This window comes from Blautia sp. TM10-2, from assembly GCF_003480845.1.
In the GTDB taxonomy this organism is placed as follows: domain Bacteria; phylum Bacillota; class Clostridia; order Lachnospirales; family Lachnospiraceae; genus Fusicatenibacter; species Fusicatenibacter saccharivorans.
This window is the reverse complement of sequence record NZ_QUJZ01000007.1, coordinates 682-58352: the sequence shown is the minus strand read 5'-3', so window position 1 is coordinate 58352 and position 57671 is coordinate 682. Positions and strand designations below refer to the sequence as shown.

The 57671-nt window shown below is 49.3% G+C and carries 51 protein-coding genes (1 of these 51 running past the window's edge); 7 read left to right on the top strand and 44 right to left on the bottom strand.

Annotation, left to right across the window (positions count from 1 at the left end):
- From DXD92_RS08430 to ruvA, 6 genes are all read right to left on the bottom strand, one after another.
- Positions 1–374, bottom strand: the beginning of a protein-coding gene (locus tag DXD92_RS08430; RefSeq protein ID WP_179964624.1) for a peptidoglycan D,D-transpeptidase FtsI family protein. The gene continues 985 nt to the left of window position 1, outside the view; the window shows 374 of its 1359 coding nt (coding positions 1–374); its start codon is at positions 372–374; the stop codon falls past the left edge of the window.
- Positions 375–429: 55 nt separating this feature from the next.
- Positions 430–1944: an FtsW/RodA/SpoVE family cell cycle protein gene (locus tag DXD92_RS08425; RefSeq protein ID WP_117760323.1), complete on the bottom strand. Its 1515-nt coding sequence runs from the start codon at positions 1942–1944 to the stop codon at positions 430–432.
- Positions 1945–1970: 26 nt separating this feature from the next.
- Entirely contained in the window at positions 1971–4184 is a 2214-nt protein-coding gene (locus DXD92_RS08420) for a U32 family peptidase (protein ID WP_118640388.1), read from the bottom strand.
- 57 nt (positions 4185–4241) lie between these two features.
- Positions 4242–4673: a cell division protein ZapA gene (gene zapA / locus DXD92_RS08415; RefSeq protein WP_055226374.1), complete on the bottom strand. Its 432-nt coding sequence runs from the start codon at positions 4671–4673 to the stop codon at positions 4242–4244.
- Between the two features lie 130 nt (positions 4674–4803).
- On the bottom strand, positions 4804–5814 hold the full coding sequence (ruvB, locus tag DXD92_RS08410) for a Holliday junction branch migration DNA helicase RuvB (protein ID WP_022461905.1): 1011 nt from the start codon (positions 5812–5814) through the stop codon (positions 4804–4806).
- 40 nt (positions 5815–5854) lie between these two features.
- The gene (gene ruvA, locus DXD92_RS08405; RefSeq protein ID WP_022461906.1) at positions 5855–6469 is read right to left on the bottom strand and encodes a Holliday junction branch migration protein RuvA; all 615 of its coding nucleotides are present in this window, start codon (positions 6467–6469) and stop codon (positions 5855–5857) included.
- 172 nt (positions 6470–6641) lie between these two features.
- Here ruvA and DXD92_RS08400 point away from each other — a divergent pair, with 172 nt between their 5' ends.
- Complete coding sequence (locus tag DXD92_RS08400) at positions 6642–7730, top strand: ribonuclease H-like domain-containing protein (protein WP_118640387.1); 1089 nt, start codon at positions 6642–6644, stop codon at positions 7728–7730.
- A 64-nt stretch (positions 7731–7794) separates the two neighbouring features.
- Here DXD92_RS08400 and DXD92_RS08395 read toward each other — a convergent pair whose 3' ends face one another.
- The 11 genes from DXD92_RS08395 to DXD92_RS08345 form a co-directional block, all read right to left on the bottom strand.
- Complete coding sequence (locus tag DXD92_RS08395; protein WP_055226378.1) at positions 7795–8871, bottom strand: putative ABC transporter permease; 1077 nt, start codon at positions 8869–8871, stop codon at positions 7795–7797.
- Between the two features lie 147 nt (positions 8872–9018).
- The gene (locus DXD92_RS08390; RefSeq protein ID WP_118640386.1) at positions 9019–10920 is read right to left on the bottom strand and encodes a bifunctional 4-hydroxy-3-methylbut-2-enyl diphosphate reductase/30S ribosomal protein S1; all 1902 of its coding nucleotides are present in this window, start codon (positions 10918–10920) and stop codon (positions 9019–9021) included.
- Positions 10921–10952: 32 nt separating this feature from the next.
- Complete coding sequence (cmk, locus tag DXD92_RS08385; RefSeq protein WP_022462337.1) at positions 10953–11618, bottom strand: (d)CMP kinase; 666 nt, start codon at positions 11616–11618, stop codon at positions 10953–10955.
- 44 nt (positions 11619–11662) lie between these two features.
- Positions 11663–12910 (bottom strand): NAD(P)/FAD-dependent oxidoreductase, encoded by a 1248-nt coding sequence (locus tag DXD92_RS08380; protein WP_117509003.1) that lies wholly within the window; start codon positions 12908–12910, stop codon positions 11663–11665.
- Entirely contained in the window at positions 12907–13881 is a 975-nt protein-coding gene (locus tag DXD92_RS08375) for a MurR/RpiR family transcriptional regulator (protein ID WP_117509159.1), read from the bottom strand. The genes DXD92_RS08380 and DXD92_RS08375 overlap by 4 nt, the downstream gene beginning before the upstream one ends.
- 230 nt (positions 13882–14111) lie before the next feature.
- Entirely contained in the window at positions 14112–15521 is a 1410-nt protein-coding gene (locus tag DXD92_RS08370) for an oxaloacetate decarboxylase subunit alpha (protein WP_117804070.1), read from the bottom strand.
- Between the two features lie 49 nt (positions 15522–15570).
- Positions 15571–16722, bottom strand: coding sequence for a sodium ion-translocating decarboxylase subunit beta (locus DXD92_RS08365; protein ID WP_055226382.1), 1152 nt, complete (start codon positions 16720–16722; stop codon positions 15571–15573).
- Between the two features lie 33 nt (positions 16723–16755).
- Positions 16756–17133 (bottom strand): biotin/lipoyl-containing protein, encoded by a 378-nt coding sequence (locus tag DXD92_RS08360; RefSeq protein ID WP_117509004.1) that lies wholly within the window; start codon positions 17131–17133, stop codon positions 16756–16758.
- A 14-nt stretch (positions 17134–17147) separates the two neighbouring features.
- Positions 17148–17921: an OadG family protein gene (locus tag DXD92_RS08355; RefSeq protein WP_118600632.1), complete on the bottom strand. Its 774-nt coding sequence runs from the start codon at positions 17919–17921 to the stop codon at positions 17148–17150.
- A 15-nt stretch (positions 17922–17936) separates the two neighbouring features.
- On the bottom strand, positions 17937–19370 hold the full coding sequence (locus tag DXD92_RS08350) for an acyl-CoA carboxylase subunit beta (protein ID WP_022462330.1): 1434 nt from the start codon (positions 19368–19370) through the stop codon (positions 17937–17939).
- 270 nt (positions 19371–19640) lie between these two features.
- A complete protein-coding gene (locus DXD92_RS08345) occupies positions 19641–20864 on the bottom strand; it encodes a 6-phosphofructokinase (protein ID WP_118594752.1) in 1224 nt (407 codons plus the stop codon).
- 268 nt (positions 20865–21132) lie between these two features.
- Between DXD92_RS08345 and DXD92_RS08340 the strand changes: the two genes are divergently transcribed.
- Entirely contained in the window at positions 21133–22515 is a 1383-nt protein-coding gene (locus tag DXD92_RS08340) for an MATE family efflux transporter (protein ID WP_055226390.1), read from the top strand.
- Here the strand turns inward: DXD92_RS08340 and DXD92_RS08335 are convergent.
- Positions 22500–23735 carry a D-alanyl-D-alanine carboxypeptidase family protein gene (locus tag DXD92_RS08335; RefSeq protein WP_226906314.1) on the bottom strand — a complete coding sequence of 412 codons (1236 nt, stop codon included), beginning with the start codon at positions 23733–23735 and terminating at the stop codon, positions 22500–22502. The genes DXD92_RS08340 and DXD92_RS08335 overlap by 16 nt on opposite strands.
- A 278-nt stretch (positions 23736–24013) precedes the next feature.
- Here DXD92_RS08335 and DXD92_RS08330 point away from each other — a divergent pair, with 278 nt between their 5' ends.
- The 4 genes from DXD92_RS08330 to DXD92_RS08315 all read left to right on the top strand — a co-directional run bounded on the left by DXD92_RS08330 (position 24014) and on the right by DXD92_RS08315 (position 28411).
- The gene (locus DXD92_RS08330; protein ID WP_055226534.1) at positions 24014–24553 is read left to right on the top strand and encodes a cupin domain-containing protein; all 540 of its coding nucleotides are present in this window, start codon (positions 24014–24016) and stop codon (positions 24551–24553) included.
- A 72-nt stretch (positions 24554–24625) separates the two neighbouring features.
- Positions 24626–25699, top strand: a complete 1074-nt coding sequence (locus tag DXD92_RS08325; RefSeq protein ID WP_117509007.1) for an ABC transporter ATP-binding protein — start codon at positions 24626–24628, stop codon at positions 25697–25699.
- Positions 25671–26513, top strand: a complete 843-nt coding sequence (locus DXD92_RS08320) for an ABC transporter permease (protein WP_055218051.1) — start codon at positions 25671–25673, stop codon at positions 26511–26513. Before DXD92_RS08325 ends, DXD92_RS08320 begins: the two co-directional genes overlap by 29 nt.
- 23 nt (positions 26514–26536) lie before the next feature.
- A complete protein-coding gene (locus DXD92_RS08315) occupies positions 26537–28411 on the top strand; it encodes an extracellular solute-binding protein (RefSeq protein WP_431834936.1) in 1875 nt (624 codons plus the stop codon).
- 99 nt (positions 28412–28510) lie between these two features.
- On the opposite strand, the gene DXD92_RS08310 is transcribed toward DXD92_RS08315, so the two are convergent.
- The 24 genes from DXD92_RS08310 to DXD92_RS08195 all read right to left on the bottom strand — a co-directional run bounded on the left by DXD92_RS08310 (position 28511) and on the right by DXD92_RS08195 (position 56563).
- The gene (locus DXD92_RS08310) at positions 28511–29299 is read right to left on the bottom strand and encodes a zinc dependent phospholipase C family protein (protein ID WP_118594750.1); all 789 of its coding nucleotides are present in this window, start codon (positions 29297–29299) and stop codon (positions 28511–28513) included.
- A 33-nt stretch (positions 29300–29332) separates the two neighbouring features.
- Entirely contained in the window at positions 29333–29956 is a 624-nt protein-coding gene (scpB, locus tag DXD92_RS08305) for an SMC-Scp complex subunit ScpB (RefSeq protein WP_022462321.1), read from the bottom strand.
- Positions 29934–30755: a segregation and condensation protein A gene (locus DXD92_RS08300; RefSeq protein ID WP_118594749.1), complete on the bottom strand. Its 822-nt coding sequence runs from the start codon at positions 30753–30755 to the stop codon at positions 29934–29936. Before DXD92_RS08300 ends, scpB begins: the two co-directional genes overlap by 23 nt.
- Positions 30756–30770: 15 nt before the next feature.
- Positions 30771–31571 carry a metallophosphoesterase gene (locus DXD92_RS08295; protein ID WP_158578756.1) on the bottom strand — a complete coding sequence of 267 codons (801 nt, stop codon included), beginning with the start codon at positions 31569–31571 and terminating at the stop codon, positions 30771–30773.
- A 53-nt stretch (positions 31572–31624) separates the two neighbouring features.
- Complete coding sequence (locus DXD92_RS08290) at positions 31625–32359, bottom strand: ribonuclease H1 domain-containing protein (RefSeq protein ID WP_022462318.1); 735 nt, start codon at positions 32357–32359, stop codon at positions 31625–31627.
- A 33-nt stretch (positions 32360–32392) separates the two neighbouring features.
- On the bottom strand, positions 32393–33661 hold the full coding sequence (locus tag DXD92_RS08285) for a D-alanyl-D-alanine carboxypeptidase family protein (RefSeq protein ID WP_243037961.1): 1269 nt from the start codon (positions 33659–33661) through the stop codon (positions 32393–32395).
- 74 nt (positions 33662–33735) lie between these two features.
- Positions 33736–35316, bottom strand: a complete 1581-nt coding sequence (gene cls / locus DXD92_RS08280) for a cardiolipin synthase (protein ID WP_055226404.1) — start codon at positions 35314–35316, stop codon at positions 33736–33738.
- Positions 35317–35410: 94 nt separating this feature from the next.
- A complete protein-coding gene (gene rpsU / locus DXD92_RS08275; RefSeq protein ID WP_004222305.1) occupies positions 35411–35587 on the bottom strand; it encodes a 30S ribosomal protein S21 in 177 nt (58 codons plus the stop codon).
- Positions 35588–35792: 205 nt separating this feature from the next.
- Positions 35793–38432: an alanine--tRNA ligase gene (gene alaS, locus DXD92_RS08270; protein WP_117801012.1), complete on the bottom strand. Its 2640-nt coding sequence runs from the start codon at positions 38430–38432 to the stop codon at positions 35793–35795.
- Positions 38433–38510: 78 nt separating this feature from the next.
- Complete coding sequence (gene tyrS / locus DXD92_RS08265; RefSeq protein ID WP_022462314.1) at positions 38511–39734, bottom strand: tyrosine--tRNA ligase; 1224 nt, start codon at positions 39732–39734, stop codon at positions 38511–38513.
- A 453-nt stretch (positions 39735–40187) separates the two neighbouring features.
- Positions 40188–40832, bottom strand: coding sequence for a precorrin-8X methylmutase (locus tag DXD92_RS08260; RefSeq protein ID WP_055218068.1), 645 nt, complete (start codon positions 40830–40832; stop codon positions 40188–40190).
- Between the two features lie 2 nt (positions 40833–40834).
- Positions 40835–42346 carry a cobyric acid synthase gene (locus DXD92_RS08255; RefSeq protein ID WP_118594746.1) on the bottom strand — a complete coding sequence of 504 codons (1512 nt, stop codon included), beginning with the start codon at positions 42344–42346 and terminating at the stop codon, positions 40835–40837.
- Positions 42347–42357: 11 nt separating this feature from the next.
- Positions 42358–43404, bottom strand: coding sequence for a threonine-phosphate decarboxylase CobD (gene cobD / locus DXD92_RS08250; RefSeq protein WP_118594745.1), 1047 nt, complete (start codon positions 43402–43404; stop codon positions 42358–42360).
- Positions 43405–43452: 48 nt separating this feature from the next.
- Positions 43453–44418 carry an adenosylcobinamide-phosphate synthase CbiB gene (gene cbiB, locus DXD92_RS08245; protein ID WP_118594744.1) on the bottom strand — a complete coding sequence of 322 codons (966 nt, stop codon included), beginning with the start codon at positions 44416–44418 and terminating at the stop codon, positions 43453–43455.
- Positions 44415–45824 carry a cobyrinate a,c-diamide synthase gene (locus DXD92_RS08240; protein WP_118594743.1) on the bottom strand — a complete coding sequence of 470 codons (1410 nt, stop codon included), beginning with the start codon at positions 45822–45824 and terminating at the stop codon, positions 44415–44417. Before DXD92_RS08240 ends, cbiB begins: the two co-directional genes overlap by 4 nt.
- Positions 45821–47800 (bottom strand): precorrin-6A reductase, encoded by a 1980-nt coding sequence (gene cobK / locus DXD92_RS08235; RefSeq protein WP_117760336.1) that lies wholly within the window; start codon positions 47798–47800, stop codon positions 45821–45823. The genes DXD92_RS08240 and cobK overlap by 4 nt, the downstream gene beginning before the upstream one ends.
- Entirely contained in the window at positions 47793–48524 is a 732-nt protein-coding gene (gene cobJ, locus DXD92_RS08230) for a precorrin-3B C(17)-methyltransferase (protein WP_118594742.1), read from the bottom strand. Before cobJ ends, cobK begins: the two co-directional genes overlap by 8 nt.
- On the bottom strand, positions 48521–49552 hold the full coding sequence (locus DXD92_RS08225) for a cobalt-precorrin 5A hydrolase (RefSeq protein WP_118594741.1): 1032 nt from the start codon (positions 49550–49552) through the stop codon (positions 48521–48523). The genes cobJ and DXD92_RS08225 overlap by 4 nt, the downstream gene beginning before the upstream one ends.
- A 1-nt stretch (position 49553) precedes the next feature.
- Positions 49554–50312, bottom strand: a complete 759-nt coding sequence (cobM, locus tag DXD92_RS08220; protein WP_022462305.1) for a precorrin-4 C(11)-methyltransferase — start codon at positions 50310–50312, stop codon at positions 49554–49556.
- Positions 50313–51005 (bottom strand): precorrin-2 C(20)-methyltransferase, encoded by a 693-nt coding sequence (gene cobI / locus DXD92_RS08215; protein ID WP_117812894.1) that lies wholly within the window; start codon positions 51003–51005, stop codon positions 50313–50315. It lies immediately after the preceding gene.
- A 7-nt stretch (positions 51006–51012) separates the two neighbouring features.
- Positions 51013–52185 (bottom strand): cobalt-precorrin-5B (C(1))-methyltransferase CbiD, encoded by a 1173-nt coding sequence (cbiD, locus tag DXD92_RS08210; protein ID WP_055226415.1) that lies wholly within the window; start codon positions 52183–52185, stop codon positions 51013–51015.
- Positions 52186–52319: 134 nt separating this feature from the next.
- Complete coding sequence (locus DXD92_RS08205) at positions 52320–54020, bottom strand: MutS-related protein (RefSeq protein WP_118640385.1); 1701 nt, start codon at positions 54018–54020, stop codon at positions 52320–52322.
- Positions 54021–54073: 53 nt separating this feature from the next.
- Entirely contained in the window at positions 54074–54907 is an 834-nt protein-coding gene (locus tag DXD92_RS08200) for a class B sortase (protein WP_118640384.1), read from the bottom strand.
- Positions 54908–54958: 51 nt separating this feature from the next.
- Positions 54959–56563, bottom strand: coding sequence for an MSCRAMM family protein (locus DXD92_RS08195; protein ID WP_118640383.1), 1605 nt, complete (start codon positions 56561–56563; stop codon positions 54959–54961).
- A gap of 61 nt (positions 56564–56624) precedes the next feature.
- Here DXD92_RS08195 and DXD92_RS08190 point away from each other — a divergent pair, with 61 nt between their 5' ends.
- A complete protein-coding gene (locus tag DXD92_RS08190) occupies positions 56625–56861 on the top strand; it encodes a hypothetical protein (RefSeq protein ID WP_118640382.1) in 237 nt (78 codons plus the stop codon).
- 58 nt (positions 56862–56919) lie between these two features.
- On the opposite strand, the gene DXD92_RS08185 is transcribed toward DXD92_RS08190, so the two are convergent.
- Positions 56920–57222, bottom strand: a complete 303-nt coding sequence (locus DXD92_RS08185; protein ID WP_118640381.1) for a hypothetical protein — start codon at positions 57220–57222, stop codon at positions 56920–56922.
- Positions 57215–57514 (bottom strand): phage holin family protein, encoded by a 300-nt coding sequence (locus DXD92_RS08180; RefSeq protein ID WP_118640380.1) that lies wholly within the window; start codon positions 57512–57514, stop codon positions 57215–57217. The genes DXD92_RS08185 and DXD92_RS08180 overlap by 8 nt, the downstream gene beginning before the upstream one ends.
- Positions 57515–57671: the final 157 nt, after the last annotated feature.

Sequence of the window (57671 nt, the reverse complement as noted above, 5' to 3'; positions counted from 1 at the left end):
AGTGTTGTATTCAGCGTTGTATAGAGACTGTCTCCCGGGTTCTTCGCATCGCTGAATTCATTCTTTACCTGCTTTAACTTACTTGTATGGGACTCCATCAGCATATAGTTGTAGGAAGATTCGAGGCCGCTGTTTCCTTTTCCCGTGTAGCCAACCACCTGCGCAAACAGGCTGCCGAACGGATACGTTCTTACCTCATCCCCGTTTTCATCTGTCGTCGTCTTTGCCAGTTCCTGGCCGTCCGCAGAATAGATTGTTCCGCGGATCACGCGCTCTGCATAGTTATTCTGTCTCGTATTGTAAGAACTATTCAGAAATTCTTCTTTCCGCACGACATTAAAGTAAACGAGATACGCGATCAGCCCAAGAAACATGGCCACGAACAGGAACGAAACGATCAGATACGGCCCTGCGCCGTTGTTTGCCGCCTTACCAGTGGAGGCTGTTCTCGGTCTGCTCTTCGATCCGCCGTTCGAATTCATCCGGCTGCTCGCGGTACTTCTGGCGGGTTCCCTGTCCGTCGTTCCGGCTGCCGCTCTTCTTTCGTCTTTCGGTCTCTTCGTCCGGGCGTCGTTTTTTCTTGGCGCCTGGGTCGTTTTTCTGCTGGTTTCGTTTCTTCTTGTTTTGTCTTTTCTCAAGCTCCTCACCTTCGTCTTCCCTTAAGATGTACAATCCCTGAATGATCGACAGCATCAGCACCGTGGAGAACATAGAGCTTCCTCCATAGCTGACCAGCGGCAGCGTGATACCTGTCATAGGAATAAATTTAATGGTTCCTCCGATGGTGAGGAACACCTGTGTCGCATATTCCGTTCCAAGACCCATGGCAATCAGTTTGTAGAACCGTTTGCTCATCTTCATGGAAATATTGATAATCAGAAGGAATGTGGACATGCACAGCAGAATCAGGCAGATTCCGAAGATAATGCCCATCTCCTCACAGATCGCACAGAAAATAAAGTCTTTCGTTGCAACCGGGATAATGTCAGGCCGTCCCTCGAAAAGGCCGGTTCCGAACCATCCGCCGGAGCACATGCCGAAGAGGCCCTGTGCTAACTGGCTGCTGATATCCCAGTTTCCGATCGGATCCTGCCAGAGTGCCACACGGTTCCGTACATGGGAAAACAGGAAATATGCCACAACGCAGGCGGCACTCATTCCCGCAAGTCCCAAAAGCGGATATCTGGCTTTTCTCGTTGCCACATAGATTACAACCACGTACGCCATAAAGAAGACGAACGCAGTTCCAAGGTCGGTGGATGCAACAAGGATCAGCACATGAACTGCCGCAATGACCGTTGCTTTCACAACGTTTCCAAAGGAATTATCCTCGCGCAGCATGCCTGCCATAAAGAACACGAGTGTGATCTTGGCAATCTCGGAGAGCTGGAACGTAATGCCGTGGATTTCGATCGACAGCTTCGCACCACCGGAAGTAAAGCCAAGCACCATAACGACGGAAAGCATGGCAATTCCGAGCACAGCGTAAATCCAAGTCAGATTTTTCAGGAACTTGCCCTTTCGGACAATGACCGGAATGATGAAGCAGAGCAGTGTGGATGCCGCCAGAATTTTGTACTGGGACATCGCCTTTGACACGCTCAGTCTCGTCAGAATAATCATGCTGATCGAGAGCAGCATACACATGTTGTTTACCAGGATCATCGATGCCTTCCGGTAAATCAGGCGGTACAGGATCTGTACGCCCAGGATATACGCCATCGTGAGCAGAAACATCTGAATCGTTGATACTTCGCCCTCCTGGAGGAACATCACGAAGAAACAGATGAAATTCATCAGAATGATCATGATGATCTGCCGCATCAGAATGTAATGGCGCTCATCCTCATCCCGCTCTTTGAGTGCAGCAAACGACTGCACGGTAAAACAGATCATGAGGAAGGTAATCACATATTTTGATAACTGAACAATGGTATTTTCCATAAATTCCCCTTATTTTTTCTCACCGTTTACTCTACTTTCCGGCGGAAATGGCCTTTGGTATATTCCTGTTCGGCCGGAACTGCGATTCCTTTACAGTACGTTCCAGCAAACGCAGCGGCGATTTCTTTTGTCTCCTCCAGTGTCTCGATGGTAAAATTCAGCCGCACCGCAGCCGGATGCATGGACCGGATCTCATCGGCTTCTTTTACCAGGCCGAGCGGAAGGCTGTTGTAGATCACACTGTAGCACGAGGTGCAGTAACTCTTCACTGGGAAGTATTTTCCCATCCGGTCTTTTAAGCGTACCAGAGAATAACTGTGATTGCAGCCGTTCAGGTTCTTCTGGACACACTGGGCGGAAACCATCATCGGAAGGTAGCCGTAGACCACCATTTCGCTGTTCGTATTGTCACGTTTTCCGATTTCCCGCTCGTTCAGCTCATACGGAACGGTATCACGCTGCACGCCCTGCTCCTGCCAGAATGCCTGCGCACGGCTGTTGTACGTGTAAACGCTGTAATCGAGCCGGATATCCTTTTCCATTCCCATCTCTTTCAAAAACGAAAAGCTTTCGAGATTACGGATCAGGAAACCGCCAAGACCGATCTCCTTCAGACAGCGGAACGTGTCGCGGTATTCCTTCAGATCGCCTTCACGCACAACGTGCGGCAGCATCAGATAAACCTGTTTTCCCAGTTCTTTCGCCTGCAGGATGCCTTTTTCCGCCTGCTCTTCGAAGATTTCCCGTTTGAAGCATCCCATGCCGGCGTAGATCGTCGTGATCTCCGGAATCTCGAGCAGTGCATTCCACTGGGCTCTCGTCTCGGCAGATGCGGTCAGCTCCATTTTCTTTTCTGCCCTGCTCTCCTGATCCGGTTTTCCAGATGCTTTTGCTTCCTGTTCCGGCTTTTCCGCTGCTTTTCTGCGGTATGGCTCTGTCATCTCTTTCACCAGCTGGTCCGAAACGCCTCTCCGCAGTTCGTTTAACGTCTGCATCGGCACGAAACAGTTGTCATCCATACAGACATCGAGTTCTTTGAAATAGAATGGTGTCTCGCCTGTCTTTTCCAGCTGTGTTTTTACACGTTCCTCGGTCAGCGGCTGCTTCTTTGCCGGTTCTACCATGCCCGCCTCTGCTGTTACGCTGTATTTTCCGCTTTCTGCACTTAAGAACGCCGGCTGGCCCGGATACAGGGTCAGAAAGCCGGAAATCGGCTCTTTTGCCTCAGTCTCGATATAATCTCTCTGGATCTCATAAAAGAGCTGCTCATTTCTGCGCTGTTTCTTTTTATTTTCCTGCTCTTTTTCGTTCTTCAGCGCCATCATATCGCGTCCGTTTCTTACGGTATAATAGCTTTTGTTGAAACCGTCACGGTTATACAGCTCATACAGCTTTTTCATGTCCTCCGGCAGAACGTGGAAACGGGACGGCTTTTTCTCGTACAGATCGAGGTATTTGCGGTAAATGCTGACAACGCCCGCTGTATACTCCGGCTTTTTCATTCTGCCTTCGATTTTGAGGGACATAATCCCGGATTTTACAATCTCCGGCAGCAGTTCTACCGTACACATATCCTTCGGGCTTAACGGATAGCGGTCGCCCGGCTCCCCCATGCGGTGGTTGTCTTTATCGTACGCTTCGTACGGCAGACGGCACGGCTGCGCGCATCTTCCGCGGTTTCCGCTTCTTCCGCCGATCAGGCTGGAAAAAAGGCACTGTCCCGAATAGCAGTAGCAGAGCGCCCCGTGGACGAAGCATTCAATTTCAAGGTTGGTCGTCCGGTGGATTTTCTGGATCTCCGCAAACGAAAGCTCACGGGCCGGTACCACACGCGTTGCGCCAAGGCTCTCCAGGAAACGCGCTCCCGCAGATCCTGTCACTGTCATCTGTGTGCTCGCATGAATGTCGAGATCCGGGAACCAGGAGCGGACCGCCTTTAAAACGCCCATATCCTGGACAATCACGGCATCCATTCCCTGCTCATAGTACGGACGCAGATACGGATACAGTTTCTCTTCCAGTTCCTCCTCTTTTAAGAGGGTGTTGACCGTCAGATACAGTTTCCGGTTCCGCAGATGGACGTAATCGATGGCTGAGAGAATCTCCTGCTCATCCAGATTTTTTGCATACGCTCTTGCGCCGAATGCGGCTCCGCCGAGATAGACGGCATCCGCACCGGCGGAAACCGCTGCTTTTAACGCTTCCATCGAACCGGCTGGTGCTAATAATTCTGTCTTCATCTTTATCTCCTAAAAACGGGCGATTACCTGTTCCGCAATCCCCCGTTTTTCCTTCTTTTACGCTTTTAATAAATCTTCCAGATCCTTATTTGCCTTATCAAGCTGCCGCTGCAGTTCTTCCATCTCGCCGCGCACATGTTCCAGCTCGATTCGTTTCTCTTCCAGCTCTTTTTTCAGATCGCCAGCCTGGATTTCCGCTGCAATCAGATCGTGCTTCATATCGTAGGTTTCCCGGTCTTTGGCTTCCATATCCTCTTCGAGGGTATCTACCTGGCTTTTTGCTTTGAAATAGTCGTCTGCAATGTTCAGTGCAAGCAGTGTGTGCTTCGTATCCACCGACAGGCGGTTGTATCCGGCTGACTGGGAAAGTTCGCTGATCTTCTGATTCAGATAAGCAGCTACTTTCTGCAGATATTCCGGGCTCTCATAGCCTCCCAGTGTGATAATTTTTCCATCTATTAAAACCTGTGTTGTATTTTTTACAGCCATTCTTTTGCTTTTCCTCCACTGAATTTAACCGGACCAAACTCCCGGCTAATATAACCTATCATATACCGAAAATGGAAGAAAAACAACCTTTTTCTGCAAAAAGCGACAGAAAATGAAAGATTCAGGGCTTTTACTCTTCGATCTTACGCGGTGCCTCCAGCCCCAGGTGGTGCCAGGCAAATTCCGTTGCCACTCTTCCGCGCGGAGTGCGGTTGATAAATCCGGATTTGATCAGAAACGGCTCGTAGACATCCTCGATGGTGCCGGCATCTTCTCCAATCGATGCTGCCAGGGTATCGAGTCCCACCGGACCGCCCTGGAACTTTTCCATAATGGTGGTAAGAAGCAGCCGGTCAGTCTGATCCAGTCCGTAACGGTCTACTTCCAGCAGATCGAGAGCAAACGATGCGACCTCTTTTGTGATTCTTCCATCGTATTTCACCTGGGCAAAGTCGCGGACACGCTTTAAAATCCGGTTTGCCAGGCGCGGTGTTCCCCTGGAACGGCGCGCCATCTCAAGCGCTCCCTGTGGATCCACCTCCACATTCAGTACTTTTGAGGAGTGCAGGATAATGTTGGCCAATTCTTCCTCCGTGTAAAATTCCAGATGGTGGATGACACCGAACCGATCGCGGAGCGGAGCAGTCAAAAGACCTGCACGCGTTGTTGCGCCGACCAGCGTAAACTTCGGCAGATCCAGGCGGATCGAGCGCGCCGAAGAGCCTTTTCCGATCATGATATCAATCGCAAAATCCTCCATCGCTGGGTAAAGAACCTCCTCGACCTGGCGGTTCAGGCGGTGGATCTCATCAACAAACAGGACGTCGCCCTCCTGCAGATTGTTAAGGATCGCTGCCATCTCACCCGGTTTTTCGATCGCCGGGCCGCTCGTTACCTTCATATGGGTTCCCATCTCATTTGCAATGATGCCCGCCAGCGTTGTTTTTCCAAGTCCCGGAGGGCCGTAAAACAGCACATGATCGAGAACATCACTTCGCTGTTTTGCTGCTTCAATATATACTTTCAGGTTCTTTTTCGTCTTTTCCTGTCCGATGTAGTCGTCCAGGTGCTGGGGACGGAGCGAACCTTCGATTTTCACGTCCTCCTCGAGAACGTCAGTTGTGATAATTCTTCTTTCCATCGTTATAAGGTTTCCTTCTTCCACAATTTAGGACCATCTGCTAAAACATATGCTTCAATGCCGCTTTCAGCACAGCCTCGCTGTCCATGCCTTCGGTGATTTCGACTTTCTTTACTGCCTGCAGTGCTTCCGTTCCGGAGTAGCCAAGCGCAGTCAGCGCCTGTACCGCATCCTGGAAGGCATCCGGTTCGCCTGCCTGCCGTACCGCCGCAGCCGCCTGATTTCCTGCCAGCTTCTGCTCGAACGCTTCCTGCAGGTCGAATTTGTCTTTTAATTCCAGAATCAGCTTCTGCGCGGTCTTCTTTCCGATGCCCGGTGTTTTGGCAATTGCCTGGACATCTTCCGAGAGGACGGCAAAGCGCAGATTGTCTGCAGTAAGCGTGGACAGCACCGCAAGCGCCGCTTTTGGTCCGATGCCGCTTACGCCGATCAGCATACGGTATATTTCAAGATCTTCACGGGACAGAAAGCCGAATAGGGAAATTCCGTCTTCCCGCACACTCATATGGGTATATATCTTTAACTCTTCTCCCTCCCGGATGCCTGCGTCGAACATACTCGCTGGAATATTCAGCTCATAGCCGATTCCATGGCTTTCGAGAATCATTTTTCCTTCCGAAAGAGAATCTACAGTTCCTTTGATAAATGCAATCATGTTTTTCCTCCAAAGCGCCGTTTTCTTTCTTTGAAAGCGAACGCACATTCTATTATAGCAGAACTTTTCTCATCACGCAACGATTAGTCGCTGTCTTTCTTGCATGTCAGATTTTTTCGTCTTATAATATCTTTGGATTCAAAAAAGTTTTTCAAAGGAGACAAAAAACCTTATGCAGATCATAGATTCTACCCCCGCTGCTCTCTCTGCCGATCTTCAGATGTATCTGAGAAACGGCGATGTCTTTTTCGATATTGAGACGACCGGCCTTTCCTGGCGTACCTCGCATCTCTATCTGATTGGTGCGCTGTTCTTTGACCCGGCCGCGGATACTTTCACACTGCGCCAGTGGTTTCTTGATCGACCGACCGAAGAAAAAGAAATGCTTGTCTCTTTTTTCACGTTTCTTTCCGACGTGAAGCGGCTGGTGCATTTTAATGGAACGACATTTGATCTTCCTTACCTCACACACAAAGCACTGTTTTATCAGATGGAAGATCCGCTTTCGTCAGTCGCATCCCTGGATCTTTATCAGGCACTCCGCCCGTTTCAGTCAATCCTGGGACTTTCTTCAATGAAACAGAAAAATATGGAACAGTATCTCTCATTCCCACGGAAGGATCAGCTTAACGGAAAACAGTTGATTTCTGTTTACCACGACTATCTTCAGACACTGGATGAAAAGAAACTGGAACTGCTTTTCCTTCACAATTATGAGGATGTCCTCGGCATGGGTTCTGTTCTGGAACTGCTCTCGCTTCCTGCCCTGTTTCACGGCGATTTTTCTGTCCAGTCGTGTCGTTTTACCGGACAGACACTGGAAGTTTCACTGCAGCCCGAGCGGGAAGTTCCGGTTTTCCTCTCCCGTGTCTGCGCGGATGGTTCTCTTACAGCCTTTGGTTCACGGGTTTCTCTCTCCCTGCAGACGCATACGGCGGAGCTGAAATATTTCTTCCCGGACTATAAGAATTACTATTATCTTCCGCTGGAGGATCAGGCTGTTCACAAGAGCATTGGCGCGTTTGTCGATCCGGAACACCGTCAGAAAGCAAAGGCTGCCAACTGCTATCAGCGGCGGACCGGTACATTTCTTCCGCAGCAGAAAGAGTTTTTCACCCCGGCCTTCCGCGAGGATTTCAAAAGCCGCCCTTACTATTTTGAGTGGTCCGATGCCTTTCTTTCGCAGGAAAATCTCCTGAAAGAGTATCTCTGTTCCGAGCTTCAGCTCTTTTTCAAAGACGATAGCAAAACCAGAAAATAAAACAGCCGTACACGTTTTTGCATGCACGGCCGTTTTTCCGGGACTGTCCTTTCCAAGCAGTCCTTTATTTTTTCTCTTCTTTCTCTTCTACCTTTTTTTCTTCCTTTTTCAGAGAAGCATGATGCGTTCCCTGCAGATGCGGATAGGCGCGCAGATAACGTTTCGTTGTCAGGCGCATCAGCCAGTTGGTCGGAAGCTGCGGTTTTGTCATCTGGTCAAAGCGCTCCAGCAGCTCTTTAAGATCCGGCATCTTATCACTGCGCACATCAAATCCAAGTGCCGCAAACCGTTCTTTCTGCTCTGCTCCGAACTCGGTCAGGCGTTCCTTCTGCTCTGCTCCGAACTCCATCAGGCGGTTCTTCGACTCGAAAAGCGGATTTCTTCTTCCCTCGGCTTCTTTCCGCTCCTTCTCCAGCTTCTGCATCTGCTCCATTGCCTCAGACAGTGTCTGGCGCTTCTCGGCCAGATATTCTTTCATCTTATCTCTGGAATACTCTGCACGATACTGCTGTACTTTCGCATTCATCTCCTCGGCAAGCTGGTTAAAGCGGGATTTCTGCAGATATTTCAGAAATTCTCCCCACGTTTTCTCCAGACTGCGCATCTTCTGTCCCAGCTGGAATGCTGCGGCTGCGGAAAATCCAAAATCTACCAGATAGCAGACGGTAACAACGGAAACAATGATCTCTCCTGTAGTATCCGAAACAAGATTCACTACTTTCACGGCAATCGGCTGCAGAATATAGAACAGCCCCAGTGTAAAGAATCCCCAGGCAATCGAACTGCTGAGGCAGATCTTTCCCTGAAAATTAAACTTCTGATTGCTGTAATCCCACCAGTGCGCATGAAAAATGGTCTCCATCAGCACGCCGGTTACATATTCCAGAACCGTCGCTACAATGACACCTCCGAAATACAGTGCCCAGACGTTCGCTTCAAACGGGCGCAGGATCAAGTATACCATAACAGCGCCGGTGCCGTACAGTGTCAGCAGCGGACCATTGACAAAACCGCGGTTGACCAGTTTTTTCTGCCGGATCGATACATAGGAACTCTCCCAGATCCATCCGCAGAAGCTGTACAGCCAGAACCATGCTAGAACGTGGTACAGATCCACACCCAGAATCTTCGTCTCCCACATAAACTTTCATCCCCTTTTTCTTTTCTGGTGCCAAAAACAGGATGATAAGAAAATACCGCAGGCAACAGGTTTCCTGTCTGTTCAGGAAACCCGGTTGTCTACGGCATTCTAATCATCCAACTGCAGCACCTGCAAGTTAAATTATTCTTACTCTTCTACTGGCTCTTCGTTTTCCAGAGCTTTCATGCTCAGAGAGATTTTTTTGTCTTCCTCGTTGAAATCAACTACTTTTGCAGTGATTTCCTGTCCGATTTTCAGTGCATCAGACGGTTTCTCAACATGCTCTCTGGAGATCTGGGAAACATGAAGCAGAGCATCTACGCCCGGCTCAAGCTCAACGAATGCACCAAAGTCAGTCATACGGGCAACACAGCCTTCTACTACGTTGCCTACAGCGTATTTGTCAGCAGCGTTCAGCCACGGATTCTCTTCCGGGAATTTTAAGGAAAGAGCAATCTTGTCGCCGTTGATGTCTTTGATCAGAACTTTTACAGTCTCACCAACTTTGAATACTTTTTTCGGGTTCTCTACGCGGCCCCAGGACATCTCAGAGATGTGAAGCAGTCCGTCAGCTCCGCCCAGATCGATGAATGCGCCGAAATCGGTAACATTCTTAACAGTTCCCTCTACAACATCGCCAACTGCGATGCGTGCGAACAGTTCTTCCTGCAGTTTCTTCTTCTCAGCAACGATGAGCTGTTTGCGGTCACCGATGATGCGTCTTCTTCTCGGGTTGAACTCGGTAATAACGAATTCAATTTCCTGATCTGCATATTTAGACAGATCTTTTTCATATACATCAGATACAAGGCTGGCCGGAATGAATACTCTGGTCTCCTCAACAACTACGGATAATCCTCCGTTCAGTACCTGTGTTACTTTTGCTTTCAGAACTTCATGATTCTCGAATGCTTCCTCGAGTCTCTTGTTGCCTTTTTCAGCAGCAAGTCTCTTGTAAGTAAGAAGGACCTGTCCCTCTCCATCATTTACTTTCAGAACTTTGACTTCCATTTTGTCACCTGGCTGTGCAACGGTGTGAAGATCGATGGAAGAATCGTTGGAATATTCGTTTTTGGTAAGAATACCATCGGCTTTGTATCCGATATTCAGGATAATCTGATCGTCTTTGACATCGATTACAGTACCCTCAACGACTTCTCCGTTTCTGATTGTTTTAAATGATTCATCCAGCATTTGTTCAAAACTCATTTCTGACATTTTTTGAACCTCCTCAATTATTTTATTCGGGGTGGATGCCCCAGCTGTAATACCTACGCGACCAAATGATTGAAAAGGCTTAGATTCCAAATCAACGAGTGTCTCTATAAAGTAAGTATTTTTACATTCTTCTTTACATATCTCATACAGCTTTTGCGTGTTTGAACTATGTCTGCCTCCCACGACAAACATGGCATCAACCTTCCTGGCAATTGCTCTCGCTTCCGTCTGTCTTTCCTCGGTAGCGTTGCAGATAGTCTTTAAAACAGTACTATCATAACTCTTTTTCAAAAAAATTTCAACTAAATCTTTAAATTTGTTGTAATTAAATGTCGTCTGTGCCACAATAGATATTGGTTTTCCATTTTCGGGCACAAAACTTTCCGCTTCTTCGGCGGTATGCATCACGGTAACCGGGCCGCTCGCCCATCCCATGATGCCCTGTACCTCCGGATGATCCGCGCTTCCGATGATGACGACGTGGCGGCCTTTTCTGCCCTCCTCGTCCACAATCCGGTGGATCTTCTTGACAAACGGGCACGTCGCATCTACAATCTTCATGCCGCGCGCTTCGATCTTTTCACAGACATCCCGCGACACGCCATGCGACCTGATCACAACGGTTCCGCCGGAAAGCCCCTCTAGTTCATCTTCCGAATGGATCACCTGCACGCCGCGGTTTTCGAGATCCTCCACAACCTGTTCGTTGTGAATAATCGGCCCGAAGGTGTAGACCGGCTTTTCACCGCTCTCAATTTCACGGTATACCGTATCGACCGCCCGTTTGACGCCGAAGCAGAAGCCTGCACTTTTTTCAACAGTTACTTCCATCTGTTTTTCTTCTCCTCTTTTCTCTGCCGCGTTTACATGCGCTCGCGGGCAAGGCTTAAGATCTTTTCCACAACCTCATCGATCGTCATTTCAGAGCTGTCAACGAGTACGGCGTCTTCTGCCTGTACCAGCGGGGAATGCTCTCTGTGCATGTCCTGATAATCACGCTCATTGATATCTTCCTCGATTTTCGCAAGATCGGCTGTCTGTCCCTTTTCGGTCAGCTCTTTCCAGCGGCGCAGTGCGCGGACATGGGCACTTGCTGTCAGATAGACTTTCAACGGTGCGTTCGGCAGAACGGCAGTTCCGATATCGCGGCCGTCCATCACAAGATCCGTATTCTCCGCCATCTCCTGCTGCAGCTCCACGAGTTTTTTCCGTACTTCCAGATAGGCGCTTGTCGCGGATGCCATCTTTCCAGCCTCCTCGGTGCGCAGTCTTCCGGTGACATTGACGCCGTTTAAATAAACCTGCTGCTCTCCGTTTTCGTAGGAAATGGAAATTTTCACATCTTTGCAGGCTGCCTCAATTTTTTCCTGCTCTTCCGGTGCAATGCCAAGATCTGAAAAATAGATGCCCATGGCACGGTACATTGCTCCTGTATCAACGTAGACAAACGAAAGCTCCTTTGCCACACGTTTTGCGATTGTACTTTTGCCAGCGCCTGCCGGTCCGTCAATTGCAAGATTAAATCTCATCTTCTCTCTTCCTCCTGAAAATTCTAAAATCTGTGATCCATATTTTATTCCTGTTCTTCCTTTGCCCGGATCTCTTCGGCTGCAGCGTGGGCACTTGCCCAGGCAATCTGCAGATTGAAGCCGCCGGTCAGTGCATCGAGATCGAGCACTTCTCCTACGAAGTACAGACCTTCTTTTTTCTTTGCCTCCATCGTGCCCGGACGGATCTCTTTCACGGAAACACCACCCTGTGTGATAATTGCTTCACGGAAACCCCGTGTTCCGGTTACTGTAAACGGGAAATGCGTGATCAGCTCTTCAAAGTGCTGACGCTCCGCTTTCGATACGGCATTGACCTGTTTGTACGGGTCGATCCCGCCAAGAGAGAGCATCACCGGAAGCAGTTTCGCCGGGAACAGACTGTTGATCACGTTGCGGAACTGTTTGTTCCGGTTTTCCTCAAATTCACGCAGGATCCGCGCATCCAGCTGTTCTTCCGTGAGTGCCGGCTTCAGGTTCAGATATCCTTTCAGCGGCTGCTGTTCCAGTGCTTTTCCGATGTAGGAGCTCGCAGAAAGCCCCAGCGGGCCGGAAATTCCGAAATGTGTAAACAGCATCTCGCCGAATCCATCGAACAGCGTCTTTTTGCCGTTTTTAATCGTCATCGTCACATTTTTCAGGGAGAGTCCCTGCAGCTCACGGATGTACGCTTCCTCTGTTTCCAGCGGCACCAGCGCCGGGCGGAGCGGAGTGACGGCAAGTCCTGCCTTTTCTGCGAAACGGTAGCCGTCTCCATCCGACCCCGTCGTCTGGTACGACATACCGCCGGTTGCGACAACGACATCATTGTAAAAAAGCTCTTTCCCGTTTTCCAGGCGGATTCCTTTCACGCGGTCTCCTTCGAAAAGAAGCTCTTTTACTTTTGTATTCTTATGCACCTGCACATTTTTCCGTTTCAGTTCCGTCTCCAGCGCGCGGATAATATCCGAGGAGTGATCTGACTCCGGGAAGACACGGTTTCCGCGCTCCACTTTTAAGCGGACACCTGCCGCTTCGAAAAACTCCTGCACCTGGGCGCTGTCAAAGCTGTAGGCGGAGCTGTACAGAAATTTCGGGTTTGTCACCACATTCGTGAAGAACTCTTCTGTCGGGCAGTCGTTTGTCACATTGCAGCGGCCCTTTCCTGTGATAAACAGCTTCTTTCCCAGCTTTTCATTTTTTTCATAGAGATGAATCTCTGTCTTTTCGCCGGCGGCAAGCACGGCGGTCATCATTCCGGCGGCGCCTCCGCCGATTACTGCTGCTTTTCTCATGCTTTCTCCTTTACCGGCAGAGCTGCCTTTTTTCCGCCCATGGGACGTGCATCGTCCAGCCCGTTGATTTCATCGTTGCTGTAAACCTGGTACTCATCCCACAGTTTTTCCATGCTCTCAAGTGTCTTTTTCACATCCGCCTGGCGTTTCATGCAGAGCGCCACGACAAGCGCATTGATTACACTCAAAGGGGCCACCAGAGAATCAACGATCGATGCCATATCGCTCTTGGCAATCAGCGTACAGGCTGCATAAACATTCATCGGTGAATGCACACTGTCTGTGATCGTAATCACCTTCGCTTTGCGACTGTTCGCAAATTCCAGTGCCTTCATCGTACGCATCGAATACCGCGGGAAGCTGATGCCGATCACCACATCATCCTCCGTGATGCGGATCATCTGCTCGAAAATCTCGCTGGAACTGTTTGTCTGTACCTGGCGCACATCCGGGAAAATCATATGGAAATAGAACGCCAGAAAGCTCGCAAGCGGCGCGCAGCTCCGAATGCCGACAATGTAGATTGTCCGCGCAGAAAGAATCGTATCCGCAGCGCGCTCAAAGGCGCTCCGGTCCACTTCTTCCAGCGTCATCTTGATTTTTTCAATATCCGACTGCAGGACGGTCTCCAGAATTTCTCCCTGCGGCACGCGGCCATACGTAAACTGCATCCGCTGCACTGAATTCAGACGATTCATCACCATCTCCTCCAGTGCGCGCTGGAACTCCGGATATCCCGCGTAGCCAAGCTGCATCGCAAAGCGAACCGTTGTCGATTCGCTGACGCCGACCTGCTGTCCCAGGCGCGCTGCCGTCATCGATACGGCCTGGTCATAATGTGCCGTAATAAAATCTGCCAGCCTCTTCTGTCCTTTGCTCAACTTTCCGTAATTTTGATTCAGACGAATGAGGAGATTCTCGTTCGCTGCCTTCTGCTCTTCTGAAGAAGACTGTTCTTTTTCTTTTTTCATGTTATTTTCTTCCTGATTTGTTTTTCCGATCTGCAAATGCCGTTCGGCATCCACATTTTTTCTTTTGGGGGCATCCTGATTCTTTTTCGGACACACCTCGATCTTTTGAATTATAACACGAATAAATTACTGACGCAATGGCTGAAAAGCTGAAAAGGAAAGCCGGTGTTCTGCATTCCCTTTTTACAGGGAACACAGAACACCGGCTGATTTTTTTACTCAGATTTTATTTAGACCGGATATGCGCCGTCTTTTTTGTCAGCGGCTGCCGGATCTACTTTTGTCTGCTGCGCTTCACGATATTTGAAGAAGTCTACAGCTACCTGCGGGAACAGAGCGTAGGTTAATACATCCTCATCCTGCTGTTTCCACTGCTCGATCTCTTTCTCCAGTTTCGGAAGCTCCGGCTCAAGCAGGTCTGCGTAGCGGCAGGTGATCGGCTCGGTATCGCCGATGCATTTCTTCTGTACTTCCGGATTGAACGGTTTTACAGTTGCACCGTATTTTCCGGCAAGAACGTCTTTTGTCTCTTTCGTTACCATCTTGTAACGCTCGCCCATCAGGACATTGAATACAGCCTGGGTACCAACGATCTGGGAAGACGGAGTAACCAGCGGGCACTCGCCGAGGTCTTTTCTTACGCGCGGTACTTCTTCGAGTACATCGTAGTATTTGTCCTCTGCGTGCTGCTCTTTTAACTGGCTTGTCAGGTTGGAGAGCATACCGCCCGGTACCTGATACAGAAGAGTCTTGATATTTACGCCAAGGTTTTTCGGATTTAAGAGGCCTGTATCGAGCGCTTCGTCTCTCATCGGACGGAAGTAATCTGCGATCTCAGCCAGTTTGTTCTGATCCAGACCAGTATCGTATGGAGTGCCTTTGAAGGTTTCAACCATAACCTCAGTTGCCGGCTGTGAAGTACCCATAGCGAATGGAGACATTGCGGTATCGATGATATCAACACCAGCCTCTACTGCTTTCAGGTACGTCATGGATGCAACACCGGAAGTATAGTGGGTGTGCAGCTGAATCGGAAGATCGGTTGCTTCTTTCAGCGCGGTTACCAGCTCAGTTGCCTTGTACGGAACGAGCAGGCCTGCCATATCTTTAATACAGATGGAATCTGCACCCATCTCTTCGATTCTCTTTGCCATGGTGGTCCAGTAATCCAGGGTGTAAGCATCTCCTAAAGTATAGGAAAGTGCTACCTGTGCGTGGCCTTTTTCTTTGTTTGCTGCGCTGACAGCGGTCTGCAGGTTGCGCAGATCGTTCATACAGTCAAAAATACGGATGATGTCGATTCCGTTTGCGATGGATTTCTGTACGAAATACTCTACTACGTCGTCTGCGTACGGACGATATCCCAGGATATTCTGTCCGCGGAACAGCATCTGCAGTTTCGTGTTTTTAAATCCGTCACGAAGTTTTCTCAGTCTCATCCATGGATCTTCATGCAGGAAACGTAAGGAAGCATCAAAGGTTGCGCCACCCCAGCACTCTACTGCGTGATATCCGATTTTATCCATTTTATCAATGATCGGAAGCATCTGTTCTGTTGTCATTCTTGTCGCGATCAGGGACTGATGTGCATCACGCAGAACAGTTTCCATAATCTTGACAGGTTTCTTTTCTACTGCCATTTCTATCCTCCTAAATGAAGTGTTTTTCACTTTTGTTTGTCTTAAGAAGTTATACACCAAAGATCGCCATGAAGGTACCGGCCGCTACTGCTGTACCGATAACACCGGCTACGTTCGGTCCCATCGCATGCATCAGCAGGAAGTTCGTCGGATCTGCCTCAGCGCCAACCTTCTGGGATACACGGGCTGCCATCGGAACCGCAGATACACCTGCAGAACCAATCAACGGGTTGATTCTTCCATGTGTTGCCTTGCACAGTATTTTTCCTAACAGGACACCGCCTGCAGTACCAAATACGAATGCGATCAGACCCAGTGCAACGATCTTTAAAGTGCTGACATTTAAGAATGCCTCCGCACTTGTGGATGCACCAACGGAAGTACCAAGAAGGATAACAACGATGTACATCATGGCGTTGGAAGCTGTCTCCTGAAGCTGTTTTACAACGCCGCACTCGCGGAACAGGTTACCAAGCATCAGCATACCTACCAGCGGAGCGGTAGACGGAAGAATCATGCAGACAACGATTGTAATGACAATCGGGAACAGAATCTTCTCAAGTTTGGATACGGAGCGAAGCTGCTCCATTTTGATTTTACGCTCTTTTTCTGTAGTCAGAAGCTTCATGACCGGCGGCTGGATGATCGGCACAAGTGACATATAGGAATATGCTGCTACTGCGATCGGTCCCATCAGGTGCTGCTGTCCGAGCTTGTTCAGAAGGAAGATAGAAGTCGGGCCGTCGGCACCGCCGATGATGGAGATAGCTGCTGCCTCTCTTCCATTGAATCCCATGAAAATAGCGAAAAAGTACGCCAGATAGATACCAAGCTGTGCTGCAGCTCCCATGATGAAGCTGATCGGGTTTGCAATCAGCGGACCGAAGTCTGTCATCGCACCTACACCCATGAAGATCAGGGATGGGAGGATACTCCACTCGTCCAGAGTAAAGAAATAGTAGAACAGACCGCCCGCATGCTCAAGACCCTGTACGTCGGTATAAGGCTCAGCCATGATGTCCGGGTAAATGTTTACAAGCAGCATACCGAATGCGATCGGTACAAGAAGCAACGGCTCAAATTCATGCTTAATCGCAAGATACAAGAAGAAGCAAGCCACTGCGATCATAACGTAATTGCCCCAGTCCAGATTAAAAAACGCCGTCTGGTGAAGCAGGTTGTTTAAAGTTTCAGTAATCATTTTTTCACCTCCGGTTTTTTCTTACAACGGGCATTAGTTCATGGTTGCAAGAACGTCACCGGATTCTACTGCATCGCCTACTGCTACATTGATGGTTGCTACTGTGCCATCCTGCGGTGCTACAACCGGGATTTCCATCTTCATGGCTTCCAGTACAAGAACAGCATCTCCTGCTTTTACAGCGGTGCCTGCTGCTGCTTCGATTTTGCAGATTTTACCAGGTACAGAAGCAGTAACCTCTACGCTGCCTGCTGCGCCTGCCGGAGCTGCTGCTTTCGGTGCTGCCGGAGCTGCTTTTGGTGCCGGAGCTGCTTTTGCTGCGCTGACAACTGGAGCTGCGCCTGCTGTGGTTCCTTCTTCTACAGTTACGTTATATACATTTCCGTTTACGGTAATGGTGTAGTTTTTCATTGAAAATTTCCTCCTTAAGCTCTTTTGCCTTTTCTGCGGATCGGACGTGCAACATAAGCATCTCCGGATGCAGAAGCCATATCTTCTTCATACATGGCGATTGCAGCTGTAATAACAGCCTGCAGCTCCATATCGTCTGCTTCCGGTGCTGTCTCTTCAACAACCGGTGCTGCGACAGCCTTCGGTGCTTCCTGTACAGGTGCTGCCGGTGCTTTTTTCTTCTTCTTGTCTCCCAAAATGTAATCAAACGAAGAAATAACGAAAATCAGGAAAATCAGCATAACAAATACGGTACCGATTCCGATGATGGTGTTCATGCCGGCCTGGCCGATCAGAACGCCCTTTGACTCCTCAACGGTGATGGTGAGGTCGGTCGGAACTGGTGTTCCGGTGCTGATGTTCCAGAATACGCGGACAATACCAGGATTTTTTTCAAATTCACCCGGAATTGTGCAGGTTACAAAATCTCCGTCTACTTCGAGAGTACCGTCTTCCAGGCTTTTTACCTCTCCGAGGTCAGCCTTTGCCTCTTCCCATGCCTCAGCTGCTCTTGCATAGAACTGCTGGTCGGAAGCTTCCATATTGACAAGATCGTCATCGCTGTAGGTCATCAGGCTCTGTCCTACCCACTGAACACTGGAGGAGAGCAGAGAATCTACCGTAGATGCCTCAACCGGTGAATAAGCCGGTGTAGATGCCGCATCCGCAAAAACAGGAGCTACGGTCACAACCATGGTGCAGGCTGCGGTAAGGACGAGACTTACTAATTTTTTCCAGTTCTTTCTCATCGTATGCCACCTTCCTTAGACTGTTCCGTGTTTTCTGTCCGGTCTGTCTTCTCTCTTGGTATACAGCATCTCGAATGCGCCGATAACATATTTTCTGGTGTCTTCCGGCTCGATGATGGTGTCCACATAGCCTCTTCTGGCTGCGGAAGTTACATTGTTCTGAAGGGTTGCATATTCAGCTGCTTTCTCGTTGATGGTAGCAGCGTCAGATCCTTCGTACATGATCTTTGCTGCAGATTTTGCATCCATCATTCCGATTTCTGCGTTCGGCCATGCAAATACCATGTCTGCTCCGATGGATTTGCTGTTCATGACAACGTATGCGCTTCCGTATGCTTTGCCGACAACAACGTTTACTTTCGGAACGGTTGCGTTTGCGAAAGCTGCGGTCAGGGCTGCTGCGTTCTTAGCCATGGTTCTCTCAGAGCATTTGGTTGCCTTGAATCCGGTTACGTTTGTGATGGTAAGTACCGGGATGCAGAAAGCATCGCAGAAGTTTACGAAATCTGCTGCTTTTTTGGCTCCTCTTGCGCTTAAGGTTCCATCCATTTTCTCTTTTACCGTTCCGTCCTCGCCGTAGATTTCAGAGCGGTTTGCAACTGCTCCTACGGTTGCTCCGTTTAACTGGATAAATGCAGTTACAACATCTTTTCCGTAAGCGGCTTTGGTCTCAAAATAGATGCCGTTGTCGCTGAGCTGAGAAAGAAGGATTCCGGTATCGCCTGCGCAGTTTGCAAGGTCTGCACATGCACGGTTCAGATCATCCTCGCACTCGGTGTATGCTTCGTCCTCGTTGTTTGCCGGAAGCATAGATACCAGGTTTCTGATCTGTCCGAGGATTTCTTCCTCGGTTCCAGCAAAGTCAACAAGACCTGCTTCTTCGCCCTGGAAATCTGCGGATGCGGTATCACATTTGGATACGTGGTTTCCGTCCAGTGCGTTCGGGGAGTTTACGAAAAGTTTTCCGTTTTTAGACTCCATGAACGTGAAGTCTGTCATAGCCGGGATGAGTGCCATACCGCCGCCGCAGGTACCAAATACTGCTGTGATCTGTGGAATCACGCCGGATGCCATTGCCTGCGCCATATAGATTTCGCCGAAACCGTTCAGAGCATCAGTTGCCTCCTGCAGACGCATACCGGCACAGTCTACCAGTCCGATGACCGGAGCACCTGTTTTCTGTGCAAACTCATACAGTCTCGCGATTTTTTTTGCATGCATTTCGCCGATGGTACCGCCCATCACAGACGCATCCTGGCTGTATACGTATACCAGGCTGCCGTTGATCACACCGTAACCAGTAATTACACCATCGGATGGTGTCTCCATGCCGGCCATGTTGAAATCTGTGCTTCTGGCAGTAACCTGTCCGCCGATTTCCACAAAGCTGTTTTCATCCAGCAAAGAGGCGATTCTTGTGCTCGCTAAACTTTGTGCTGTGTTACTCATTCTTCAAACCTCCATCTTTCTATTTTCATTATAAAATTTTAAACAAATTTTATACAAGTCTATCATATCTGTTTTTTCGTTTTTTTTCAATACTTTTTCTCACCTTTTTGACAGAAAATAGACAGAAAAATTTCAGATTTTTCCTATTATAAATGGAAGGTCAAACTTGATTTTTCCCGGCCTTTCCTTTTTCAAAAAGTCCTGTTTTCTTTCCGCATCGTACAAAAAAGCCGCCCGGCGGCGGCTTTTCTTACACGTTTTTCCTTCGGTTTAATATAGTTCAATATGAACCGGAATTCCATTCTCATACTGCATCGCCGGTTCGCCAAGAATCAGCGGACGAAGATACGCCATCATCTCCTCGGTCACATCATGACCATCTTCTGTAATCCAGGAAAGCGGCACTTTCTTTTCTTTATTTGCCACTTCCGATACCGGAACGGAGGTATACTCCACGCGGTAAGGATCCGCGGAGATTCTTCGGATCGATGCCATCTGTCCTCCCTGTTTTTCCAGTGCACACTGGCAGGCTTTCATGCCGAGCATACGGGACTCCTCAAGATCGGTCGCACTCGCAAGATGAGCCGCGCACCGCTGCATCAGGTTCAGTTCAATCGATCTTACCTTACAGCCGATACGGTCACGCACCAGCTCTTCGAGTACTTTTGCAGAACCTGCAATGTAGCTGTGCCCAAACTGATCCTGTGCATCGCTCTGCACCTGCTCAGAAACATAGCGGCCCTCGCTGTCATGGATGCCCTCGCTGATTGCAACCAGAACACTGTCCTTCTGTTCCAGTTTTTCCTGCACATCCTTTAAAAACTGTTCGGTGTCAAAGACCGGCTCGCAAAGATAGATCAGGCTCGGCCCTTCTCCGCCGTTGACACGGGACAGTGCAGACGCTGCCGTCAGCCATCCTGCGTTTCTTCCCATGACCTCCACGATGGTCACAGCCTTCTTTTCATATACATGGCAGTCTCTCTCCAGCTCTGCAAAGGTTGCTGCCAGATATTTTGCCGCAGATCCAAAGCCCGGGCAGTGATCCGTTTCGACAAGATCATTGTCAATCGTCTTTGGCGCCCCGACAACAAACACATCGTCCACACCGTTTTCTTTGCAGTACTTTGACATCTTGTCTACGGTATCCATCGAATCATTTCCGCCGATATAAATAAAATAACGGATCTCATGTCTGCGAAAAATTTGAAGTATTTCTTCAAAATCCTCCTTGTTTTCTTCCGGATCGCCCAGTTTATAACGACAGGAGCCAAGCGCTGCTGCCGGGGTCTGCATCAGAAGAGAGATTTTTTCTGCTGAATCCAGTTTTTGTCCAAGATCAAGAAATTTTTCTGCAAGCACGCCTTCAATTCCATTTACCGCACCATAAATATGATCTACTTTTCCGGACAGTACAGCACAGGAAACAACTCCTGCCACCGTTGCATTGATCGCCGCGGTCGGTCCGCCAGACTGCGCTACTAACAGATTTCGCATATGATTTTCCTCCATCTATTCCCACTACTTTCTAAAAGTTTTTCACGAAATCACTTTCGCTTCGTCCTATAGCGTACCATATTTTTTTTCTTCCGTACACCCTGTTTTGCGTTTCCGGGAAAAGCCTGTAGACTTTCACAACGGATTGCAAAGTTTTTCGTTTTTTTCTTGCAGGATTGCCCTTAAAAAGCTATAATAGAAGCAATGTCCACGAAAAGGACGCAGAAAAATATACGTTTCATCAACAAAAAAACTGGAGGTTTTTTTCATGCAGACCAAGCAAGATGGCCGTCTCGGCACCGAAAAAATCGGGAAACTGATGCTCGAACTGGCCCTTCCCTCTGTCCTCGCACAGATTGTAAATGTACTATATAACATTGTAGACCGCATTTATATCGGCCGGATTCCTGATGTTGGTTCCCTGGCACTGACCGGTGTCGGCGTCACGTTTCCGATTATCACAATCATCTCCGCCTTTGCCGGATTCGCAAGTGGAGGCGGTGCTCCTCTTGCCGCCATCGCACTCGGACAGAAAAACCGGGACCGCGCAGAAAAAATTCTTGGAAGCTCCACTTCCCTGCTGCTCTTTTTCTCCGTGTGTCTGATGGCGTTTTTCTTTTTCTTTCAGACACCGCTTCTGTACCTCTTTGGTGCAAGCAGCAACACAATCCGATACGCTTCCACGTATATTTCCATTTATCTTGTCGGAACCGTATTTGTCGAGCTGGCTGTCGGATTGAATACTTTTATCAGCTGTCAGGGACACGCACGCACGGCCATGTGCTCCGTTCTCATTGGCGCTGTTATCAACATTGGTCTTGACCCGGTTTTCATCTTCGTTCTTCATATGGGTGTTTCCGGGGCCGCACTTGCTACCATTCTCTCCCAGGCTTTAAGTGCTGCATGGGTTCTTCGGTTTCTTACCTCAAAAAAATCAGGTGTCCGCCTTTCTCTTCGCACCATGAAACCGGATTTTTCCATTTTAGGCTCTGTCATGGCACTCGGCATCTCACCATTTATCATGTCTGCAACGGAAAGTGCCATCACAATCGTCATGAACCACGGGCTACAGACGTACGGCGGCGACCTCTATGTCGGCTCGATGACAATTCTCCAGTCGGTGCTGCAGCTGATTTTCGTACCGGTCAACGGCTTTACGAACGGTGTACAGCCGATCATCAGCTACAACTTTGGTGCAGGCCAGTTTGACCGTGTCCGCCAGACAATCCGGCGCATGATCGCCATTACTTTTACTGCCGCTTTCGTCTACGTTGTATTCGCAATGCTTCGTCCGGCTCTTTTTGCCGGTCTTTTCACGACTGACCCGGAACTGATTGTCATCGTAGAGAAGGTACTTCCGGTTTACATTGCCGGCATGGCAATTTTCGGACTGCAGAGCGGCGTACAGAGTTCCTTCCTCGGTCTTGGCCAGGCGAAGATTTCTCTTTTTATTGCACTGCTTCGAAAAGTCATCCTTCTGATTCCGCTTGCACTCATTCTGCCGCATTTCTTCGGTGTCATGGGCGTTTACTATGCAGAACCGATCGCTGATGTATGTTCTGTTATCACTGCCGTTACGCTGTTTCTCTGCAATATCCGGAAAATTCTTTCAACAGAAACACTTGCAAAAGTGACTCATACCGAAGAATGACAAAAGAGGCGCTCTGCGACCTTTTCCATGCACCACCCATAATCAATTTTCTCGATCGTTTCGGCTGCATAGACGGGATATTCCGCGAGAAGAATCCCGTCGATCGAATACGTAACCGAACCGACCTTTTCTCCTTTCTTTACCGGGGCTTTCAAAAGCTCCGGTAAAAAAATGTCTTTTTCCGGTATTTCTGTCTCTTTCAGAAGAGCGGGAAGCGAGCGCGCCGGATCAAGCGCCGGGCTTGTAAGGGTAAGGCGGGCGCTGCTTTTTACCTGCAGCATCCCGTCGTAAACACCGTCTGCTACTTCAATCTGCCCTGGGTTCCAGCTATGGTCCAGCACGTCACGATACATATACGATTCCAGCCCGTAGTTTAAAAGCTTTGCGGCATCCGCCCATTTATAGTTTTTATGGCTGGGCCATCCGCACGCAAGCAACGACACAATCAGACGCTTTCCATCCCGCTCCAGCGCACCGGTATAACAGTAACCGGCTTTTGCCGTGAAGCCGGTTTTTCCCGAAACAGCTCCATCCATCTGATCCAGCAGTGCGTTGTGATTATAGCAGTTGAACATGTTTTTCTTTTCCAGATCCCAGAAGGTATAGGACCGCGTCTGCGTCACTGCGAGAAACTGGGCGGCTTTCGGTGAAATCCAGACACAGTATCGCATGATCCGTGCCAGATCAGCTGCTGTCGTGTGGTGATCTCCGCCTGCGTCAGAAGCATCGAGACCGTTCGGCGTCACAAAATGCGTATCTGTGCAGCCGATTGCTGCGGCTTTTTCATTCATAAGCGATGCAAATTCCTCTACACTTCCGCCGATGGTCTCTGCAATCATTACCGCCGCGTCGTTATGCGATTCCAGCATCAGGGAATACAGAAGATCGCCAAGCAGAAACTGTTCTCCCTCCCGCACACCGAGATGTACTTTCGGCGCTGCGGCTGCTTTAGCCGATGCAGTTGCGACCGTCTGCTCTTGTCCGTTTTCCAGTGCCAGAATGCATGTCATGATTTTCGTTGTGCTCGCCATTGCCATAGGATCTGTCTCGCGTTTTCCGAACAGCACACGGCCGGTATCGCCATCCATCAGGCATGCCGCCGTTGCAAACAGCTGATTCGGCTCGCTCTCCTGCTCTGTCGCAGTCACGGACACACTTCCCAAAAACAGAAGCAGGATTCCCAGGAAAAAACCTGTCTTGTTTCTTCTTTTTCTGTTCAAAATCAGATCCCCCTTGTGTTTTTTCTCTTTAAAAACGGAAAAGCCGGACGCTCTTTTGGGACCGGCTTTTTGTCTGCTTCTTCTTCATTATATGAGGTTTCCTGCAAAATCATGGTAAAATTTCACAAAGTTATTGACACTGCGATCCATATCATGTATAATTCCCCGTGTTTGTATAGAATCACTAAACTTTTTGTTTATTTTTACTGAGATTTCCTGAGAATCCGTATTCAGCAAAAGGATCCCGGGAAAGACTTTGGATGCAGAAAGGATTTTTTATGGAAATCGGAAAAAAAATCAGGGAACTGCGGATGTGGAAAGGGCTGACGCAGGAGGAACTGGCAGATCGGAGCGAGCTGTCAAAGGGATTTATTTCCCAGCTTGAAAACGATGTGACCTCTCCCTCGATCGCCACGCTGGTTGATGTTCTTACCTGCCTTGGAACGGATCTAAAAACGTTTTTCGGCGAAGAGCAGGACAATCAGGTTGTCTTTTGCGAAGAAGATTACTTTGTAAAGACCGCTGAAGCGCAGGGCAACGAGATCGCATGGATCGTTCCGAATGCACAGAAAAACAGGATGGAGCCAATCCGGCTGACGCTGCAAAGCGGCGCGTGCACCGAGATTGATTCACCGCATGAAGGCGAGGAATTCGGCTATGTACTTTCCGGCCGTATTCTCCTTCATCTTGGAGATGAATGCCACAAAGTGAAGAAAGGGGAAAGCTTCTACTATCCCGCTTCCTGTAATCACTATCTGGAAAATCCGGGTAAAACACCGGCCATCATTCTCTGGGTCAGTTCACCGCCTTATTTTTAGATTTTTTACATCGCGTGATTTTCACGAGAAACGGTGTTCCAAATTTCACAACCCGAAAGGAGCATATTACACATGAGTACCAAATTACTTGATCTGGTCAACATCACAAAATCGTACGACGGAGTTACCATTCTGGATGATCTGAATCTTTATATCCGTGAAAACGAATTTCTTACCCTCCTTGGCCCGAGCGGCTGCGGAAAAACAACCACATTACGTATCCTCGGCGGTTTTGAGACACCGGATGCCGGAAAGGTTTTATTTAACGGACAGGATATCACCCAGCTTCCGCCGAACAAACGCCAGTTAAATACGGTGTTCCAGAAATATGCTCTTTTCACGCATATGACAATTGCGGAAAACATTGCTTTCGGGCTGAAAATCAAAGGAAAATCCAAAGCATATATCGATGACAAAATCAAATACGCATTAAAACTTGTTAACCTTGAGGGTTACGAAAACCGCTCCCCGGCGCTTCTCTCCGGCGGCCAGCAGCAGCGAATCGCCATTGCGCGCGCGATTGTCAACGAACCAAAAGTTCTGCTTCTGGATGAGCCGCTCGGCGCACTTGACTTAAAGCTCCGTCAGGATATGCAGTACGAGTTGATCCGTCTGAAAAACGAGCTTGGTATCACCTTTGTCTATGTCACCCATGATCAGGAAGAGGCGCTTACTATGTCGGACACGATTGTTGTCATGAACCAGGGTTATATCCAGCAGATCGGCACACCGGAAGACATCTACAATGAGCCGCAGAACGCATTCGTTGCAGACTTCATCGGTGACAGCAACATTCTCGACGGCATCATGATTGAGGACCGTCTCGTCGAGATTCTCGGTGCGAAGTTCGAGTGCGTTGATGTCGGATTCGGCAAAAACAAACCGATCGACGTTGTGATCCGCCCGGAGGATATTGATCTTGTGAAGCCGGAGGAAGGTACCATCCGCGGACGTGTCACCCATCTGATTTTCAAAGGTGTTCACTATGAGATGGAGGTTACGGTGAACGGCTTTGAGCTTCTCGTTCACTCTACCGATCTGTTCCCGGTCGGACAGGAAGTCGGCATTCACGTCGATCCGTTCGATATCCAGATTATGAACAAACCGGAATCCGAAGATGAGGAGGCGGCAGCCATTGAAGAGTAATAAATTAAAGAAATGGCTGGCAGCACCGTATGCCGTCTGGGCTGCCGGTTTCATCATCATCCCGCTGATCCTGATTCTCTACTATGCGTTCACCGGGGAAGAAGGCGGCTTTACCCTTTCGAATTTCGCCTACGTTGCGACGAAGGAAAACATCAAGGCACTCGGCCTGGCGCTGTGGCTGTCGCTTCTTAGCACCGCGCTCTGTCTTTTGCTTGCCTATCCGCTTGCCATGATTCTGGCAAACCGGAATGTCAATCAGACCAGCTTTATTGTGCTGATCTTCATTCTCCCGATGTGGATGAATTTTCTGCTCCGTACGCTTGCATGGCAGACACTGCTTGAGAAAAACGGCGTCATCAACAGCATCCTCGCGTTTTTCCATCTGCCCGGCATTTCTATCATCAATACACCGGGAGCGATCATTCTCGGTATGGTGTACAACTTCCTGCCGTTTATGGTTCTGCCGATCTACAATGTTCTGATTAAGATCGACCGTGATGTCATCAACGCAGCAAGGGACCTCGGAGCAAACAGTGTGCAGACGTTTCTGAAAGTAACGCTGCCGCTCACCACGCCGGGTATCGTAAGCGGTATTACCATGGTATTCATCCCGGCGCTTACAACCTTTGTTATTTCCGACCTGCTCGGCGGAAGCAAGATCCTTCTGATCGGAAACGTCATCGAGCAGGAGTTCAAACAGACCAACAACTGGAATGCCGGAAGTGCACTCTCCACAGTCCTGATGATCTTCATCATCCTGTCGATGGTTCTGATGAACAAATACGATAAAGACGGGGAGGGAACGGCATTTTGAGAAAGAAACTGGAAAAAATTTACATGGCACTCATTTTTATTCTTCTGTATGCGCCGATTGTCACCCTTGTGGTGCTCTCCTTTAATGATTCAAAAACGCGTGCCAAATGGGGCGGCTTTACCCTGCACTGGTACCGCTCACTGTTTGCCAATACAGAGATCATGAATGCGCTGTATACGACACTGATCATCGCGCTTCTTGCCTCTGCGATTGCGACTGTGCTGGGAACGCTTGCGTGCATCGGCATCAACAGCATGTCGAAAAAGAGCCGGACGGTTTTCATGGGCATCACCAATATTCCGATGCTGAACGGTGAGATCGTCATGGGTATCTCGTTGATGCTGCTCTTTATCATCTGCCGCATTCAGCTTGGATTCGGTACCATTCTGATGGCACATATTACGTTCAATGTTCCTTACGTTATCTTGAGCGTTATGCCGAAATTAAAGCAGACGAACAAATCGACGTACGAGGCAGCTCTCGATCTTGGTGCCTCTCCGCTGTATGCATTCTGGAAAGTTATCTTCCCGGACATCATGCCAGGCGTTGTTTCGGGCTTTCTGCTCTCCTTTACGATGTCCCTCGATGATTTCGTTATCACCTACTTCACCAAGGGACCGGGCGTTGATACGCTCTCCACAAAGATTTATGCCGAAGTCCGCAAGGGAATCAAGCCGGAGATGTACTCGCTCTCCACGATTCTTTTTGTTACCGTACTGCTTCTGCTGCTCCTTGTGAATGTGAATCCTTCTCCGAAGGAAGAAAAAGAGGAGGCAAAAGAGCGCGAGGCTATGGCGAAGAAGGGCATCCGTTTCCGCATCACGAAACGTGTGGTCTTCCGCCGGATTCTTCCGATCGCCATGGTGCTTGTCATCGGCGGCGGCGGTATTTACTACGGAAGCCAGAATGCTTCAGCCGGCGGCTCCCAGCAGCTGATTGTGTACAACTGGGGCGAATATATGGATTCTGATGTCATCGATATCTTTGAGGAAGAAACCGGTATCCACGTTGTTTACGAGGAGTATGAGACGAACGAAATCATGTATCCGAAGATCAAATCCGGTGCGATTTCCTACGATCTTGTCTGCCCGTCCGACTATATGATTCAGAAGATGATCCAGAACGATCTGCTGCAGCCGATCAACTTTGACCATATTCCGAACGCTTCCAACATTGGAGATATGTACTACGAGACTTCCGAGCAGTTCGACCCGGGCAATCTCTACTCGATCCCGTACTGCTGGGGAACAGTTGGTATTCTGTACAACAAAAAAATGGTAAGCGAGCCGATCGACTCCTGGTCTGTTCTGTGGGATACCAATTACCGCGACAGCATTCTGATGCAGGACAGCGTGCGCGATGCGTTTGCTGTTGCTTTAAAGGATCTGGGATACTCCTTAAACTCCACCAATATCAAGGAGCTGACGGAGGCGAAGGATCTGCTTGTGACACAGAAACCTCTCGTGCAGGCGTACGTTGTGGATCAGGTGCGTGACAAGATGATCGGAAATGAGGCGGCTATCGGCGTTATTTACTCCGGTGAAGCTATCTACACGAAGCGTGAAAACCCGGATCTGGAATACGTTGTTCCAAAAGAAGGCTCCAACGTCTGGATCGATTCCTGGTGCATTCCAAAAGATGCGCAGCATGTCGAGAACGCAGAGAAATTCCTGAATTTCCTCTGCCGGCCGGACATCGCACTGAAAAACTTTGAGTATATTACCTACTCTACGCCGAATGATGCGGCGCGTGAACTGATTGAGGATGACGATATCCGAAACAGTGAAATCGCCTTCCCGGATGAGGAAACGCTTGCACGGTGCGAAACCTTTACGTATCTTGGCGATGATGCCGATGAGGTTTACAACCAGCTGTGGCGTGAAGTAAAATCAAATTAAAGATCTGCTTTCGGACAAAAAAAGATCCCGGTCAGGAATTCTTAGGAAAGATTCCTGCCGGGATTTTTCTATTCTTACTGTTGCTCTCAAAAGTCTGTTTTAATCAAAATTGTGGTCAAAGCGCGGGGAAAGCGTTCCGTTTCCATGGAGCACTTCATCCAGCTTTACAAGCTCCTGCGGCGCCTCTGCAAGCGCTCTTTCGTACAGGTGGACAAGATTCCGTGTGCCCGCTTCGCATTCCTTCTGAGGCCTTCCAGGCATCACACGGCCGCCCATCGAATCATAGCAGCCGACCAGTTTCATCGCTCCAAGAAGAAGGCTTCTTACCGCACTGCTGCGGCAGATCGTGATTCTCGTCCAGAGCTTCATGCCCTTCAGGCATTCGACAATTTCTGTTTCCCCGATTTCCGGAAAACAGCGGTGGATGACCTTGTTGCCGTCGGTGTGCGGGCAGATCGGCGATGCCGGACGGTATACGAGCGGATCGAGGCCGTCCTCCAGCATGAAGTACTGGTCAAGGCTCGTCTCAATCTTTGTATGGGAAATTCCAGTGTGATCCACAAATTTCCCGATATACGGATGACACGTCGAATCGAGAAGGTAATGGCAGGCAAAGCCTAACAGATACGCTTCCATCGCCTCTGACGGGCTCTGCTGATACTTTTTCACCTCATCATCGAACAGAACGGAAGCCGTCTGTTCATGCAGAAACGTTCCGTAATCAGACACACGGTTTTTCGAGAACGGATGGTAATAAAAGAAGATATCCGGCCCGTGCAGTCCGATCAGATACAATTTTTTGTTTTCTCGAATGATCTTTTTCAAATTTGCCGGAAGCTGTTCATAGACTTCTCTTCCGAACCTGTCGTGTGCGTACGTAGTAGGCATATCGGTATCTCCCTTCTTTTTTCTCCTGCCGGATCAGACATCCAGCTTGATCTGCATTTCCTCTTCCACTTCTGCGCGGAAGTCCTCCATCTTGACCGGACTGATCTCCGGCAGATTGTCGGTGGAATCGACGCCGAAGTTCCGCAGGAATTCTTCGGTCGTGCCGAACACAATCGGGCGGCCCGGCGCGTCGAGGCGGCCAAGCTCCTGCACCAGATTGTACTCCACCAGTTTGTTGACCGCGTGATCGCTCTTGACGCCGCGGATCTTGTCGATCTCCTGCTTCGTGACCGGCTGCTTGTAGGCAATGATCGAGAGGGTCTCCATCATGACGTCGGTCAGAACCGCCTTCTTCGGCTGCATGGCGATGTTGACAAGATAATCATAATATTCCTGTTTCGTGCACATCTGATACGCATTTTCAAGCTCCACGATATGGATGCCGCGGTCTTTCGTATTATATTTTTCCATCATATGGTTCAGAATCCTGCGGGTCGTCTCCGTGTCATGGCCGATCGCTTTTGCAATCCTTCCCAGCTCCACGGAATCTCCCATCGCAAAAAGGACTGCCTCGATGGCTGCTTCCGCCTCCTCGACCGAAGAGGGGCGTCTTGCCTCACCCGGGGCAGTTTCTTTATTCCTGTTCTGTTCTTCCATCTGTCTTGTCCTCACTGTCTGTCTCGTCTGTATACGGCACAACTACGGTGTCTTCATCCTCCAGGGATTCAATCAGGATATCCCCGAAAAGCTCCTCCTGGCTGATCCGGATTTTGCCGGTTTTCATCAGCTCCAGGATTGCAAGGAAGGTGACAATCACATGCACCTTGCCCGGCTGGGATTCCAAAAGGTCGCGGAAGCTGAAGCGGCGTTTTTTAACAGCAAACTGCTCGACATACGTCATCTTGTCCGGCAGGCTGACCTCTTCTTTTTCGATCTTTCCGAACTTGCTTCGGATCGGGTCGATCTTGTCCTCCTGGCGCTTTAAAATCATTTTATAGATCGTATGGAGCTTCGCGAGAGAAATCTGCGAGAGGAGCTCGGAGGTGTCGACCGGCGTCCTGTACTCCAGCACTTCTCTTGGAAGCGTCGGTTCCTTGTACACGGAACGGCTCGCCTCGTTCATGCGGTCACGCAGCTCGTACGACATGTACTTGTACATTTTGTACTCTAAAAGCTGCTGCACCAGCTCGGCTCTCGGGTCCTCTTCCTCGCCTTCCTCATTCACTTCTTTCGGAAGCAGCATGCGGCATTTGATATCCAGAAGCGTCGCCGCCATGACCATGAACTCGCTCATGATGTCGAGGTCTTCCCGCTCCATATGATGAATGTATTCCAGATACTGGTCCGTAATCTCTACAATGGGGATATCGTAAATATCTATTTTGTTTTTATCGATCAGGTGAAGAAGAAGGTCCAGCGGTCCTTCAAACACCGGAAGCTTTACTGGTATCGCCATGTGCTCTGTTCTCCCTTACGGTTTCCCGATATCTGTAATAATCAATTCTCTTCTGTTCCAGATGCGGACCGGAATGGTGTGTTCGCCCGTTCCTGCACTGATGATCTGGCAGGTGCCGCCCGTCAGGAACAGCCCGCGGCAGTTTTTCGAAAAAAGGCGGAAATCCGGCGTCACAAGCCCCCGGTGCGCGCCAAGGCCCACCACGCCGCCGTGATAATGGCCGGAAAGCGTCAGATCGACTCCATATGATGCATAGGAGCTGCGGTAGGCAGGGTGATGCGCCAGCAGAATGCCGTAGTGCGCCGGATCCGGTTTTCCAAGGTTGTCCGTCAGTTCCGAAACCGGCAGCGGTCCGCGGTAAAAGCGGTTGTAATAGGTGCGGTCCATGGCATAGCCGTAGATCCGGACCGGACAGCCGCTGATGGTAAGATCCGCCGTCTCATTTTCCAGATAGCAGATTCCTGCCTTTTTCAGGCGCTCCCGGAGCTTTTCATACAGATCACCGTACTGTTCCGGATACAGCTTCAGACGGTATTCGTGGTTTCCGCAGCCATAGATTACCTGGTATTCCTCCGCAAGACGTTCCGCGAAACTCAGACCCGGGTCGAGGTTCTCCCCCGGCTTTGCCACAATCTGGTCCCCGCCGATGATGACAAGATCCGGAGCCGCCTCATCGATGACTGCCTTTAACACCGTGTTGTCCGGGCCAAACTCCATATTGTGAAGATCACTGATAAACGCCAGACGAAAACCGTTTCCTTCCGGAAATTTTCCGTTTGACGAAAGTTTGTAATAGGTCGTTGTAAATTTTCTCATATCGTTCATTATACTTGATTTTTCGGTGTATGACAACCCGTTTTCCCTGCTGTTTATAAGCCCAGTGCCTGTTTTGCCAGCTGATCGGCTTTTTCGTTGTAGGTGACGCCGGTGTGGCCCTTTACTTTGCAGAAGCGGATCGCAACTTTGGCCGATGCCAGATCGTAAAAATTCCGGTAATCGATGGTTCCCTGTTTTTTCGCCTGCCATTCTCTCGTACACCAGCTTGCGATTCCCTGGTAATCGTGATAGATGGCCAGCTCCGGAATATCATGTGTCAGGCAGTAAGCCATGGCCAGCTCTGCGCCCTTGATCTCGCCTGCCACATTCCGCATGGAGACGAGATCCGGGTCGCTGTATTCTTCTGCAAGATTCAACTCTTTTCCGTCCAGGAAGAGGACCACACCGCAGGAGAACTTTCCGAGCGCATGCTGATAGCTTCCATCCACGTATGCGACGGCGCTCCTGCCGACACCGGCGTATTCCGGGTCTTCGCATGGTTTTTCCGCCAGAATCAGGTGTTCCCAGTCCCAAGAAGAAGGATCGGGTGCTGCCGTGCTCTGTACTGCCTTTCGTTCCGGGGCAGCGAAATACGTTCCTTTTGTTTCCCGCAGCAATGGTTCCGGCATTTTACCGCCGCCCAGAAAGGCCTCTGCCTCCTCCAGACGCTCAAATCCCTTGTAAATTGCGCCAGGATAACCGTGTACCTGCGCTTTGCACGCATCCCATGTCCGGTAGATGCCCGGAACCTTTCCCTGTTTTACCGCATAGTAATTTTTCTTTGCCATGTTTTTCTCCTTTTCGCGCATGATACTCCGGCTTTATGCCGTCCCAAGAAAATATTGTTTCATCGTACATCCGAACAGATCCCACATGCCGGCTCTTGCCACGTCTGCTCCATATAAAATCGCAACGGAACCAAGTTCCTCACCGTCTGCTTTGTAAACAACTCTTCCGGCACACTCGCCTTTCTGGATAGGGGCCTGCACCTCTTCCGGCAGTTCCATCGTTTTTTCCACTTCACCAATCACCGTCCCGCCCGTCGTAAGATAGCGGAATTCTTCCGCATATTCCAGTTCTGCCGTATCCTGCTTTCCGTAAACAACCGAAAGTTCCGGCAGGAGATCGCGTTCCCGGTCTATGTAGATGCTGCAGGACGAAAACCCATACTGGAACAGTGACGCTGCATCTGCAAACCGCACCTTGTAGTCCGGTGCTCCCATCACGACTGCCAGCATCGTCAGATCATTTTTCTTCGCCACTGCCGAGACGCAGTACTTCGCCTTCGAGGTGCTTCCTGTTTTCAGTCCCACACAGCCCTCATAGCCGCGGATCAGCTTATTTGTATTGGTGAGGGTGAATGGTTTGCTTCCCTTCTGTGTGACATGCGTAATCTCTTCCATCCAGATAGAGGAATAGTTCAGGATCTGCGGAAAGCGCTCGATCAGCTCCCGAGACATTTTCGCCACATCTGCCGCTGTCGTGTAATGGCCGTCGGAATCCGTGAGGCCGCAGCAGTCCTCAAACTTCGTGTCGTTCATGCCGAGTTCTTTTGCTTTCTGGTTCATCCGGCTGACGAACTCGCTTTCTGTCCCCGCAATATGCTCTGCCATCGCTACAGATGCATCGTTTCCCGAAGCAACGACAATACACTTGATCATCGTCTCAACGGTCTGCTTTTCGCCCTCTTCCAGAAAAACCTGGGACCCGCCCATACTTCTGGCGTGCGCACTCGTCGTCACTTCGTCGGTCAGCTGGAGCGTCCCTTTTTCGAGCTCTTCAAAAATCAGCAGCAGCGTCATGATTTTTGTGATGCTCGCCGGGCTTCGCTGTTCCGACGCATTTTTCTCGTACAGAACAGTTCCGGTCTGTGCCTCCATCAAAAGAACAGACGGCGAAGCCAGCCCAAGGTCCGTTGTCATCTCCGGTGCTGTCTCCTCCGTCTCTTCTGTTTTCTGTTCCGTTGTTTCGTTCTGCTGCTTGTCGGAAGATTCTCCATTCTGCTCTGCCGCAATCACTTTCAAGGGCGCTGCAAGAAGCGCCAGGATCATCAGCAGGCTCCAGACGATATTTCGTGTTCTTCTCTTCATATTCCCCCGAAACATCTGCTCTTTCTTCCCTACAGGCTATGCAGACGACCGCAGAACTATGCTGTCTGTTCCGTTTACAGCAACGGTGCCAGAAACTTCAGCGCACCGCGGAGTGCACGGACTGCAAAATTTTTCTTTCGGCAGTAGTCCATATTGATCTGCTCACACTGTTCAAACGTGATCAGCGCATCCTCTTTTACCTGGGCAACCGCACTGCTGCCGTACATCCAGACACCGCACTCAAAATGCAGGTACATGCTCCGGTAATCCATGTTGATCGTTCCGACCGTCGCAACTTCATCATCACAGACAAAGCTCTTGGAATGGATAAAGCCTGGCGTATACTGGTAAATCTGAACGCCGGATTCCAGCAGGATCTCGTAATTGGCCTGCGTCAGAATATAGACAATCTTCTTATCCGGGATGCCCGGCGTTACAATCCGCACATCGACTCCGCGCTTTGCCGCCATGCAGAGAGCGGTCAGCGTCTCGTTGTCCGGAATCAGATACGGGGTAAAAATATAAAGATATTTTTTCGCCTGTGAAATAATGTTCAGATAAACATGCTCGCCTACTGTCTCTCCATCCAGCGGGGAATCGCCGTACGGCTGCACAAAACCGTCTTTTTTAAACGCTTCCTTGTGATAGATTTCCGGCCGGTATGATTCGAAATCGCATTCCATACCGGTGATTGTGCTCCACATCTGCAGAAACATCACCGTAAAACTCCATACCGCCTCACCATGCAGACAGATTCCGGAATCCTTCCAGTGGCCGAACCGCTCCTTGCGGTTAATGTATTCGTCCGCAAGATTAATGCCGCCCGTGAAAGCCGTATGACCGTCGATCACGGCAATTTTCCGGTGGTCACGGTTATTTAAAATGACATTCAGCACCGGTCGGAACTGATTGAACGCCGCACACTTGATGCCCATCTGCTGCAGCGATTTATAATACTGATACGGCAGTGTCGTCACGCAGCCGAAATCATCGTAAATCAGCCGCACATCCACACCGGCGGCCGCTTTTTCCTTCAGAATCTCCAGCACCGTATCCCACAGATACCCCTCGCTGATGATGAAATATTCCATAAAAATGTAGTGTTCTGCCTTTTTGAGTTCCTCAATAAAGTGCTCAAACCATACATCTCCCAGCGGGTAATACTCTGTTTCTGTATTTTCATAAACAGGATAATGCGCATAATTGGTCAGATAGGAAGACTGCCCCGCTGCCAGGATATTTTCTTCCTCGAGCTTTTTACGCGTCTCTTCTTCCTCTCCAAGAACGCCTCCCTGCGAAAGCAGAACTGTATCGTAATGTGTACGGAATTTTCTTGCCACACTGGAATGGCCGAGAATGCCGTACAGGCAGATTCCGGTTACCGGAAGCGCCAGGATACAGACTGCCCACATCAGTTTGTAGCCGGGATTCATTTTCGGATTATTGATAATCGAAAGCACTGCAATCAGGGAAAGGATCGTGACCGCATAGTTGATGTAGACAGATTTTTCATTGAGCTGCATCACAATTCCGGCCAGCCAGCAAAATTCCAGAAGAAGTGCAACACCGATAATGACCATACGGCTGGTAAGCAGCTTCAGAATCTTTTTCACGATACGAAACAGCTTGTTTGCTATTTTGTACAAAATTCTCATTTGTCACCGCCTTGCTGTTTTGTCAAAACCTGCGACTTTAAGTTACAAGTATAAAAATCCCCGGCAAAACAGATCGCCGGGGATTTTTTGCACATTAATTATACTTACGTTTTCTGGCAGCTTCAGATTTCTTTTTACGACGAACACTTGGTTTCTCGTAATGCTCTCTTTTACGAATCTCCTGCTGAATGCCAGCTTTTGCACAGCTACGCTTAAATCTGCGTAAAGCGCTGTCCAACGTTTCGTTTTCTTTAACGATTACATTTGACATAGTCTCACACCTAACCTCCCTCCAGTTGTAGATTGTGCATAATACAACTGTATGGGTATTTTTTGCACTGTTCTTATTATACCAGAAAAATCTCGTACGTCAACAAGTTTTTTCATTTTTTTGCAAAATTTTTCCCTGCCGCCTGCCTGGCTCCTTTTTCTGCCCTGCAGGCGGCAGGATTTTGTGCTGTTTTTCCTGCTTATTGTTATGCGATCTGGCCTTCCAGTACCTCAGCAGCTTTTGCAACTGCTTCGTCGATCTTCTCCGGATTCTTTCCGCCGGCCTGTGCCATGTTCGGACGTCCACCGCCGCCGCCGCCGACAACGGCTGCCACTTCTTTGATCAGTTTTCCGGCATGTGCACCTTTCTTCATCGCATCATCGGTTACCATGGCAAGAAGGCTTACTTTACCGTCCTTTGCAGATGCCAGAACAACAACGCCGCTTCCCAGTTTTTCTTTCAGCTGGTCGCCAAGGTCACGCAGTCCGTTCATATCGACATCCGGTACGGATGCAGCGAGAAGTTTTACACCTTTGACTTCGGTTACTTTATCCATAACATCGCCGAGCGCTTCTTTTGCCAGTTTGCTCTTTAAGGACTCATTCTCTGCCTGGAGTGCTTTTGCCTCTGCCTGCAGATGAGCGATCTTCTCGAGGAGATCCGCCGGTGTTGTCTTTAAGAGAGCTGCTGCCTCATGTATTTTCTCTTCCTGTGCTTTATAGTATGCAGTAACAGACGGTCCGGTCAGAGCTTCGATTCTGCGGACACCTGCTGCAACGCCTGCCTCAGAAACAAGTTTGAACAGTCCGATTTCAGCGGTATTCTTTACATGGGTACCACCGCAGAGCTCTTTGGAGAAGTCTCCCATGGAAACGACACGTACTTTGTCGCCGTATTTCTCACCGAACAGAGCCATCGCGCCGGATTTCTTTGCTTCCTCAGTATCCATGATGTCGGTTACAACCGGGATCTGCTCCTGAATCTTTTCATTTACCAGATTCTCAACTTTTTCCAGTTCTTCCGGTGTCATAGCCTGGAAGTGGGCAAAGTCGAAACGGAGTCTGGTCGGGGTTACGAGAGAACCTTTCTGCTCTACGTGTGCACCGAGAACAGTCTTTAATGCCTTCTGCAGAAGGTGTGTTGCGCTGTGGTTCTTCTCGATATTTTTTCTTGCCTCTTCGTTGACCTGAAGTGTAACTTCCTCGCCGTTTGAAATCATACCGGATTTCATGACACCGACGTGGCCGTATTTTCCGCCGCGGAGTTTGATGGTATCTTCTACTTCGAATACACCATTTGCTCCTTTGATGATACCGCAGTCGCCTTCCTGACCGCCCATGGTAGCGTAGAACGGAGTTTTCTCTACGAAAATGGTTCCCTTCTGGCCTTCCATCAGAGATTCTGCAATCTCAGTCTCTGTCGTCAGAACGGTTACTTTGGAGGTATCCTCCAGATGATCGTATCCGGTAAACTCAGTTGTTACGGACGGGTCGATCTCATCGTAAACGGTTGCATCAGCACCCATGTAGTTTGTTACTTCACGGCTCGATCTTGCACGCTCTCTCTGCTCTTCCATTGCTGCATGGAAACCGTCCTCGTCGATGCCGTAGCCCTTCTCCTCGAGGATCTCTTTGGTCAGATCCAGCGGGAATCCGTAGGTATCGTACAGTTTGAATGCATCCTGTCCGTCCAGAACTTTTTTGCCTTCGCTCTGCATTTTTTCTTCGAGCTCGGAGAGGATATGAAGTCCCTGGTCGATGGTTTTGTTGAACTGGGTCTCCTCGTTGTTCAGAACGTTGAAGATGAAATCTTTTTTCTCTTCAAGTTCCGGATATCCGTCTTTGGAGCCTTCGATTACGCTTGCGGAAAGGCGGGCAAGGAACAGTCCGTCAATGCCAAGCAGACGGCCATGACGTGCTGCACGGCGGATCAGACGGCGCAGTACGTAGCCTCTTCCTTCGTTGGTCGGCATGATTCCATCGGAAATCATGAATGTTGCGGAACGGATATGGTCTGTGATAAGGCGGATGGAAACATCGGTCTCATGATCTTTATCATACTCTTTTCCGGAGATTTCGCATACTTTGTTGCGGAGTGCCTGAATGGTGTCGACATCGAAGATGGAATCTACATCCTGTACGACAACGGCCAGACGCTCAAGTCCCATACCGGTATCAATGTTCTTCTGGATCAGGTCGGTGTAGTGGCCCTCGCCGTCGTTGTTGAACTGGCTGAATACGTTGTTCCATACTTCCATGTAACGGTCACACTCGCAGCCAACGGTACATCCCGGTTTGCCGCAGCCGTATTTTTCTCCGCGGTCATAATAAATCTCAGAACACGGACCGCACGGACCTGCGCCATGCTCCCAGAAGTTGTCCTCTTTTCCAAAACGGAAAATACGGTCTGCCGGGATGCCGATCTCTTTGTTCCAGATATCAAATGCTTCATCATCGTCCTGATAGATGGATGGGTACAGACGATTCGGATCGAGCCCTACTACCTGTGTTAAAAACTCCCAGGACCATGCGATTGCTTCGTGTTTGAAATAATCACCGAAGGAAAAGTTTCCGAGCATCTCAAAGAAGGTGCCGTGACGGGCTGTTTTTCCTACATTTTCAATATCGCCGGTACGGATACATTTCTGGCATGTTGTTACTCTTCTTCTCGGCGGAATCTCTGCGCCTGTGAAGTAAGGTTTCAGCGGAGCCATACCGGAGTTGATCAGTAAAAGACTTTTATCGTTGTGTGGAATCAACGAAAAACTCTTCATAGCAAGATGTCCTTTGCTCTCGAAGAACTCAAGAAACATCTTTCGTAATTCGTTTACGCCATATTTTTCCATGACTGTTTGTCCTCCAAATAATTCAGTGTGTCCCGGAATTTCTTCCGGGAATCCATTCTTTTATAATAGCACACTTAATTATTTAACGCAAATTTTTTTGAAATTCTTCTTTCCTTTTTTCAGAACGATACCGTCCTCGCCGAAGGCTGCTTTTTCTACGGCATATTTCGGATCTGTGATTTTCTCACCGTCTACGGATACACCGCCCTGCTCTACGGCACGGCGTCCTTCGTTTCTGGTCTTTGCAAGCTCTGCTTTGACAAGAAGGGTTACGATATCGATTTTATCGTCCGTGAAATCCTCTGCAGAAAGTTCACTGGTCGGCATATGCTCGGAGCTTCCGGTAGAGAATACGGCACGTGCGCCTTCCTGCGCTTTCTTTGCTTCTTCCTCGCCGTGTACCATGGAGGTCAGCTCATAGGCCAGGATCTCTTTTGCCTCGTTCAGCTTGCTTCCTTCCCAGGAATCCATCTCGTCGATCTGCTCCAGCGGCAGGAAGGTCAGCATACGGATACATTTTAAGACATCGGCATCGTCCACGTTTCTCCAGTACTGGTAGAAATCGAACGGGCTGGTCTTGTTCGGGTCAAGCCATACAGCGTTTCCTGCGGTTTTACCCATCTTCTTGCCCTGAGAGTCGGTCAGAAGGGTGATGGTCATTGCATAGGCATCTTTTCCAAGTTTACGGCGGATCAGTTCGGTTCCTCCCAGCATGTTGGACCACTGGTCATCGCCGCCGAACTGCATATTGCAGCCGTATTTCTGGAACATGTGATAGAAGTCGTAGCTCTGCATAATCATATAGTTGAACTCCAGGAAGGAAAGACCTTTTTCCATACGCTGTTTGTAGCACTCTGCACGGAGCATGTTGTTGACGCTGAAGCATGCACCTACCTCACGGAGCAGTTCTACATAGTTCAGGTTCAGCAGCCAGTCTGCGTTGTTGAGCATCATAGCTTTTCCCTCGCCGAACTCGATGAAACGCTCCATCTGACGTTTGAAGCACTCTGCGTTGTGGTCGATCTCCTCGCGGGTCAGCATTTTTCTCATATCGGTTCTTCCAGACGGGTCACCGATCATGGTGGTGCCGCCGCCGATCAGGGCGATCGGTTTGTTTCCTGCCATCTGCATCCGTTTCATCAGGGTCAGTGCCATGAAGTGACCTGCGGTCAGACTGTCTGCGGTGCAGTCGAATCCGATATAGAACGTTGCTTTTCCATTGTTTACCAGGTCTCTGATTTCATCTTCGTCGGTTACCTGTGCCAGAAGGCCTCTGGCGATCAGTTCGTCATAAATCTGCATTTTGTTTTTCTCCTTTTTTCGGTTGACTTTCGGGTATGTGTTACCGTCTGGGACCAAAGTTTTTTATACAAAAAGACTCCCGTCCTTTCCGATTCAAAGGACGAGAGCCCGTATCTCCCGTGTTACCACCTTACTTCACAGCTGTCTCACGGCAGCTGCCTTTGTCGGTATCCAAAACCTCTGAATACCCTGACGCTGTAACGTTCGTCTCTTACGTCGCAGCCTACTAAAAACGTGCATCATAGTTCTTCTGCCGCCCGTTTTATTCGGTGCGCAACTCCGGGATGTATTCGAATCGTACAGAACCTGCATGCGCCTCTCATCTGCCGGCTACTTTCTGTCCGCGTTTTTGTACGTCTACTTGTTCCCTTCCAAGCCTTTTTCCATGTTCCATAGTATAAACGGTGATTCGAAATCTGTCAAGACTTCTGCTTTCCGTTTTTTCATCTATTTTTAATATCCGCGGTCCTGATCCATCATATACAGGAGTGCGTTGCAGATGCACGCCGCGATATTGCTGCCGCCTTTTCGTCCGCGTGCCACGATATACGGGATATTGGTCTGCATAATCAGTTCTTTGGACTGTACCACATTGACAAAGCCGACCGGAACTCCGATGATCAGCGCCGGTTTTATTTTTCCTTCCCCGATCAGTTCATAGAGGCGGACCAGTGCCGTCGGCGCATTTCCAACCGCAATAATCAGCTTTTTATCCAGCTCCGCTGCTTTTTCCATGCAGGCTGCCGCGCGGGTGCTTCCGGTTTCTTTTGCTCTTGCCGCAACATCTTCGTCTGACATAAAGCAGAGCGCTTCACCGCCGTGGCGCGCAAGCACCTTTTTGTTGATGCCGGATCTTGCCATCTGCGTATCCGTCACAATGCAGGCTCCCTCCCGGATCGCCTCGATGCCTTTTGCCACCGCATGCTCCGAAAAGCAGAGATTATCCGCATAATCAAAATCCGCACTTGTGTGGATACACCGCTTTACAACCAGTTCCTGATCCTCTGGAAACGTTCTTCCGTTTAATTCTTCCGTGATAATTTCAAAGCTTCTCTTTTCAATCTCGTGCGGGCTTACCTGCTCCAGTTCTATCTTCATCTTTATGCCCCTTCTTCCAGAATTTGATAAATCTTCTTCATGTCGAGATGCTCGCGCAGCGCATCTGCGAGAATATCGTACTGTGTCTCTTTGAATGTCTGGTAATCGACACCGTGAATCTGCTCCATGGCAATTCCCTTATTCTTTGCAAGTGCTTCCACGATCCGTTCGGCAACTTCTTCTTTGTCGAAAATGCCGTGCACATACGTACCGTACACATTTCCTTTCTGTGCACCGTCCAGCTTATCCGAATCAGCACGGTTCTGATCATCGATGAACGTGAATGCTTCTGTTTCTTCTTTCCGCACCGTTTCTCCCATATGGATTTCATAGCCCTCAATCCGGGTTCCCTCGATCCCGGCAAGAACGCCTTCTGTTTTTCCAAAAGCGCCCTCCGCGCGGGTTCTCGTCTTCTCACCGGCAAATACGGTATCCATCGGCAGGAGTCCCATTCCTTTGATCGTTCCGCCGGCTTCGACATGCAGCGGATCGCTCAGCGTATCTCCGAGCATCTGGAAGCCGCCGCAGACACCGAAAATTACTTTTCCGGCCGCAGCCGCCTTCAGTACGGCCGCTTCCAGACCATTCTGACGCATCCAGAGCAGATCCTCCATCGTGTTTTTCGTTCCCGGAAGCAGAATCATATCCGGATTTTTCAGTTCGGAGACAGAGCTTACGTAGCGGAGTGATACGCCTTCGATCCGCTCGAACGGGTTGAAATCGGTGAAGTTTGAAATACGCGGGAGACGGATGACCGCAAGGTCAATGAGACCGATCTCCTCTTTTCTGGTGAATCGCTCGGTCAGACTGTCCTCGTCTTCCACTTCGATGTGGAGATACGGCGCCACGCCGACCACCGGGATGTGTGTTTTTTCTTCCAGCATCACAACGCCCGGGTCCAGGATGGTTTTGTCCCCGCGGAATTTGTTGATAATCAGACCCTTGATGCGGTCGCGCTCATCCGGCTCTAAAAGCTCTACGGTACCGTAAAGCTGAGCAAAAACGCCGCCGCGGTCAATATCTCCGACGAGGAGCACCGGTGCATCCACAAGCTTTGCCATTCCCATATTGACGATATCATCGGCTTTCAGGTTGATCTCCGCCGGACTTCCGGCTCCCTCGATCACAATGATATCATACTGTTCTTCCAGTGCATGGTACGCTTTCATGATGTCCGGGATCAGCTCTTTTTTGTGGGAAAAATATTCCCGCGCACTCATGTTTCCCAGTACCTCACCGTTTACAATCACCTGCGAACCGGTGTCATTCGTCGGCTTTAACAGAATCGGGTTCATCAAAACGGACGGTTCGATCCCGGCCGCTTCCGCCTGCATGACCTGTGCACGTCCCATCTCAAGGCCTTCTCTCGTAATAAACGAATTCAGCGCCATATTCTGTGATTTGAACGGCGCCACACGGTATCCGTCCTGATGGAAAACCCGGCATAAGCCCGCCGCAAGCAGACTTTTTCCCGCATTTGACATCGTTCCCTGTATCATAATTACTTTCGCCATCGTTTTTCCTCCTAAAACCACTGCAGAATCTGTGAAACGGCTTCTGTCAGAATCTGGTTTTCTTCATGTGTGCGTACGGCTGCACGGTAATATCCGTCGGCAAGGCCCGGGTAGTTGGAACAGTCGCGGATCAGAATGCCGCCTTTTTCCAGCCGTGCGGCAAGTCCCTTCGGTCCCTCAAAGAACAGATAATTTGCACAGGAATCCCATACGGTAAGACCTGCTTTTTCCAGTTCTGCTTTCATCCAGGCGCGTTCTTTTCCGATCAGTTCCCGTGCTTCTTTGACATAAGCATCCTCGTTCAGGGCGGCAAGGCCTGCCATCTGCGCCGGAATCGAAACATTCCACGACTGCATGCTGCGGCTGATCCGATCCAGCAGATCCTCGTCGCTGCAGAGCAGATAGCCAAGACGCAGGCCAGGCATTGCGTAAATCTTTGTGAACGCACGCAGAATCAGCAGATTCGGATATTCGTCCAGTTTTCCCTGCATCGTCACTTTTTCCGGCTCCGGCAGAAATTCTATGAAACACTCATCCAGCACCAGATAGATGTTACGCTCCCGGCAGTTATCCAGGATCTTTAAAAGAAGCTCCTGCGGAATCGTAAGGCCGGTTGGATTATTTGGATTACATAAAAAAACAAGATCCAGATCGTCGGTCAGATCATCGCAGAAATCGTCCTGTAAAAGAAAGCCTTTTTCCTTTTGCAGCGGATACATACGGATAAAACACCCTGCCGCTGAAAGTGCTGCTTCATACTCTGCAAATCCCGGCGCTGCAATCAGCGCTTTTTTCGGGCGGAGAGCCTGTGTCAGGGCAAAAATAAGCTCCGCGGCGCCGTTTGCAAACAGGATATTTTCTTCTGGAAGCTGCTCCTTTTCCGACAGTGCCCGGGTCAGGTCCCGGCACAGTGCGTCAGGATACTGTTCCACCGATTCCGCGCTCTTTCTCACCGCCTCTTTCACACTTTCCGGAACTCCAAGAGGATTGACATTCACAGAAAAATCGACTCTGCATTTTTTCGTGTAAATGTCTCCTCCATGTGGATTTTGTCTCATACCATATGCCTTCCTTTCTCTTTTCCGTTGTGTTTCTATCTTCTCTTTTTACAGAAATAAAAAGAGCGCGCGGATTCCCGCAAAGAACACCAGTCCGAGGAACGAGGTCAGATACATCAGATGATTTGCTCTTTTGATATCTTCCGCCTCGACCGGGCGGATGTCATCGCCGATCGTTGGTTTCTTTACGACTTTGCCGAAATACACGGCATCTCCGGCAAGCTGTACTTCCAGCGCCCCTGCCATAACTGCTTCTGTCTGCGCAGAATTTGGGCTGGCGTGGCAGTAACGGTCGCGTTTGTAAATTTTTTCTGCATTTTTCCAGTTCATGCGCTCGCATGCAGACGCAAGAATCATCAGCCATGCGCTGATTCTCGCCGGTATGTAATTGACGACATCGTCCAGCTTTGCCGCACACCGTCCAAAATACAGATATTTGTCATTTTTGTATCCCACCATGGAATCCATGGTATTGATGGACTTATACAGAAAGCCCAATGCCGGTCCGCCGAGGGCAAGAAAGAGGAGCGGTGCAATGACACCGTCCGACGTATTCTCCGCGATCGTTTCCACGGCAGCTTTCGTCACTCCTGTTTCCGAAAGATTTTCCGTATCACGTCCTACGATCATGGAAACCGCATAGCGCGCCCCCGGAAGATCGTTTTCTTTTAATTTCTGATAGACCTTCATGCTCTCATCCTTCAGGCATTTCGTTGCCGGAATCTGCCAGCACCAGAGAACCTCCAAAAGGAAGCCGATGACCGGATGAATTTTAAATGCCGCAAAGAGCAACAGTGCCGGAACACCGTATCCCGCCAGACAGACGAGGATCACGAGAAAAACTCCTCCGGCAAGCTCTCCATTTGGCGTTTTCGGAAATACCTTCCGCAGCCATTTTTCCAGCAGGGCAATGAGATTTCCGATCACACGGATCGGATGGTACAAAAAGGAGGGATCTCCAAGCAGCAGGTCCAATCCATAGCCCACAATCAGGGCTGCTAATGCTGTTTTCATCTTGTTTTCTCCTGTTCTTTCCGGTAAGAGACACACTGCTCCAGAAATTCCAGTGCGAGGTGCGGACTTGCCATATAGTAAAGATGCGGGAATCCCGCCATCATCCGTTTTGTCGCATGAATGCATTCCCAGTTCCGCTTCCGCAGCGGTTTTGCCGCATGCCATGCACTTCCGCAGTCTGTGCTGTCAAAGTAATGGAACTCATGGCCGCGCACCGGATTTCCGCCGTTCCGAAAGGTATCCTTCGTGTTTGGCGTGAGGGTGATATAGCCGAATCTTCCCAGCTTTTTTGTCCGGTAAACATTTCCCGGAACAGCCTGTACCATAGGATACACATTTCCATCCATATCCTCCATGGATTCTGACAGGTACATATAACCGCCGCATTCTGCAAGAACCGGCATTCCCTGACGGATGTTATCGCGGATCTTCGTTCTCATGGTCTGGTTTTCCGAAAGCTCTTCTGCGTGCAGCTCCGGGTAGCCGCCGCAGAACAGAAATCCGTCTGTATTCTTTGGCGGCTCCGCATCGGAAAGCGGCGAAAAATATTCGATTTTGGCTCCAAGTGACGCGAGAAGCTCCAGATTATCCCGATAAAAGAAACAGAATGCTTCATCCTTTGCAACGGCAAGAATCGGCTTCGCAGCACGCACCTTGGCGGCTGCTTCGCTTTCTGTCACCTTACGCAGGACTTCCGGCATTTTTCCCGAGAGCTCTTCTGCCCCTTCTGCAATCGCAAGAATTTTTTCAAAATCCAGTGTCTTCTGCAGTGTTTCTGCAAGCAGATTGACCTGCTCCTGCAGATTTTCCACCTCATCCGGCATCACAAGGCCGAGGTGGCGGCTTTCTAAGTGGCATTCCTTCAGTTCCGGCACAAAGCCGGCACAGGAAATGCCAAGTTCTTTTTCCGCCATCGGCGCGATCTCCCGGTACAGCATCTCTGACATCCGGTTAAAGATTACACCGGCGATCCGGCTGTCCTCTTTGTACTGCAGGTATCCCTTGATAAAGGCAAGCGCTGAAACGCTCATGCCTTTGGCATCGACAACCAGAAGAACCGGCGTTTTTGTCATACCGGCGAGATCGTAGGCGCTGCCTTTGGTAGAAATTCCGCCAAGACCGTCGTAATACCCCATAACGCCTTCCAATACGGAAATGTCATGACCCGCTGCATGTTTGCAGAACAGATACTGTGTTGTTTCTTCCTCTGTGAAAAATGGATCCAGATTACACGACGGGGCGCCGATTACCTGTTCGTGAAACATCGGATCGATATAATCCGGGCCGCATTTAAACGCTGCGGGCTGCTTTCCCATCTGCTGCAGTGCACGGAGCAGTCCGCAGGTGATCATCGTTTTCCCGCTTCCGCTCCTTCCTGCTGCCAGCATGATTCTTGGTGCTTTCATTCTTTGGCACCTCCCTGGGCTGTAAAGATATAAACCGGATTCTGGGCAATCATCAGATGGCTTCTTCCGGCCTTTTTCGCATTGGAAGCCTGCAGGCAGACGATTTCCGGCTCTTCAAACGCAAGTTTTTTGAAACACGATGCTGCCTCCGCTAATGTTTCCACGGTTACTGTATTTAATACCACGCGGATGTTCGGATTCTTCCGCAGGAGCAGTTCCAGAATCTCTTTTAAGTTTCCGGCAGACCCGCCGATAAATGCATGCGTCGGAACCGGAAGTGCTTCGAGTGCTTCCGGTGCAGTTCCCTCAATAATTTCCAGATGATCCACTGCAAATTTCTTTTTATTTTCCTGCAGAAGTGCAACGGCTGCCGGATTTTTTTCTATCGCATATACCTTTCCCTGTGCTGCACGAAGCGCCATCTCAATCGAAACAGAACCTGTGCCCGATCCAATATCATAGACAACAGAATTCAAAGAAAGCTGCAGATGAGAAAGAGACGCATTGCGCACTTCCCGCTTGGTCATCGGTACTTTGTCACGCAGAAATACTTCATCTGCCATGCCGGCTGTAAACTCCGGTTCCGGATTCGGGTTTTCAAACAGAAGAACCGCAAGCGGGGCAAACTCCATTTTAGCAAGTTCGAATGGGGTTCCTGTCACAATCTGTTCTTCCGGATACGACAGATCCGTTCCCACATGCAGCACAATCTGCTCCCAGCCGTACGAACTTAACGTCTGGCAGATTTCCCTGACACTGCCCTTTCCGCCGGCGATCGCCAGAGTTTTCCGGTTTCGGCGGACCGTCTCCAGAAAGTTGCAGTGCTGTCCGTGCAGGCTCACAAATGCTGCATCCTCCCAGGACACTCCGATTTTGGCACAGAAATAAACCAGCGAAGAAATTCCCGGCTCTACACGGACAGAAAAATCCGCATCTTCCGCAAGGACGGCCTGAAGTTTCTTTGCTCCGCTGTAAAAGCCGACATCACCCGACTGCAGAAGAACAATCTTTTCATATTCCGGGTGCGCCTTCAGATACTCGTAAATCTTTTCCGGGCTGTATTCTGCAAGCATTGGCTTCTGATATTTTTCTACTGCTTTTGTCATGCGTCCCGCACCGATCAGCACATCCGCCTGCTCACACGCGTCTACGAGCGCCAGCGTCATCTGTGCTTCTGCACCAGGTCCGATTCCGGCGATCACGACGTCCCGTTTCACGGACAGATCAAATTTTTCAACGAGATACCGCTTGACCTCGTCCTCCGAGAGTCCTTCTTCCTCTTTCGGACGGCCGATCAGAACGACACGGACACCGGCCTTTTTTGCTGCCTCAATTTTTTCTTCAAAGCCGCCGTTTCTTCCGGATTCCTTCGTTACCATCCATTCGGCATGGAACGACTGCAGCATTGCAACGTTCATGTCCATAGAAAACGGTCCCTGCATGCCTATGGTATGTGCGGCATCAAATCCAAGTTCCGCGCAGGATGCAATTACGCCTGGCAACGGCAGCACCCGGGCATACACACGGTTTTTATAATCCGGAAGCTCTGCAAATTTTGCGAGTTCCTTGCTTCCTGTTGTCACCAGAATCTTTCCCTCTGTGCCCGCCAGATACGATACCGCTTCTTCTGTCGTATCGACCATGACGCAGGATGGATCTGCCGCAAGCGACGGCCGCAGCAGCCGAAGATACGTTTTTCCTGCTTTTTCACATGCAGACCGGATATTTTCCGACACAAGATCGGCATACGGATGGGTTGCATCGATAACCATTTCCGGCTGTTCTTCGCCAAAAAGCTGTTCCATCTCTTCTTCTGTCAGTCTTCCGCTTCGAACCGTCAGGGCACCGCCCTCCTCGATCCGGCACTTGCCGTATTCTGTCGCCGTACAGGCAAGGGATGCAATCTCATATTTCTTCAGAAAACTGCAGATTTCCCGGCCTTCCGTCGTTCCGGCAAAGACGATTACTTTATTCATAGCGATATCCCCTCGGCGTTACCATGTGATCCCGGATTTCCTTTGTCTGACTGTTTCCGATAAATACCGTCGTAAACATATCCACTTTTGTATTGCGAAGTTCTGCAAGCGTCATGGTCCGGCTCGTCTCCCCGTCTCTTCCGATTTGGCTTACGATTCCGCAGACGGTTTCCGGCGCTTTGTAACGAAGCATCAGATCACACGCTTTTTCCAGATAATCCGCTCTCTTATGGCTTCCCGGGTTATAAAGACAGATGACAAAATCCGCTTCCGATGCCAGCAGAAGACGTTTTTCAATTTTCTCCCACGGTGTCAGAAGATCGCTCAGGCTGATCAGGGCGAAATCGTGGATCAACGGTGCACCAAGAACGGCAGCGCCTCCCGTTGCGGCGGTCACGCCTGGAATTACCTTAATTTCAATATCAGGCCATTCTTCCGAAAGCTCATACATCAGACCTGCCATACCGTAAACGCCGGCATCTCCGCTGCAGATCATAGCAACCTGTTTTCCCTCTGCCGCAGTTTCAAATGCTAGACGGCAGCGCTCCACCTCTTTCCGCATCGGCGTCGTCAGAAATTCTTTTCCTTCAAAATGTTCTTTTACCAGATCCACATAGACGGTATAGCCGATGATCACATCGCAGTTCCGCAGCGCATCCGCCGCCTCGATCGTCATTTTTTCATATGCTCCGGGGCCGATGCCCACGACAAAAATTGTACTCAAAATACTGCCCTCCAGTCCGCCGCAGCCAGTGCAACTGTTACACCGTCCGCTGCCTTTTTTTTCTTTATCAGTCTGCCGCCGGCGAGAACTGCGCTGCGCTCACAGACATTGTCAATTCCTGTAATCTTCCTCACAAACGGAGACGGCGTAAATTCCCCCTCCGCCGTTTCCAGTTCTTCTGCAGAAAAGGTCCGGTACTGCCAGCCATACTTTTCCACCAGCTGCAGAATTCCCGGCTCCTGCGCTTTCAGATCAATACTTGCCGCCTGTCGAACTGCTTTTGGAGAAATCCCGGCCGCCGCAAGTGCCGCAAGAACCTTTTCTTCAATCCGGCCGGCCGGTGTATTCTTCTTACAGCCGATGCCGACGGTGATCACCTTCGGGATCAGGTGAAGTGTTCTCTCATATGGCGAATCCTCTTCCGATGTGGTAATGCAGATTCCCATCGACGGTTTTGCCGCCTCTTCCGGGATCAGTTCCTCCGGTTTTGTTCCCTCCACCGGAAAACGGCTGCAGAATCCAACCGTTTTTCCGTCCACCAGAAGCGCCGCTGCCTCTTTTGCCAGCTCCATCTCACAAATTTCACAATGATTTTTTACAGCAAAGACATCGACCGCAAACTTGTGATTGACATCCGTTGCCGTTGTAATGACCGGAACCGCACCCGTTACAGCTGCAACTTCTTCCGTCAGCTCGTTTGCTCCGCCGATATGGCCGGAAAGTAATGAAATCACAAACTTTCCCTGTTCATCCATACACAGAACCGCCGGATCTGTCTTTTTACTTTTCACGTACGGTGCAATACTGCGCACCGCAATCCCGCACGCCCCGATAAACAAAATCGCATCCATTTTCTGAAACATGCGCTCTGTCCATGCAGGAAGCGACGGTGCAATCGCAGGAATTCCCGCTTCTTTCCCGTACTTTTCCAGTGCATATCCTTCACAGCTGTGTTTTTTCAGTGCCGCACAGAGTTTTTGATTCCAGGCGCATCCGTTTCTTGTAAAACTTGCTATGGCTATTTTCATCTTATTTTTCTGCCTCTCGGAATTCGGTGGTAAACGCCGGATTGTACAGATCACTTCTGCGGTAATTTCCCTGGGAAACGGCATTTCCGATGATCATCAGCGCTGTCTTGGTGATCTGGTTCTTTTTCGCCGTCTCGGCAAGTGTTCCAACGGTGCAGACGAACGTCTTCTCCTCCGGCCAGGTTGCTTTGTAAACGATCGCTGCCGGAGTATCTGCCGTATAGCCGCCTGCAATCAGCTCACGGGAAAGTTCCTCTAAGAGTCCCGTGCTTAAGAATACAACCATCGTTGCCTGATGTGCCGCAAAAGACGCAATGCTCTCCCGCTCCGGAACCGGTGTTCTTCCGGCCATTCTGGTGATGACAACACTCTGGGAGATATCCGGCAGCGTATATTCCATTTCAAGGGCAGCAGCCGCTCCGCAGAAAGAGCTGACACCCGGACAGTCATCGTGAGCGATTCCAAGGGCATCGAGCGCATCAATCTGTTCGCGGATTGCACCGTACAGGCACGGATCTCCCGTGTGGAGTCTTGCCACAGTCTGGCCTTTGCTTTCGGCCTCTTTCATAACATCAATCACCTGCTCCAGCGTCATGGTTGCACTGTTATATACCACACAGCCCTCTTTTTTCAGATCCAGCAGTGCCGGATTGACAAGAGAACCTGCATAAATGATAATGTCCGCCTCACCAAGCAGCTTCTGTCCTCTTACCGTAATCAGATCCGGGGCTCCAGGGCCCGCTCCAATAAAATGTACCATCTATTTTTTCCTCTTTTCTTTTACAATAATCAGTGAATAGTAACTTGCCTGGTCCGGGATTTCTTCCGCGCTGAAATACTTCTGTTCCGTATCCATGCCGCAGTTTTCTACCATCACCGCCCGGCAGTTCTTTTCCTTCAGGAACTGTTTCACAGCCGGCATCTTTTTACCCGCTTTCATCAGAACCTTTGTTCCTGAAAGTTCCAGTGCATCTTCAATCTGATAAGACGCCGGAATCACATGCAGTTCTTCGGAATTTTCCACCAGTCCCTCGGAAAGAGATGCTGCTGCCGCGCAGAACGATGTAACACCGCTTACAATTCTCGCATCGTAACCGTCTTCCAGTACCCGTCTGTGTACATAAAGGTAGGTAGAATACACGGTTGGATCTCCGAGTGTCAGAAATACTACGTTTTTTCCTGCATCCAGCAGCTCCTCTATTTTTTCTGCACCGCGCCGGTGATTTTCCTTCAGTTCTTTGGCATTCTTTGTCATCGGCATTGGAATAGCAACAAGCTCTTTTTCTGCCAGTTCCGGCACTGCCTGAACAGCAATCTGGTAGGCAATGCTCTCTTCCGGTTTCTCTCCTGGTACTGCAATCGTATCATTTTCCCGGATCAGACGGACGGCCTTTAACGTCATAAGCTCCGGGTCTCCCGGTCCGATTCCTGTTCCAAATAAAATTCCTGTCATTTTGTTTTTACTCTTTTCTGTTTTCTTTTTCTTCCTGCTCCCGCAGGCGCTCCAGAAGTTCTCCCGCTCCCGGGGTTTCCCCGAGCAGGCCCTCATTGCTTGAAAAAACAATCGCCTCCGTCTGCACTCTGCCCTCAATATGGTAATTCATGTAAAAAGCAATTTTTTCTGTCACTTTTTCCATGGTCTCTTTCAGGCATCCTGCTTCCTTTAAAATCTGCACCGCTTCTTCCGTCGTTCCAGTCTCCAGCAGTTTTTTTGCCAGTGCAAGATCCGCCCCTGCACGCACCGCCTGCGCCGTAAGAAGTTCCGCACGGCAGTCTGCCTCGTGGGAATGGGTATTCATAATTCCGCCGGACACCTTGACAAATTTTCCAAGATGGGCCACAAAAAGGATGGCGTCAAAGCCGAGCTCAGCTGCAAATTCCAGTGTTTTTCCGACGTAATTACTGCACTTAACGGAATGGTCTGCACGGACCCACGGATACGTTTTTAAGAAATCCTGTCCGTAATTTCCCGGTGTCACCAGAAGGACGCGGTCACCCTGTGCTTTCCGCATTTCCATCTCGACGCGGATCGTGGAAATCAGCGCCTCCTCGCTCATCGGCACTACAATCCCGCTCGTTCCAAGGATTGAAATGCCGCCGGTGATGCCAAGTCTCGGATTGAATGTATGCTTTGCCAGTTCTTCCCCTTCCGGTACGGAGATGATAACCTGCAGTGCGCGGAAATCATCGAGTTTTTTCTGAATCTCCTCCACATTCTCGCGGATCATCTGGCGCGGTACATGGTTGATCGCCGCGTTTCCGACCGGCTGATCCAGCCCCGGCTTTGTCACACGCCCGACGCCGAATCCTCCATCGATTACAATTCCCTCTTCTGTTCCAAACGTCACTTCCGCGTAAATCAATGCTTTATCTGTCACATCCGGATCATCCCCGCCGTCTTTTCGGACGGCACAGCTTACTTTTTCGGCACTTCTCCGGATATCCAGCAATTCCAGATTCAGAACAATGCCCTTTGGCGTATGGATTTTCACTTCCTGTATTTCTTTCCCGGAAAGCAGCATAAACGCCGCTCCCCGCGCTGCCGCTGCAGCGCAGGAACCCGTCGTATATCCCATGCGGAGTTTCTTGCTGCCGCGCATAATATATGCATCTTCCAAGCCTGTCCTGCTCATGTTTTTCTCCTTAACAGATCCGGCGGTTTTTCTGCCGGATCACGCGATCTATTTTATCATAACACACAATGAAAAAATGCTGAACCATTTTCGCATATTTTTTCAAAAAAGATCAATTTTTCCCGGCTGTTTTTCTATCTCAGAAACTTATTCTTTTCCCAGCTTCCTGTTGTTTCAAACTCCGCAGCTCTTCTTTCTGCCTGTTTCACAATTTTTTCATCAATTCCCATATTTCCAAGCAGTGCAATCGCATTCTTTCCTCTTGCCGGCCCCTGTTCCAGGCGATACGGGAAGGAAATACTCTGCGCGGTAATCTGCTCTTCAAAATGATAATTGGTGTAGAGATCTTCCAGCAGATACGTCAGTTCAGTATCATGTGTTGCTGCAAGACAGAGCACATTTGCACGGCGCAGGGCAGCAAGCACACTCTCTGACGCTGCAATCCGCTCCGTCGTGTTTGTTCCCCGCAGCACCTCATCAATGACGCACAGAAGCGGTGTTTTTTCACGGCTTGCCTCCAGAATCCGTTTTAAAGATTTTACTTCCACAACAAAGTAACTCTCTCCCTGTGCCAGATTATCGCGGAGTGCCATGGATGTCATGATCCGGCACACAACACCGCGGTACCGCTTCGAAAGACTCGTGTTCAGTGCCTGTGCCAGAATCGCATTCACTGCCATGTTTTTCATAAATGTGGATTTTCCCGACGCATTCGAGCCGGTCAGCAGAATTCCGCCCTCCGCATACAGACTGTTTGCCACCGGATGTGTCAGAAGCGGATGATAAAGCTCCTCCACATCGATCCGACAGCCCGCCTTTTTCTCATCCAGGAATTCCGGCCGGCAGTAATACGAAAGGCTCTCCCGGTACGATGCTGCAGACAGTGCAAAGTCCAGGAGTCCAAGATCCTCTGCCATCTGCAGAATCGCTTTTTCATACGATTTCACTCTGGAAACAACCGAAGAATACTCGATCAGATCCAGCAGAAAGAACGTGTGAAAGTATGCAAAAATCATGTTTGCTGCACCGCCCTGCGATTCTTTCGTATTCACAAGTGTTCTGCATTTTCTTGTAATCGGACGGAGTTGTTTTTCCTGTTCTTCCAGACGCTTCTGATACATTTCCAGTCCGGAAATTTTTTCTTTTCCAAGTTCCCTGGCTGTCCGCTGCAGCCGCAGGATACAGCCAAACGCTTTTAATGCACTCTCCAGCTTTTTGCTCTCCCTTCCATGCATCAGTCCGTTGCCGACCATAGAAGCAAACAGAACAGACACACCCAGCGGAGGCAGTACAAACAGCAGTCCAATTCCAAGCACAGCAATACCGGCCATCAGAAGATATTTCCCCTTCTCTCCCGGCTCCGCCTCTATCAGTACGGCTATTTCTTCTGTCGGCGGATTCATCTTTTCTTTTCCCATCAAAAGAAGTGCTTTCTGCACTGCTTCTCTGGCTTTTTGGTTCTCTGCAAAAAGCTTCATCAGCCGTTCCCGCTCTTCCCTGATTTCTGTTGTTGTGACCGGCATCCGAAGCGCCGTGTACAGATATTCTTCCCCGCACACCGACACTGTGTGGTCGACTGTGTCAAAAACCGCATCGAGATCCAGGTCATTCCAGGTAATCGCGTCCACGCAGAAGTTTTCCCCTGCTTTTCGTCTCAGACACGCTTCCAGTTTTTCTTTCTTTTCCCGTTCTGTCCGTTTCCCCTGCTTTTTTCCCCATTTCTTCCGCAGTTGTACCAGCTTCTTTTCCTGTTCATTTCTGTTATTCTGTACCATCCAAACTCCCAGCAGTATCAGAACCACAAAAATTCCTGCTGCCGTGTACAGTTCTTTCATGTCTTATCGCCATCCTTTTTCCTGCTCTGTATCATAAGTCTTTTGATTCTGTCTTATTCTAGCACAGAACCCTCTTCCCTTCCAGATTTTGTTGCAAAAATCATCTCCACCGCCGCATGTACAGCCAGTCTCCGTGAACTGCTGCCGTCACCAATGCAGGTGGAAAGGGTAAGTATCTTTTGAACTTCCTTTTCCTCACCGCTGCCAAAGATAATGCTGTTTTCTTTTCTTTCCTGTACCCATGCATTCCAGTCCGCATCGCTCCATGCTCCCAGCCGGTAAACATCACTTTTGGCATCCGTCTCCTCCACACTCCAAATACGGCACTGCCATGCTTCACCCGGCAAATACAGGTACAGATACGGAAATTCCTGTTTCCACGACGCTTCACGATACTTTTTCAATCCTCCGAACATCGTTCCATCCCGCATATTATGCCCATATAAAATCGTGTGACGTTCAGAAAAATCCTCCGGTGTATCACACGGTGCAAAAATACTGCCGTAAATCCGCTCCCTGCAAAACGCATCGTGTGTCAGATAATATGCGTTATCCTGCCCGTGCGCAACCGGAACATCTAAGGCGCAGCCCGGAATCCAGAGCCACGCGCAGATTTCTCTATTTTTTGATCGAAGTCCTGTAAAATCAATTGTCCGAAACAGATTTTGATCTGTACTGCCCGGTTCCTGCTCCTGCACTTCTTCGCTTTTTTCGTTTTCCTCTTTGTTCTCTTCTTTTTCTTCTCTGACATACATCTCCACCGCTTCTTCCTGTTCTTTTCGAATCTGCCGGCTTACCTGAATCTGCGGCAGATACCAGAAAAAAAGCGCCGCCAATGTCAGAACTGCAATCCCTCTTCTTTTTCTGCTGATTTTTTCTCTCTCCATTTTGTTTTCATTCCACCACCCGAACCGATGGTGGAATGTTTTTCCGTTTTGTTATTCAACCGGAATCCGGTTTTTTACAATACTGTTGTGTCCATAATCATCCCAGCGGTATTTCTGATTTTCAAATACAACCTCACTTTCTTTGGGATGTCCGCAAAGATTTACCGATACCGAAAAGACGCGCGCAGGATCTTTTCCATATGCCGGCTCTTCTAGTTTTTTCACGGTAACATTCTTCGTACCTGTCACCTGCATAAGCGAATACCGCAGCACCTTCTTCTCCTGTACCCGGTAATCGTTTCCTGCCGGAATTCCCCGGATCTGTACCGACTGTTCCGTGTAGCCGTCCTGATCTGTCGTTTTCTCCACCTGTGTTTTTGTAAACGTAAGATAGCATTGGTATGTATGTTCTTTTCCATACAGATCCTTTCCCTTCACGGAAAACAGAAACGTTGGATTTCCATGCGCCCATGTAATCTCATCCGCCTTAATCTTCTTTGTAATCGTCAAGGTTTCACATGCAAGATCCTTCATCGTCACGGTCTGCACTTCCTGTTTTGCCTCCAGCACAAACGAAACCGGTTCTGCCGCAAGGTATCCATCCGGCGCGGCCTCCTCCACAAGGACATAAGAACCCGGCTTTAATTTTTCCAGTTCATGCGGGCCGCTTCCTCCTGAAATCCAGCTGTCCACACGGTTTCCATCCATATCTTTTAATACCAGCTTTGCGCCGGAAATTCGTTTTCCGCTCTCTGCATCTATTTTTTCAATTGTCAGATGTGTTCCATCATTTTCGACCGCCACCGACAGTTCCGATTTACCGTCAATTTTTCCGTTTTCTACCACAAATTCCCGGCATGTGCTGTCCAGCAGATAGCCCTCCGGAGATGCTGTCTCCTGATAGTACCAGACACCGTCCAAAAGTCCCGTCAGCTCAATTTTTCCATTTGCATCCGTCTTTTTTGTCTCATCAAAACTTCCATCTTTCGTCCAGATATGAAAGGCTGCTCCCTGAAGCACTTTTCCGTCTCCCTGACTTACTTTCTGCAGAACAAAACGGTTCTTCCAGTTTGTAAACGTCAGTGTGATCTGTGCGTTTTGTTCCCCGATCGTTATTTTCTTTTCCGTCGGATCCAGCACATATCCATTTGGAGCCGCCGTTTCCCGCACAAGATACGTTCCGTACTCCAGCCCGTTTTTGAACGCCTCTCCATTTTCATCCGTTTTCAGCACAGCTGCTACCGCCTGATCCGGAAACAGCACTGTTCCGTTTACCGTTGTAATTGCTCCGCTCGCAATCACCTGATATGTTGCACCAGAAAGTGCTTTCCCTGAGTTTTCTTCCGTCTTTTTTATCTTCAGTGAGCCTGTTTTTCTTGTGTTTTCTGCCTCCAGATGGATCGTCTGCATGCCTTCCTTGTCAATGGAAAATTCCTGCTCCCAGCTTCCTGCATAACCAGCTGGATTCTTTGTCTCCACAACACGGAATTTTCCATTTTCACTGTCTGTATCCCGAATTCCCTCCAGCAGATAAGAACCCGTTTTTTTCACCCAGTTCATCTTTTTGAATTCACTCCAGGTGTTGTTTTTCCAGCGGTACACGGTAAATTCTGCACCCGAAAGAGCTTCTTTTGTCTCTGTATCCATTTTTTTCACTACAAGATCTCCTACTTTGATAAGACATTAATGATGGTAACTTAAGATAGGAGATAAGTCAATGCGCATCATAGGAAAAGATAGCTATATCCCAGAATACAAAACGAGAACATACAGAGGTATCAAAGTAAAAAGGGATGGCAATGGATGGTGTACGAGCCTTGATGGTGATAATAATATTTATAAATCGTACTACTCGGCATATAACGCCATTGATAAATATTATGGCAATCGTGACGGCTATAGCAATTTACGCCAAATCAAAGCCGGCATAAAAATAATCGGTCAAAAAGAATAGCTTGAGAAAAATAAGAGGGGTTGTACCAATAACGGTATCCCCTCTTATCCATTTTGAATTATTTATGTATGAGATATTCCTGCAGATCATCCCGTATCTGTTTCATATTATCGATACCATTTCCGGTAATCTCATGATTCACGATAACGAGCAATGTTCGGAGAATCATCTGATTAGATGTTTCAACCTCAGACAATCGTTTATTGTCGTTGTCAAGAAGCTGGTCGTGTTTGCTGACTTTAGCCTTAAGCTCATCATTTGGCTTTTTAGCTTCTTTAACAACTTTCCATAATCCCCACAGAGCTGCTACGAATGAACAAAACCAGATGATCTGTGTGGATGTGATTGTAAATTCAGTCATTATTATGTGTGATCTCAGCGTCTCCGCCCGAGCTATTCCCCTCTATAAATTTTTTGAATCCCTGATGCATACCGGTGGACGCTAATCCCATCAGAGCACCGTAGACAATATTTTCCACAGTAATGCCGCCAACTGCCGCGTTTAGGATTGCTCCTGCCACGGCAAGAACTACAGGAATATCGTCATTCGGAAGCCAATGGAACAGGCTCGCGTGCTTGATAATGTATCCAAGTACAAGGCAAGCCACAACCACAACCACCACAAAATGTTCAGTTAATACCGTATAGTCCATACTTACGCCTCCTTATCTGTCTGAGTTGTTTTCGCTGCTTCCAGTTCAGCAGCATACTTGTCATACTCATTCCAGATGTCGTTCTCGAATTTGTCAACAACATCATCGATATCCTTTTTATTGGCACGATACTTTCTACCGTTGTTGATGTAGCGAT

Coding starts and splice junctions, on each gene's coding strand:
- DXD92_RS08425 (WP_117760323.1), bottom strand. CDS start 1,944: ATGGAAAATACCATTGTTCAGTTATCAAAATATGTGATTACCTTCCTC.
- DXD92_RS08420 (WP_118640388.1), bottom strand. CDS start 4,184: ATGAAGACAGAATTATTAGCACCAGCCGGTTCGATGGAAGCGTTAAAA.
- zapA (WP_055226374.1), bottom strand. CDS start 4,673: ATGGCTGTAAAAAATACAACACAGGTTTTAATAGATGGAAAAATTATC.
- ruvB (WP_022461905.1), bottom strand. CDS start 5,814: ATGGAAAGAAGAATTATCACAACTGACGTTCTCGAGGAGGACGTGAAA.
- ruvA (WP_022461906.1), bottom strand. CDS start 6,469: ATGATTGCATTTATCAAAGGAACTGTAGATTCTCTTTCGGAAGGAAAA.
- DXD92_RS08400 (WP_118640387.1), top strand. CDS start 6,642: ATGCAGATCATAGATTCTACCCCCGCTGCTCTCTCTGCCGATCTTCAG.
- DXD92_RS08395 (WP_055226378.1), bottom strand. CDS start 8,871: ATGTGGGAGACGAAGATTCTGGGTGTGGATCTGTACCACGTTCTAGCA.
- DXD92_RS08390 (WP_118640386.1), bottom strand. CDS start 10,920: ATGGAAGTAACTGTTGAAAAAAGTGCAGGCTTCTGCTTCGGCGTCAAA.
- cmk (WP_022462337.1), bottom strand. CDS start 11,618: ATGAGATTTAATCTTGCAATTGACGGACCGGCAGGCGCTGGCAAAAGT.
- DXD92_RS08380 (WP_117509003.1), bottom strand. CDS start 12,910: ATGAGAAAAGCAGCAGTAATCGGCGGAGGCGCCGCCGGAATGATGACC.
- DXD92_RS08375 (WP_117509159.1), bottom strand. CDS start 13,881: ATGAAAAAAGAAAAAGAACAGTCTTCTTCAGAAGAGCAGAAGGCAGCG.
- DXD92_RS08370 (WP_117804070.1), bottom strand. CDS start 15,521: ATGGCAGTAGAAAAGAAACCTGTCAAGATTATGGAAACTGTTCTGCGT.
- DXD92_RS08365 (WP_055226382.1), bottom strand. CDS start 16,722: ATGATTACTGAAACTTTAAACAACCTGCTTCACCAGACGGCGTTTTTT.
- DXD92_RS08360 (WP_117509004.1), bottom strand. CDS start 17,133: ATGAAAAACTACACCATTACCGTAAACGGAAATGTATATAACGTAACT.
- DXD92_RS08355 (WP_118600632.1), bottom strand. CDS start 17,921: ATGAGAAAGAACTGGAAAAAATTAGTAAGTCTCGTCCTTACCGCAGCC.
- DXD92_RS08350 (WP_022462330.1), bottom strand. CDS start 19,370: ATGAGTAACACAGCACAAAGTTTAGCGAGCACAAGAATCGCCTCTTTG.
- DXD92_RS08345 (WP_118594752.1), bottom strand. CDS start 20,864: ATGCGAAATCTGTTAGTAGCGCAGTCTGGCGGACCGACCGCGGCGATC.
- DXD92_RS08340 (WP_055226390.1), top strand. CDS start 21,133: ATGCAGACCAAGCAAGATGGCCGTCTCGGCACCGAAAAAATCGGGAAA.
- DXD92_RS08330 (WP_055226534.1), top strand. CDS start 24,014: ATGGAAATCGGAAAAAAAATCAGGGAACTGCGGATGTGGAAAGGGCTG.
- DXD92_RS08325 (WP_117509007.1), top strand. CDS start 24,626: ATGAGTACCAAATTACTTGATCTGGTCAACATCACAAAATCGTACGAC.
- DXD92_RS08320 (WP_055218051.1), top strand. CDS start 25,671: ATGAGGAGGCGGCAGCCATTGAAGAGTAATAAATTAAAGAAATGGCTG.
- DXD92_RS08315 (WP_431834936.1), top strand. CDS start 26,537: ATGGCACTCATTTTTATTCTTCTGTATGCGCCGATTGTCACCCTTGTG.
- DXD92_RS08310 (WP_118594750.1), bottom strand. CDS start 29,299: ATGCCTACTACGTACGCACACGACAGGTTCGGAAGAGAAGTCTATGAA.
- scpB (WP_022462321.1), bottom strand. CDS start 29,956: ATGGAAGAACAGAACAGGAATAAAGAAACTGCCCCGGGTGAGGCAAGA.
- DXD92_RS08300 (WP_118594749.1), bottom strand. CDS start 30,755: ATGGCGATACCAGTAAAGCTTCCGGTGTTTGAAGGACCGCTGGACCTT.
- DXD92_RS08295 (WP_158578756.1), bottom strand. CDS start 31,571: ATGAGAAAATTTACAACGACCTATTACAAACTTTCGTCAAACGGAAAA.
- DXD92_RS08290 (WP_022462318.1), bottom strand. CDS start 32,359: ATGGCAAAGAAAAATTACTATGCGGTAAAACAGGGAAAGGTTCCGGGC.
- DXD92_RS08285 (WP_243037961.1), bottom strand. CDS start 33,661: ATGAAGAGAAGAACACGAAATATCGTCTGGAGCCTGCTGATGATCCTG.
- cls (WP_055226404.1), bottom strand. CDS start 35,316: ATGAGAATTTTGTACAAAATAGCAAACAAGCTGTTTCGTATCGTGAAA.
- rpsU (WP_004222305.1), bottom strand. CDS start 35,587: ATGTCAAATGTAATCGTTAAAGAAAACGAAACGTTGGACAGCGCTTTA.
- alaS (WP_117801012.1), bottom strand. CDS start 38,432: ATGGAAAAATATGGCGTAAACGAATTACGAAAGATGTTTCTTGAGTTC.
- tyrS (WP_022462314.1), bottom strand. CDS start 39,734: ATGCAGATTTATGACGAACTGATCGCCAGAGGCCTTCTGGCACAGGTA.
- DXD92_RS08260 (WP_055218068.1), bottom strand. CDS start 40,832: ATGAAGATAGAACTGGAGCAGGTAAGCCCGCACGAGATTGAAAAGAGA.
- DXD92_RS08255 (WP_118594746.1), bottom strand. CDS start 42,346: ATGGCGAAAGTAATTATGATACAGGGAACGATGTCAAATGCGGGAAAA.
- cobD (WP_118594745.1), bottom strand. CDS start 43,404: ATGAGACAAAATCCACATGGAGGAGACATTTACACGAAAAAATGCAGA.
- cbiB (WP_118594744.1), bottom strand. CDS start 44,418: ATGAAAACAGCATTAGCAGCCCTGATTGTGGGCTATGGATTGGACCTG.
- DXD92_RS08240 (WP_118594743.1), bottom strand. CDS start 45,824: ATGAAAGCACCAAGAATCATGCTGGCAGCAGGAAGGAGCGGAAGCGGG.
- cobK (WP_117760336.1), bottom strand. CDS start 47,800: ATGAATAAAGTAATCGTCTTTGCCGGAACGACGGAAGGCCGGGAAATC.
- DXD92_RS08225 (WP_118594741.1), bottom strand. CDS start 49,552: ATGAAAATAGCCATAGCAAGTTTTACAAGAAACGGATGCGCCTGGAAT.
- cobM (WP_022462305.1), bottom strand. CDS start 50,312: ATGGTACATTTTATTGGAGCGGGCCCTGGAGCCCCGGATCTGATTACG.
- cobI (WP_117812894.1), bottom strand. CDS start 51,005: ATGACAGGAATTTTATTTGGAACAGGAATCGGACCGGGAGACCCGGAG.
- cbiD (WP_055226415.1), bottom strand. CDS start 52,185: ATGAGCAGGACAGGCTTGGAAGATGCATATATTATGCGCGGCAGCAAG.
- DXD92_RS08205 (WP_118640385.1), bottom strand. CDS start 54,020: ATGAAAGAACTGTACACGGCAGCAGGAATTTTTGTGGTTCTGATACTG.
- DXD92_RS08200 (WP_118640384.1), bottom strand. CDS start 54,907: ATGGAGAGAGAAAAAATCAGCAGAAAAAGAAGAGGGATTGCAGTTCTG.
- DXD92_RS08190 (WP_118640382.1), top strand. CDS start 56,625: ATGCGCATCATAGGAAAAGATAGCTATATCCCAGAATACAAAACGAGA.
- DXD92_RS08185 (WP_118640381.1), bottom strand. CDS start 57,222: ATGACTGAATTTACAATCACATCCACACAGATCATCTGGTTTTGTTCA.
- DXD92_RS08180 (WP_118640380.1), bottom strand. CDS start 57,514: ATGGACTATACGGTATTAACTGAACATTTTGTGGTGGTTGTGGTTGTG.